The following is a 57,337-nucleotide window of genomic DNA, read 5'->3' as shown; positions in this document are numbered from 1 at the left end:
GAAATCCAGCCGTTGCTGATATTCCTCGGGCGACACCGCATGCGGGATCACGGCCAGACGTTTCTGCAAGCCTTCATTGGCAATGCGGCGCAGTTCGGCGACCTCATCATCGGCGAATTTCGGCAGGATCGGATCACGGCGATAGGCCATAAAGGCGCAACGCTGTGCTATCTCAACCGTGTTCTCAATTGCCTCAGGCAAATCGGCGAACAGAGTCACCATTTCCTGTTGCGACTTGAAGTAGTGCTGCGCAGTCAGGCGACGGCGGCCCTCTTGCTGGTCGACATAGGCACCCTCTGAAATACAGATCAGGGCGTCATGGGCCTCGTACATATCCGATGTTGGGAAGTAGACATCGTTGGTGGCAACCAGCGGCAGGTTCTTGGCATAGGCCATCTCGACATGGCCACGTTCTGTCAAACGTTCCGCTTCGGGTTGGCCCGCCTCGCCGGGATGACGTTGCAGTTCAATATAGAGCCGATCCGGGAACATAACCGCCAGCCGATCCACCAGCGCCTCCGCCGCCGGGCGCTGACCTTGTTGCAGCAGCATCCCGACTGGCCCGTCCGGTCCGCCGGTCAGGCAGATAAGACCGTCCGAACGATCTGCCAACTCCTCCAAGGTGACCTGCGGCAGTTGCCCACCCTTGTCCACATAGAGGCATGAGCTGAGCTTCATCAGGTTTTCATACCCGACTTCGGACTGCGCCAGCAGCACCAACGGCGCGGGAAGCTTTGGCTTTTCGCCGGGTTGCGCCTGCAGATAGGTCAGATCGACCTGACAGCCCATGATCGGCTGCACCCCTGCTCCGCTGGCCGTCACCGAAAACTCCAGGGCCGAGAACATCGAATTGGTGTCTGTCACCGCAACGGCGGGCATCTCCATCTTCTCGCAAAGCGCGGGCAGCTTTTTCAGCCGCACAGCGCCTTCCAGCAGAGAATATTCGGTGTGAACGCGGAGGTGAATGAATCGAGGAGTACAGCTCATACAGCCTACGCTATCCCAGCCCGCAGCCGCGCAAAAGCGAGAACCGACGCCATTATGCGCCTAAAAAATCAGCGCGGATTATTCGGCTTTTTCAGAAGGTGCTTCGGGGTCGACCACACCGAACAATGGAAAAACGGTTTAATTTCAGCCGCATGCACGTTATCGACATCCTGCATTTTCACGTAACGCAGGGGTAATGATGCATAATATAGGCAGTTTTTCTTGCCAGAGAAGCTGCGGAGTTTCTAACATCGGAAGGCAAGCTATCCGCCCGCACTCTTTCTACGTCGCATCGAAGGAGAGCACCAAGGGGCGCAACCGGGTAAGGCGACGGGTTTCTCGAATGAACATCACGTTTCTTCTGAACGGAGAGACAGTGGAACTGGCGGATGTTGATCCGACAGCCACCCTGCTGGACTGGCTGCGCGAAGATCGCGGCCTGACCGGCACCAAGGAAGGCTGCAACGAAGGCGATTGCGGGGCCTGCACCGTGATGGTGACGGATGAGGGCGGCCACAAGGCGCTGAACTCGTGCATCCTGTTCCTGCCGCAACTTCATGGCAAAGCGGTTCGCACCGTCGAAGGGGCCAGCGGCCCGAATGGTGAGGCCCATCCGGTTCAACAGGCAATGGTCGACCTGCACGGATCACAATGCGGGTTCTGCACGCCGGGGTTTGTCATGTCGATGGTTGCAAGCCATGCGAACGGTGCGACAGACCATGATACGCAACTTGCGGGAAACCTGTGCCGCTGCACAGGTTACGCACCGATTATCCGAGCGGCTAAGGCCGCCGAAAAACAACCGGTCCCAGTTTGGGTAAAGGACAAACCGATTGCCACGCCGACCTCGTCAATGCTGCCCGGCTCGTCCGACGAACTGGCGGCGGTTTATGCCGAACACCCGGATGCAACTCTGGTCGCTGGTGCGACCGATGTGGGCCTGTGGGTCACGAAGCAACTGCGCGATCTGGACCCGGTGATTTTCCTCAACCGCTGCGAAGACCTGAAACAGATCACAATCACCGATGACGAAATCCGTTTCGGAGCCATGGTCGACATGAACCGGATGGGAGAGGCGCTGGCCGATCTGCATCCTTCCTACGAAGAGATGATCCGTCGCTACGCCAGCGTGCAGGTCCGCCACGCGGCCACCGTCGGCGGCAACATCGCCAATGGCTCTCCTATCGGAGACAACCCTCCTGCGTTGATCGCGTTGGGTGCAACATTGCATCTGCGCAAAGGCGATGCACGCCGTTCGATCCCGCTGGAACAGTTCTTCCTTGACTACGGCAAACAAGACCGCGCGCCCGGCGAATTCGTCGAAGCCGTCAGCTTCCCGCGTCAGGCCGACCGGCTGAAAGCGTATAAGCTCAGCAAACGGTTCGATCAGGACATCTCGGCTGTTTGCGGGTGTTTCAACATTACTGATTCAGATGGCGAAGTTTCGCAAGCACGCATCGCCTTCGGAGGTATGGCCGGGATTCCCAAACGGGCGTCGCATGTTGAGGCCGCGTTAGTCGGAAAACCGTGGACTCTCGAAACCGTTAAGGCCGCCTTGCCAGGTTTTGCAGACGACTTTACCCCTATGACGGACATGCGCGCCTCAGACACGTACCGGTTGGAAACGGCCAAAGCGATGCTGGAACGCTATTTCCTTGAAGACCAAGGCGAGGTGACCAACGTGCTGGAGGTGTCGGCATGAGCGTGACCAAACCCCTTCCTCATGACGCCGCGCCTCTGCATGTATCTGGCACCGCGCGCTATGTGGACGATATTCCTACTCCCAAGGGTACGCTACACTTGGCATTTGGCCTGAGCCCGATTGCCAAGGGCAAAATTACCGCGATGGACCTGTCCGCCGCGAAAGCCGCCAAAGGTGTCGTCATGGTCATGACCGCAGATGATCTGCCCTTTGCCAACGACGTCTCGCCCTCGATCCATGACGAACCGTTGCTGTCGGATGGCACGGTTCACTATATCGGACAGCCCGTATTTCTGGTCGTCGCCACCAGCCACCTGGCGGCGCGCAAGGCAGCGCGCCTGGGCAAGATCGACTATGCCGAGGAAACCCCTATCCTGACAGTCGAAGAAGCCCTCGCCGCCGACAGCCGGTTTGAGGACGGCCCGCGTATCTATGCCAAAGGCGACACAGACGCGGCCATCGCGAACGCGGTGCATGTAATCGAAGGCACATTCGAACTCGGCGGTCAGGAGCATTTTTACCTGGAAGGTCAGGCTGCTCTGGCTGTGCCGAATGAGGGCGCGGATATGCTGGTGCACAGTTCAACCCAACACCCGACCGAGATTCAGCACAAGGTGGCCGATGCGTTGGGCGTTCCGATGCATGCGGTTCGGGTTGAGACACGCCGGATGGGCGGAGGGTTCGGTGGCAAGGAAAGTCAGGGCAACGCGTTGGCCGTCGGTTGCGCCGTCGCAGCGCGTGCGACCGGCAAAGCCTGCAAGATGCGCTATGACCGTGACGATGACATGATCATCACCGGTAAGCGTCATGCGTTCCGTATTTCATATAAAGCAGGGTTTGACGAGAACGGCCACATACAGGGCGTGTCGTTCCTCCACCACGCCATCTGCGGCTGGGCGCAGGACCTGTCCCTGCCCGTTGCCGACCGCGCGATGCTGCATTCGGACAATGCGTATCTGCTGCCGAATGCCCGTATTGAAAGCCATCGGCTGAAGACCAACACACAATCCGCCACCGCCTATCGCGGGTTTGGCGGTCCGCAGGGCATGGTTGGGATCGAACGGGTGATGGATCACGCCGCACATGAGCTGGGGCTTGACCCTGTCGAGCTGCGCCGTCGCAACTATTATGAACCGGCGCATCCGGTGGCCGAGCGGACACCGCAGAAAAAACCACTGGGCCACCCCGACCCCCACGAAGACCTGACCAGCCGCGGTGCGGTGGAAATGGGTAACGCCCCGGTGCGCCCGTTGCCCGCAGGCGGCAACACCACGCCCTATGGTATGGAGGTCAGCGATTTCGAGCTGCACGGCATGACAGAGACCCTGCTGAAATCCAGCGACTATACCGCGCGCAAGGCAGCTATTAAAAAATGGAACGCTGAAAACAGCGTGATCAAGAAGGGCATCGCCTTTTCTCCGGTCAAGTTCGGAATTTCCTTCACGCTGACCCACCTCAATCAAGCGGGCGCTCTGGTGCACGTGTATCAGGATGGCTCGGTCCACTTGAACCATGGCGGCACCGAGATGGGTCAGGGCTTGTTCCAGAAGGTCGCGCAGGTCGCGGCCTCGCGCTTTGGCATCCCGCTAGAGATGGTGAAGATCACCGCCACTGACACCGCAAAGGTGCCGAACACCTCGGCCACAGCGGCCTCTTCGGGCAGCGACCTGAATGGCATGGCCGTGAAAGCCGCCTGCGATACGATCCGCGACCGAATGGCCAACTATCTGGCTGAACGCCATCAGGCCGACCCATCAGCGGTCACCTTTGCGGACGGATACGTTTCGGTCGGAGAGGAACGCTATACCTTCGCCGAAGCCGCCGCATTGGCCTATCAGGGGCGCATCAGCTTGTCGGCGACGGGGTTCTATAAAACGCCCAAGATTGAATGGGACCGGATCAAAGGCCGGGGCCGTCCGTTCTTTTACTTCGCCTACGGCGCCGCGATCACCGAGGTCGCCGTGGACACTCTGACCGGCGAAAATCGCATCCTGCGCACCGACATCCTGAATGACGCCGGGGCCTCGCTGAACCCGGCTTTGGATATCGGTCAGGTCGAAGGCGGCTACGTCCAAGGCGCGGGTTGGCTCACGACTGAAGAACTGGTCTGGGACGATCAGGGTAATCTGCGTACGCACGCGCCCTCGACCTACAAAATCCCCGCCTGCTCGGACCGGCCCGACATCTTCAACGTCGCACTTTGGGATGGTGAGAACCGTGAGGATACGATCTATCGCTCGAAAGCGGTGGGTGAGCCACCGTTCATGCTGGGCATATCAGCGTGGCTGGCTTTGTCGAACGCCGTCGCAACTTGTGGCGACAGTTACCCGGCGCTGAACGCTCCTGCCACGGCCGAGGAAGTCTGGCGCGGCATCCAAAGGATGAAGGGAGGTATCTGATGGGATTTGATCGAGAGGCTTTGAGGGAGGCGGTCAAAACCCACGGGAAAGTCACCCGGGTGGTCATCGCTGCGATCAAGGGGTCATCCCCACGCGAAGTTGGCGCTGCAATGCTGGTTTGGGAGAACGGGCAAAGCGGAACCATCGGTGGCGGCACGCTGGAGTTTCAAGCGGCTGAGGCCGCACGGGCGCAGACGGTACAAGGCTGCCTGACCCACCACGCGCTCGGCCCGGATATGGGCCAGTGTTGCGGCGGCGCAGTCTCGCTGCTGAGCGAGATTTATGACCAACAGGCCGTGGATGCGCTCGACGATCTCGTTATCGCTCGGTCTCCGTCGGGCGGCGACATGCCCCTGTCGGTTAAACGCCTGCTGACGTCAGCGCGCGGTCAGGGCATTGCGCCCGAACCGCAACTGGTCGACGGCTGGATGGTTGAGCCGGTCCACAAGCCCACGCGAAACCTGTGGATTTGGGGCGCTGGCCATGTTGGACGCGCGCTGGTGGATGTATTGTCCCCCCTGCCCGATATTGCGATCACCTGGGTCGATACCGGGCCCGAGCGGTTTCCCGACGCGGTTCCTACCGGAGTGACCGTGGTTCCGGCAGCCAAACCTTCGGAGTTGGTGCGCCATGCCCCGCGCGATGCCGAGCATCTTGTGCTCACTTATTCACACACTCTGGACTTAGAGCTGTGCAACCGGCTGCTTTCGCACGATTTCCGCTTTGCTGGCCTGATCGGCTCGGCTACGAAATGGGCGCGATTCCGGTCGCGGCTGGCGGCCCTAGGGCATTCACCCGAACGGATCAGCCGGATCACCTGTCCAATCGGTGATCCCGGCTTGGGCAAACACCCGCAGATGATCGCAGTTGGTGTCGCCGCGCAGCTCTTGCGCCCGGCCCAACAGAACGAGTTGAAGAAGGACCTGAGCGCGTGACCACTCCACTTTTAAGCTTGCAAGGGCTGACCAAAGCCTATCCCGGCGTCGTGGCCAATGATCAGGTGTCTTTTGACATCGGTGAAGGCGAAGTACACGCCTTGTTGGGCGAAAACGGCGCGGGGAAATCCACGCTGGTGAAAATGATCTACGGTCTGGTGAAACCCGACAGCGGCGCGATGCTGCTGCGTGGTCAGCCTTTTGCGCCACCCGAACCCCGCGCCGCACGCGCAGACGGGATCGCGATGGTGTTCCAACACTTCTCGCTGTTTGATGCGCTGAATGTGGCCGAGAATATCGCACTGGGGATGGAGAACCCGCCGCCGATGGGTGATCTGGCCTCGCGCATTCGCGAAGTGTCTGAAACCTATGGCCTGCCGCTCGATCCTTACCGCACCGTTGGCGATCTGTCCGCCGGTGAGCGTCAGCGGGTTGAGATCATCCGTTGCCTGTTGCAAGACCCCAAGCTGTTGATCATGGACGAGCCGACCTCGGTTCTGACCCCTCAGGAAGTCGATATCCTGTTTGAAACGCTGAACAAATTGCGATCCGAGGGAACGTCGATCCTGTATATTTCGCATAAGCTGGAAGAAATCCGTACGCTGTGTGACCACGCCACTATCCTGCGGCTGGGCAAGAATGTAGGCGAATGCGTACCCTCTGAGACCTCGGCGCGGGATATGGCAGAGATGATGGTGGGGTCTACCCTGCAGACACCAGAACGCTCTGGCCGTGAGTTCGGTGGGGTTGCGCTGGATGTCAGCGGATTGTCGGTGCCTTCGCCCTCAGAATTCGGCACCGCGCTGAAGAACGTCCATATGACCGTCCGCAAGGGAGAGGTTCTGGGCATCGGCGGCGTTGCCGGGAATGGGCAGGACGAATTGCTGGGAGTATTGTCCGGGGAAATCATCACAGCCGCCGACGCGATCAAGTTTAACGGGCAACGGATCGGAAAGCTTGGCCCGACTGCTCGTCGGAAGTTAGGCGTTCTCACCGCCCCCGAAGAACGGCTGGGCCACGCGGCGGCGCCAGACATGAGTCTGACCGAGAACGCCCTGCTGACCGGGTCGGTGCGCGAAGGGCTGGAAAACAACGGGTTCCTGAAATGGGCCGAGACCAAGAGCTTTGCCGAGAAGATCATTAGCGCCTTTGACGTCCGCACGCCGGGACCGGAAAATGCGGCGCGTTCTCTGTCCGGTGGCAATCTGCAGAAATTCGTCATCGGTCGAGAGGTGCTGCAGAACCCAGACGTGTTGGTGGTGAACCAACCGACTTGGGGTGTGGACGCCGCCGCGGCGGCATCGATCCGACAGGCCATTCTAGATCTGGCGGCTAAGGGCACGGCGGTGATTTGCATTTCTCAGGACTTGGACGAGTTGATGGAAATTTCGGACAGCTTCGCGGCCCTGAACGAAGGACGGCTAAGCGCTCCGCGTCCGACCACTGGTCTGACCGTTGATGAGATCGGACTGATGATGGGCGGTGCCCATGGCATGGAGGTGGCACATGTGTGACCTGCACCGTCGCCTTCGGCGAGAGTATTTACAAAAAGACGAAGAACTTGGGGGTATGAGCAGATGATTGTGTTGGAGAAACGGCCTCAGCCGTCCAAAGCGTGGTCTTACGCGACCCCACTGGTTGCGGTGCTTGCAACGATGGCCTTTGGCGGCATTCTGTTCGCCCTTCTAGGAAAGAACCCGGTTGAGGCCATCGGCACCATTTTCTGGGAACCACTGTTTGGCGAATTCGCATTCTATTATCGCCCGCAATTGCTGGTGAAAGGCGCGCCATTGGTGCTGATTGCCATTGGTTTGTCGCTGGGCTTTCGCGCCGGCATCTGGAATATCGGCGCCGAAGGTCAATACATCATGGGCGCTATCTTTGGCGCGGCAGCCGGCCTGGCATTCTATCCGCTAGACGCATTTTATATCTTTCCGATCATGGTGATCGCGGGCGCGTTCGGCGGCTGGCTGTGGGCAATGATCCCGGCTTTTCTGAAAGTGCGCTTTGGAACCAACGAAATCCTTGTGTCGCTGATGCTGGTCTATGTCGCCGAGCAGATGCTCGCCTCGGTTTCGCTGGGCCTGCTAAAAAACCCCGAAGGGTTCGGTTTTCCTGGCTCACGCAACCTGCAATCCTATGACAGCGCGCATAACGCCGAACTAATTGCCGGATCGGGGATGCACTGGGGCGTCGTGACCGCGCTGATCGCGGTGATCTTTGCCTATGTCCTGTTGAACCGGCACATGCTGGGTTTCCACATCCGCCTAACGGGCGAAGCGCCAAGGGCCGCCAAGTTCGCAGGTGTGAACCCGGCGCGTCTGATCCTGTTCTGTCTGGGTCTGTCCGGCGCGCTGGCAGGGCTGGCGGGGATGTTCGAAGTCTCCGGCCCCTCGGGCGTGGTCAGCATCGACTTTAACGTCGGTTACGGCTTTACCGCGATCATCGTGGCCTTTCTGGGCCGCCTGCATCCGGTCGGTATTCTGCTGGCCGGTGGCCTGATGGCGCTGACCTATATTGGTGGTGAAATCGCCCAGTCTCAGCTAGGCCTGCCTGCCGCAGCCATTCAGGTGTTCCAGGGCATGCTTCTGTTCTTCCTGCTGGCATTCGATCTTCTGACAAACTACCGCATCCGTGCGGCCCGTAGCGAGGTGGCATAACCATGGACCTTGGAGAAATTAACCCCGTCCTTCTGATCGCCTCGCTGATGGTGGCCGCAACCCCACTGTTGTTGGCCGCAATCGGAGAATTGGTGGTCGAAAAAGCAGGCGTCCTGAACCTCGGCGTTGAGGGCATGATGATCGTGGGCGCGATCAGCGGCTTTGCGATTTCGGTCGAGACCGGCTCGCCATGGCTGGGCTTTATCGCAGCCGCCATTGGTGGCGCTGCGCTGTCGCTGCTGTTCGTATTGCTGACGCAGGTGGCGCTGGCCAACCAAGTGGCCAGTGGACTTGCGCTGACGCTGTTCGGATTGGGATTCAGCGCGCTGATGGGACAAAGCTATGTCGGTGTGAAACCGCCTGATATGGCTGACATCCATATTCCGTTGATCAGCGACATTCCGGTGATCGGCCCGATCCTGTTTCAGCATGACCCGATCCTGTATGTCGGCATCGCCCTGACAGCGGCCGTCTGGGCCACGCTGAAATACACCCGCGTCGGTCTGATCCTGCGCGCGGTGGGCGAAAACCACGATGCGGCGCATGCGCTCGGCTACAAGGTCATCAAGATCCGTATCATGGCGATCCTGTTTGGCGGCGCATGCGCGGGCCTTGGCGGAGCCTATATCAGCCTGATCCGCGTCCCGCAGTGGACCGAAGGGATGACCGCCGGTGTCGGCTGGATCGCGCTGGCGCTGGTGGTGTTCGCCAGCTGGAAACCTTGGCGGGCCTTGCTGGGCGCCTATTTGTTCGGCGGCATCACCGTGTTGCAGCTTAATTTGCAGGCAGCGGGCGTTGCCATTCCCGTCGAGTATCTGGCAATGTCGCCCTATATCATCACGATCCTTGTGCTTGTGATCCTTTCGGCCGACAAGAGCAGCGCACCTGCCTCACTGGGCCGGACCTTCCATGCCTCGCACTAGAGGCCAACTGAACCAACTTGGGGAGTAACACATGAAATTCACTACACTTCTGGCAAGTGCCGCCATGGCGCTGGGTCTGGCCTCGGGGGCCATGGCCGAAGACAAGACCAAGGTCGGTTTCGTCTATGTCGGCCCGGTGGGCGACGGTGGCTGGACCTATGAACACAACAAGGGTCGTCTGGCCGTGGAAGACCACTTTGGCGACAAGGTCGAGACCGTCTTCGTTGAATCGGTGCCTGAAGGCCCGGACGCCGAGCGTGTCATGACTCAGATGGCGCTGGAAGGGGCCGATCTGATCTTCACCACCTCGTTCGGGTACATGGACCCGACCATCAACGTGGCGAAGAAATTCCCGAATGTGAAGTTCGAGCACGCAACCGGATATAAAACCGCTGACAACGTGTCGGTCTATTCGGCCCGCTTCTATGAAGGTCGCGCGGTTCAGGGCCACATTGCCGGTAAAATGACCGAGTCGAACATCATCGGCTACATCGGTTCCTATCCGATCCCGGAAGTGATCCGTGGCATCAACTCGGCCTATATCCACGCCAAGAAGGTGAACCCGGATGTCGAGTTCAAGATCGTTTGGGCCTACACTTGGTTCGACCCGGCGAAAGAGGCTGACGCCGCCACCGTTCTGATCGAACAGGGTGCAGACGTGATCCTGCAGCACACCGACTCGACCGCGCCGCAGGCAGCCGCTCAAGAAGCAGGCAATGTGATCACCTTCGGGCAGGCCTCGGACATGAGCGAGTATGCACCGCACCCGCGTGTGTCTTCGATCATTGACAACTGGGCGCCCTACTACATCGCGCGTACCCAGGCTGTCATCGATGGCTCGTGGGCAACCGTGAACACTTGGGACGGTATCAAAGAAGGTATGGTTGAGATCGGAGAGATCTCGGACGCGGTTCCGGCCGACGTCAAAGAAGAAGCGCTGGCGATGAAGGCCGCAATGGCTGCGGGCGAGTACCATCCGTTCACCGGCCCGCTGAAAAAGCAGGACGGCAGCGATTGGCTGGGCGAGGGTGACGTGGCCGACGATGGCACCCTGGCGGGCATGAACTTCTACGTCGAAGGGCTGGAAGGCGAAATTCCGCAGTAAGCCAAACTGCATTCGCATCGAGGGGCTGGCCGTTTGGCTGGCCCTTTTTTTGCTTCTTAGAAACTTGACGAATAGAGCCACTCCGGCCCTGATAGAATCCGTGAACCTCAATCCGAACAAAAGCCCGATGCAGACCAAGGCACAAGACCACAGTCGATGGTGGCTGCTTGGTGCAATGGGGGCAATTCTTGGCGTTATTCTGCTGGATGAAACAGTGGTCAGCGTGGCACTGCACACAATTCGGGATGACCTCAGGCTTTCGGAGCTGGACGCGCATTGGGTGGTGAATATTTATCTGCTTGTGCTGGCCTGCTTTGCCGGGGCTGCGGGCCGATTGGGCGACATTTTGGGCATTCGCCTATTGCTGGGCGCGGGTCTGTTTATCTTTGGCGTATCATCGGTGATGGGCGGGTTTGCTGATAGCGGTTTCACACTTTTGGCAGCACGTGCAATCCAAGGCTTTGGGGCAGCGTTAATCTTTCCTTTGTCGCTGGTCATTCTGGTCCAATCCTTCGATGAATCAGAGCGTGGCCTTGCACTGGGTCTTTACGGAGGGATTGGGACGGTCTTCCTGTCACTTGGGCCACTGGTTGGCGGATTGCTGACGGAATACCTGTCATGGCGCTGGATATTCTGGGTCAATCCACCGATCGTTCTGGTGGTCGCAGCGATTGCCTGGACCTTCTGGCGTGATCCGCCGCACCCGCCAGAGCTTGGGTTTGACTGGCGTGGCTTAGCGCTGCTGGTCCCTGGCTTGGCCGCGTTAGTTTTTGGGATCATGGAAGGCCCGGATCGCGGCTGGACCCAGCCCGAGGTGATGCTGGCATTGCTCGCAGGCATTGCGGCTCTGGCACTTTTTGTTCGGGTTGAGAGACGTTTTCAAACACCGCTGATTGCCATATCCCTGTTTTCCAATCCCGGCTTCGCAGCCTCGAACATGATCCTATTCACCGCGCAGTTCGGTAAGATCGCACTTTTTGTCTTCGGGGCGTCCTACTTTCAGGCAGAACTCGGCTATTCACCTCTGGCCGCCGGGGCGGCGCTGTTACCTATTGCATTCCCGCAAATATTTGTGGCCCCGATAGCAGGCAAAGTCGCAGACAAATTTGGTACACGCGGGCCGTCTCTGACAGGCACAGCACTGGGAACAATGGCCATCGTGTCGGTCGCTGTGGGAATGCACCTTGGCGTTTCGGCACTGATTTACGCAGGATTCGTTTTGTGGGGATGTTGCGTGCCGTTCCTGTTTGTCCCGCCCCGGCGGGCCATAATGACTGCCGTGTCACAAGACCTGCACGGGCAGGCCAGCGGGATTTCGATGACATTTCAACTGTTGGGCGGCACCGTCGGTATGGCCTTGGGCAGTTCGGTCTACGCCCTTACCGCCTCATATACTTGGGTCTTTAGTTTCGTCGCAGGTTTCGCGGCCTTTGTTCTGGCTTATTCCTACGCTTCGCTGACTGAAAGTGGCAGCTCTGGCCGCACCCCGGACTAAGTGCGCGGCCAGACAGTATTAGTGGCCCGTCAGGACCAGAGTATTGACCGGCATCAGGATCAGGCGCAGACGCAGACCCGCTGCGTGGACAACGCCAATCGTATCGATCACGTGCAGAACCGCCGACTGCCAAAAGCCCAGATCTTCATGCTCTAGCCGTTCGTGGTTATCGGTATAGACATTGTCCAGACAATTGCTTCCGGGCGGGATGTCATCCGCCATGTTCTTATAGAGCGGCTCCATATAAACGAGTATCGAACCCGGCACGCGGTTCGTCTGCACATCCCGCAGCTCGTCCGAAGGGCGGATTTGGCCGGACGGGATCACATCCTGAACTTCAACCACGACCATCGGGATCACGGTAAAAGGTTTGGTCATACAGCCCAGTTCCCCGATCATACCCGGCTTAATGACCTGCGCCGACATCTGGTTGAACGCGGCCTGAAATCGGTTGTGACCAGTGTGTGACGGCACGAGAATGCCTGCCGGGCGCAGCAAAGGACTGACATAGTCACCAACCTGCAGCCCGAACTGTTCGACCCGACCTGTCACCCCAGCACTGATCACGGTCTTGTCCAGCTCGGTCAGTGCCGCATCCAGTTGCGCGTTGGCGCTGGCCAGTTGAGCGGGAATCAATTCCTCGATCTGTTGTACGACTGCGGCACGTTGGGACTCGGCGGCGCGCAATTGAGCTTCGCGTTCAGCAACCAGATTTTCCAACCGGTCGATCTCGGCCAGTCGCACGGCGCTGGAGCCTTCGTCACGCAGCGTGGTGTTGCGTTCCAGATCTTCCAGCGACTGATCCAGCGCGGCACGTGCGCCAGCTATTCCGGCCTCGGCCTCGGCCAGATCGGTCTCGGCCACTTTCAGCGAAGCTTGAACCTGTGCGATCTGGGCGTGTGCAGCTTCGACCATGGCTGTCTGGGTAAAATCCTCGATCCGAAAAATCGGCTGCCCTGCAGTCACCAATTCGTTGTTGCGGACATAGATTTCGGACACACGCCCGCCCAGTTGCGGCAGGATCGTCACGGTGCGGAAATACGAGGCCGCCGTTTTGCTGGCCGGGTGGAAATAAAACAGCGTGGTGATCACTGTCAGCGCCAGAATGGCACAGGTGGTCAGGCCCCAGCGCAGCTCGTACCACATGGTGAACAGCGTGATCTCATGTCCGATCCGTTTGCCTTGGACATAACGACGGAACAGATAGTCGGGCAGCACCGTCACCAGCGCGCACATCAAAGTCTCAAGCATGTGTTACTGCTCCTGCTGCGCGGTGGGTTCGGAAGGTTCAACGGCCGCAGGTTCGGGCGGATTCTGATTACCTAAAGATCGGATTGCGTCCGCAATAGCCCTTAGTGGGGCGGCTACATCGGGGAACTGGAACCCAGCCACCAGAATGGCGGCGACCCAGAACAATCCATTATGCGTGAACAGTGCCAGCAGGGCCAGAATGCCGACCAACTGGAACTGAGGGTGATTGGATTCATGCGCGATTTTCTCGGGGATCGAATGCAGGGTGAAATATCCAACCCCGATCAAAATGATCACCACAACGGTAAAAACAAACATGAATGTCAAAAGAAAATCGCTGCCGTCCGCCTGGGTCACATAGGACGGAATATGCCCCGTGGCCATCGGGTGTAAATCTGCGGTGCTCACCCTGCCCTCCTGTTTCTGCTTGATCCTCTTTGGATGGGTTGATGCATAAATTCAAGCCTGCTTAAAGTTGCCGACAATGTTCAGATACTATCGTCCCTCGATGGGACGCCCGGGCAAAAGGGTACATATGATTGATTTTCTCATCATCGGTGGCGGCATCGCGGGACTAAGCGCCGGTGCCCGGCTTTCCGTTCACGGGCGCGTGATACTGCTCGAAGCCGAAGATGCACTGGGCTATCATGCGTCGGGTCGCTCTGCCGCTACGTTCGAAGAAAGCTATGGTCCGCCCTCGGTGGTTGCTTTGAATAAAGCAGGTGCCGCGTATCTGCATAATGGTGGTTATCTGACACCGCGGGGCATTTTGCTGGTGGGCCGCAAAGATCAGCGCGCGGATTTTGAACAGGACGCTGCGGACTTGAACATGCAGGTCATTCCTGCGACCGAGGCGGTTGCCCGCGTGCCTATCCTGAACCCCGATAGGGTTGCCCATGCAGCCGTCAGCACGTCCGCGTTCGACATCGACACCGACAGGCTGCTGCAGGATTTTGCCCGGGTCATTCGCAATAATGGCGGCGAGGTCGTGACCAAAGCCAAGGTTACCGGCATCCACAAGAATCCTCACTGGATCGTCGTGGCTGGGGAAGTCTTTGAAGCCCGCAATCTGGTCAATGCCGCCGGAGCCTGGGTGGATGAAATCGCCCTTATGGCCGGGATCGACCCGATCAACATCACGCCAAAACGCAGATCGATGGCGCGCCTGCCTGCTCCGGGCGGGCATGATGTCAGCGGCTGGCCCATGCTATTTGGCGTGGGCGAAGCGTGGTACGCCAAGCCGGATGCAGGCAAGCTGATCGTATCGCCATCCGAGGCCGACCCAGTGCCGCCGCATGACGCCTATGCAGACGACATGGTGCTGGCCGAGGGGCTGGCCCGCTACGAAGAGATGGTCACCGAGCCGGTCACGCGGGTTGAGACAAACTGGGCCGGTTTACGCAGCTTTACGCCCGATGGGACATTGGTTCTTGGGCCAGATCCAATCGATCCATCCTTTATCTGGTCTGCCGGTCAGGGCGGGTACGGGTTCCAGACCTCTCCGGCGGCATCGCAACTGGTTGCGGATCTGACTGTCGGCACGGCCTCCGAGCTGGACCACAAGACCATCGCTGCCCTCAGCCCAACGAGGTTACGCAGATGAGCAAACGAAAACTTCCTTCAAACGCCAGCGTCGCCATCGAAGGTCAGGACGGGCGGCTGGTCGCCCCGGCAGCCACCCGCAATGCCGATGCGCTGTGTGACCTGCTGCTGCACTGGGCGCCTAACAAGGGCAAGGCGCTTGAGATCGCCAGTGGCACCGGCCAACATGTCAGCGCCTTTGCCCGGTCGTTGCCTGACCTCCATTGGCAACCGACCGAAGTCGAAGCCGAGCGGCGCGCCAGCATCGACGCCTATGCCGCCGATTTGCCTAATGTCGCCGATGCCATTGCGCTGGATGCGACGGCTCAGGGCTGGCACAAAGGGTTTTCTGGTCAGAACCTGATCGTCCTGATCAATTTGGTACATTTGATCAGCTGGCCGGAAACGCAAATACTGGCGTCCGAGGCCGCGCAGGCGTTGGTGCCCAACGGTCGGTTCATCTTGTATGGTCCGTTCAAAAGATCCGGCGAGCTGACGAGCGCCGGAGACCAACGCTTTCACGATGCGCTCATCCAACAGGACCCCGAGATCGGCTGTAAGAATGATGATGACATTGCTACGCTGATGCGTTCGCAAGGTCTGACCGTCATCGAAACTGTAGAGATGCCCGCGAACAATCTGGCGTTCATTGCCGAGAAGCCGGGCTAAATGAAAAACAGGCGGCGCTTTCGCACCGCCTGTTCTTTGGATTAGCCGTCCTTGCGGATGGTTTCGTTCTTGGGGTCGTAGGGGCTGTCGCAGGTGACGACTGCATCCCAAAGCTTGTCCTGAATTTTGACCTGCAGCTTTGTGCCTTCGACCGCCAGCTCGGGCTTCACATAGCCCATGCCGATGGATTTCTCGAACGCGACCGAGTAGCCACCCGAGGTCAGACGACCCACACGCTCACCTTCCGGCGTGTACAGCGCCTCGCGGCCCCACGGGTCGGCATCATCCGGTCCGTCGATCAGCAGGGTACAGCATTTGACGCGCACGCCGGTCTCTTCCAGCTTCGCCTTGCCATAGAAGTCTTTCGACAGGTCGACAAAGCGCGGCAGGTCGGCTTCCAGCGGGGTCGCGTCGCGGCCAAGTTCGGTGCCAAACGCGCGATAGGATTTCTCCTGACGCAGCCAGTTCTGAGCGCGCGCACCGACCAGCTTCATACCGTGCTTCTCACCGGCTTTCTCCAGCAGGTCGAACAGGTAGTTCTGCATCTCGATCGGGTGGTGCAATTCCCAACCCAACTCACCAGTGTAAGCCACACGGATCGCGTTGACCGGGCACATGCCCAGCTCGATCTGACGAGCCGACAGCCACGGGAAGCGCTTGTTGGACAGAGCGGTTTCCGGGTCGGCGTCTTTGATGACCTCTTTCAGAACTTCGCGCGACTTGGGTCCGGCGATGGCAAAGACGCCCCACTGAGTGGTCACGTCCTGGATTTCGATATAGCCGAACTCCTCCATCTTGTCCTCGGCTGCCTTGCGCAGATAGTCGGCGTCATACTCAGTCCAGGCACCGGCGGAGACGATGTAGTAGTTGTTCTCGCCATTGCGAACGATGGTATATTCGGTGCGGGTCGTGCCGTGCGAGGTCAGCGCATAGGTCAGGTTGATACGACCGACTTTGGGCAGCTTGTTGCAGGTGAACCAATCCAGGAACTGAGTCGCTCCGGGGCCTTTGACGACGTGCTTGGTGAAGGCGGACGCGTCGATCAGGCCAACGCCTTCGCGGATCGCTTTGGCTTCTTCGACGGCATACTGCCACCAGTTGCCGCGGCGGAACGAACGGCTTTCTTCGTCGAAGTTTTCCGGCGCATCAACCGGACCAAAGTAGTTCGGGCGTTCCCAACCGTTCACCCAGCCGAACTGTGCACCTCGTGCTTTCTGGCGGTCGTAGGCTGGTACAGTGCGCAGCGGACGGCAAGCTGCGCGCTCTTCATCCGGGTGGTGCAGGATGTAGACGTGCTCATAGCACTCTTCGTTCTTGCGCGCCGCGAATTCGGTGGTCATCCAGTTCGATGAGTAACGCTTGGGGTCCAGCGAGGCCATGTCGATCTCGGCTTCGCCATCGACCATCATCTGAGCCAGATAATAGCCGGTGCCGCCTGCAGCGGTGATGCCGAAGCTGAAGCCCTCGGCCAGCCACATGTTGCGCAGGCCCGGAGCCGGACCAACCAGCGGGTTGCCATCGGGGGTATAGCAGATCGGACCGTTGAAATCGTCTTTCAGTCCGGATTCGGCGCAGGAAGGCACACGTTCGGCCATCGCCATGTACTGGTCCGCAATCCGGTCCAGATCCAGCGGGAACAGGTCGGCGCGGAAGCTGTCCGGCACGCCGTGTTCGAACCGTGCCGGTGCGCCGTGTTCATAGATGCCCAAAATCCAACCGCCACGCTCTTCGCGTGCATAGGATTCGTTGTCTGCGTCACGCACAACGGGGTGTTCCGGGTTGCCCGCCTCACGCCATTTGACCAGCTCAGGGTCTTTGTCCATGACGATGAACGTGTGCTCGACCGGGATGGCAGGCATCTTGATGCCCAGCATCTTGGCGGTGCGCTGCGCGTGGTTGCCCGAAGCGGTCACGACATGCTCGGCGGTGATCACCACCTGCTCGTCGCTCTCAACAAGGTTGCCGCCCTTTTCGACCATCTTGGTGCAGGTGACTTCCCAGTGGGTACCGTTCCAGTGGAAGGCGTCGGCCTGCAGCTTGCGGACGATGTCAACGCCGCGCTGACGCGCACCCTTTGCCATCGCCTGTGTCACATCGGCAGGGTTAATGTAGCCGTCCTCGGTGTGGTAGATCGCGCCCTTCAGGTCCGAGGTTTCGATCAGCGGCCAGCGTTCCTTGATCTGCTCGGGCGTCAGCCATTCATAGGCAACGTCGCAGGTTTCAGCGGTGGACGCATACAGCATGTATTCGTCCATACGCTCTTGTGTCTGCGCCATGCGCAGGTTGCCGACCACGGCGAAGCCCGCGTTCAGGCCTGTTTCTTCCTCAAGCGTCTTGTAGAAGTCCACCGAATATTTGTGGATGTGCGTTGTCGCATAGGACATGTTGAACAGCGGCAGCAGGCCCGCTGCGTGCCAAGTGGACCCGGACGTCAGCTCGTCCCGTTCGATCAACATCACATCGTCCCAGCCTGCTTTGGCCAGATGATAGGCAATCGAGGTCCCGACGGCGCCGCCGCCAACGACCAGTGCTTTGACTTGGGTTTTCATAACCGGGCGTCTCCCCTTGAATTCAGTTGACACCATATGGCGCATTTGAGGGGCCCGGCGCGACATTCATCCGACCAGTGATATGAGAAAAACGACCAGACGTCGCATACAGACAGTAGAATCGCGGGAGTTGGCTTATTGCCCAGAGACCGAACACCGTTTGCTGCTGCCAACCTTTGCACACGATGCCCCAACCCCGCCCTTATGTACGCGGACGGGTTTTGCTGATGCGCTATCGTTTGCGTCTTTGGCACCGCCGCCTATGGCTGCTATGGCGCCGAAAGCGGACAACTTGCCTTTGAGGCCGGAGAAAAACCCTGAGCCTTGGGCCTCACCTGCGTCTTCGGCATCCTCGGTTTGCGCCAAATCTGCCTGCCGCTGGACCGAATCCAGCAACAATTTTTGCGCCCGACCATAGCCGATCTGCAAGACATCCTGATTTTCGAAGACTTCACCCCCGGTGATGTCCATCAAGCCTTCACCGTTGAACCCCACGGACGTCATAGTGTTCACCATCACAGCCGTAACATCCAAATTGCTGAGTTTTTCGGTGGTCTTCTTTTCCTGCACGGCCACCATCTCAGAATATAAACGGTTCATCCTCTCGGCAATTTCAGGCTGCCGGTCGAGAGCGATCGTGTCCCCTCGCCCCACGACCGGAGATGGATAAGTCAGTAACGCGTTGAGGCCCGCATAGTCCATGGCCTCCAAAAGATCGCGGATCGTGGCGTCACCCGCATTGGTGTGCATTCGGATCACCACTTCTTCGTCGATCCCGATCCGCCCGATGATTTTGCGATGCGGAAAGTCCCCGGTTGGGTCCAGTGTATCTTGAGTAATCTCCATGAAGGCGACGCCGTCGATCACGGCAAATCCTTCTTTGAAGGAAAGCTGAGTCATAAAATTCTGCTGCCGTGACAGAGCCATGCCCGCCAGCGTATTCCGCGCCGATTCCGGTTTCAGGCTGATGTCGAACCAGACAACATCCTCCCCCTTGGCATAGATCATGCCCGTTTCACCAAGCTTGCCCAGTATCGCGTTTTGACCACCGCCAGAAAGACGTGCCAGTTCTGCCGGATTCGCAATGGAGCTGACCAAAGGGGTCGGACCATAGCCCGCAAGCACCGATTTGACGGGTTCGTTGTCGGTCGCCGTCAGCTCATACCGCACCCATTCTTCCCCTACATCAGGAAGGAATGACTTCGCCCCGGCTTTCCAGCGCTTCTTTCGGTCTCGCTCGGCGGCCTTGGCGTCGCGCTCGTCCTGCTGGCGCGCAAGACGATGTTTGATCGCGTCCACATAACCGTTGGCAGACAACGTGCCCTCGTGTTTTTGAACCTGTTGATAGTAGTCGAGGCCGCCAATGACCAATACCACCACCAGCACCAACCCAAAGATGCGTATCGCGCTCATCTGAAATCCGAAAATCAATCACTGCTAGATTAACGGTAGATAAACGGAAATTAGGGCAGCCATGTGACATCGCTGCTGAATTTTCGTGGAATCTTAGAATTCCTCACCGGATAAAATCTTGCCCGGATTCATTATGTTATCCGGGTCCAGAGCCTTTTTAATCGCCTCCATATAGAACACCGCCGGGCCAAGCTCCTTGACCAGATAGGGCCGCTTGCCTTGTCCGATACCGTGCTCACCCGTACATGTGCCTTCCATCGAAATCGCCAAGTCGTTCAACCATCCGACAAAACCGTCCGCACGGGCAACCTCATCCGGGTTTTCCATGTCGATCAGCAGCAAACTGTGAAAATTCCCGTCGCCAACATGCCCGACGATGGGCGCCATCAGGCCAAGTTCTTCCGCCTTGGCTCGAGTCGCGGTCACACATTCCGCTAAGCGCGAAATCGGAACGCAAACATCGGTCGATATCCCCCGTGCGCCGGGACGAAGTTGAAGACTAGCCCAATACATATCATGCCGGGCTTGCCACAATTTGTTTCGTTCTTCCGTCGTCGAGGTCGCGGCGAAGTCTGAGCCTCCAAACTCTTCTGCAATTTGGCCAAAGGTCTCTGCCTGCTCGACGGCGCCGGTTTCCGAGCCGTGGAATTCCAGCAACAGCAGCGGTGTCTCCGGCAGAGTGAGGCCAGAGTACGCGTTGGCGGCCCTGACCGATAACTCATCCAGCAGCTCAATCCGGGCAACCGGTACGCCGTATTGGATCGTCATCATCACGGCCTGACAGGCGGCGTCGACGGATGGAAAGGAACAGCGGGCCGAGGTGATCGCCTCGGGGACGCCCTGCAGGCGCAGCGTCAGTTCGGTGATGATGCCCAACGTACCCTCGGCCCCGATCAGCAGACGGGTCAGGTCGTACCCGGCCGAGGATTTGCGCGCCCGATGTCCAGTTCGGATAATCTGTCCGTCCGGCATCACCGCCTCAAGGCTGAGGATATTGTCCTTCATCGTGCCATAGCGCACAGCGTTAGTACCCGACGCCCGTGTCGCGGCCATCCCACCCAGCGAGGCATTGGCTCCCGGATCGATAGGAAAGAACAGCCCTTGGTCACGCAAATGGGTGTTCAGGTCTTCGCGGGTCACGCCGGGTTGCACAACACAATCCAGATCACCGGCATGGACCGCCAGCACCTTGTTCATTTGCGTCAAGTCAACCGATATCCCACCCGCTGGGGCGTTCACGTGCCCTTCCAGCGAGGTTCCGGTACCAAAGGCGATCACGGGAACTTTGTGCCGCGCACAGGTTTTGACAATCTCTGACACGTCCTCGGTCGAGTGCGGGAAGACCACTGCGTCCGGGGACTGGTTGTTGATCCAGGTCGTCGTGTGACCGTGCTGTTCGCGGGTCGCCTGACCAGTTTGCAGGCGGTCACCGAATTTCTGCTTGAGGATGCCGACAACCGTTTCAATCCCGGCCTCGTTTCGCGGTAACGCCGTTGCCTGCACCATGTGGCTCCCCTTTTATTCCCCGAGCGCGATACCTTCGCGGCGCGGATCGGCACCGCCGATCAGCACATCGCCGATCTCAATCGCATGCAGGCCCGAGGTCAGGTCGCGCGGGTTCACCTCGAACCCCAGTTCAATCAACGGGTCCGTGAACCCTTCGGCCGCCGTGCCCTGCTCGACATCATATGTACCGAACCGATTGACCAGATGCGGCAGCGAAAGCGCCTGCTGCACGTCCATGTCCCAATCGGCCCAGGCAATGATCGACTTGGCGACGTAACCGATAATCCGGCTGCCGCCCGGCGAACCAATCGCCAGCACCGGCGCGCCATCCTGCATTACGATAGTCGGGCTCATGGATGAGCGCGGTCGCTTGCCGGGTTCTAACCTGTTGGCGATCGGCACCCCATTGCTGTGGGTTTTGAACGAGAAATCCGTCAGTTCATTATTTAACAGGAACCCGTTGGTCATCAGACGCGAGCCAAAGCCATTTTCAATCGTCGTGGTCATCGACAATACGTTGCCGTATTGGTCCACAATCGAGATATGCGAGGTAGAGGGCAGCTCGATCGAGATGTCATCTGCCCAGTTTGACGCGTGATCAAATTCCGGGTTACCCGGTGTGATCTCGGTCAGGGCACCCTCTCCGCCCAGCAGCTGACCACGTTCAGACAGGTAATCGGGATCGACCAGACCCTGTGTGGGCATCGGAACAAAATCATGATCAGCCATGTACCGGCCGCGGTCCGCAAACGCCAAGCGCGAGGCGTCACCGATCAATCGCCAGGCATTTGCATCCTCTGGCCCCATCGCCGACAGATCAAAGCCATCCAGCATCCCCAGTATTTGCCCAACCGTCAACGCCCCCGAGGACGGAGGCCCCATGCCGCAAACCTCGTAACTGCGGTAGGTGGCACAGACCGGCTCGCGCTCGATCACCTGATACAGCGCCAAATCAACACCGGACAAAACACCGGGATTGCCCGGCGCATTGCGCACGGTGCTTACGATCCCGGCGGCGATCTCACCCCCATAGAACCCGGCCGAGCCTTCACTGGCAAGAACCCGCAGCGTTTCGGCGTAGTCCGGGTTCATCAGACGCTGGCCCTGCTGCAAAGGCGTACCGCCCGGCAGGAAGTATTCAGCCGTCACCGGAAAGCGCGACAGCCGTTCCGCATCTGCTTCGACCAGTGATGCCAGACGCGGCGAGACAAGGAACCCTTCATCAGCCAGCGTTATCCCGTCCTGAAACAGGCTGGGCCAAGGGCTGCGCCCCCAGCGCCGGTGCGCCTCTTCCAGCAGTGCGGGCGTACCGGGTGTGCCAACCGAAAGACCCCCGACAACCGCATCAAAAAATTTCAACGGCTCACCGTTTTCGTCGTGGAACAGGCGGTGGTTCGCCTCAAGCGGAGCGGTTTCGCGCCCGTCCAGCGTTGTCAGCTTGCCGGTTGCAGCGTCATACCAGACCAGAAAAGCGCCGCCGCCCAGGCCCGAGGATTGCGGCTCGACCAGACCCAGCACCACCTGCACGGCCACCATCGCATCCGCGGCCGACCCACCAGCCCGCAGCACTTTGGCCCCGGCCTCAACGGCCAGCGGATTCGCCGCCGCGACCATCCAATTCTCAGATGTGACCGGCTGACCAGCCAACTTCGCCTCAAGCGAGGCGATCACCTCGTCGGTCAGCCCCTGCACCTGCCCATCCGAGGCTCCCTCGGGCGCCACCGCATCCGCGGTTTCCTGCGCGAAAGACGCGCCGCCAAAGGTCAACGCCGTCACAAACAATCCCGAAATCAGATTTCGTCTCATCGTGTCCTCCTGAAAATTGTTCTTGCGGCGCGGATGCGTCACAACATGGATGGTACAACCTGATCAGGCGGGCGATGCCCGTCCTCAAAAGTTTTGATGTTGATAATGACTTTTTCACCCATCTCGATCCGGCCTTCCAAGGTGGCCGAACCCATGTGGGGCAGCAGAACAACGTTCGGCAATTTCCTTAGACGCGGGTTCACTTGGGTTCCGCGCTCATAGACGTCAAGCCCTGCACCCGCGATATCACCGGACCGGATCAGACGCGTCAGTGCGTTTTCATCTATCACTTCACCCCGAGAGGTGTTGATGACGACAGCGGATGGTTTCAGTAACTTTAGTCGCCGTGCGTTCATAAGATGAAAGGTCGAAGGGGTCGAAGGGCAATGGATTGAGATCACATCCATCCGCGCCACCATCTGGTCCAGGCTCTCCCAATAGGTGGCTTCTAATTCCTGCTCAATCTCAGGGCGCAATCGGCGGCGATTGTGGTAATGGACCTGCATCCCAAAGACATTTGCGCGCCTCGCCACAGCCTGGCCGATTCGACCCATTCCCAAAATGCCAAGACGCCGACCGCCGATGCGGCCACCCAGCAATGCAGTCGGGGCCCACCCAGACCAATCGCCCTGCTGCATCATATTTACGCCTTCAGGAAAGCGCCGCGTAACCGCAATAATTAACGCCATCGTCATATCGGCGGTATCGTCGGTCAGAACGCCGGGTGTGTTCGACACCAGAATGCCCCGCTGCCGCGCCGTGGCAACATCGATGTTATCGACCCCTGCCCCGTAGTTGGCGATCAGACGCAGATTTTCACCGGCCTGCCCCAGCAACCCACCGTCGATCGTATCGGTCACGGTTGGCACAAGCACATCCGCGCTTTGCACCGCCGCGACCAGTTCCTCTCGCGACATTGGGGTATCATCGCCGCGCAGTTGCACGTCGAACAACTCGCACAGCCTGGTTTCTACTGCCTCGGGCAACCGTCGCGTTACGACAACACTCAGACGTTCTCTTGGCACGTTCGTCCTCCCATCGCTTTGCAAAGCTTCGCACGCCATGGCATCGTGGCGCAGGATAAGGCGGGGCACAAGAACCCCAATCGCATTGAGACGACCTTTTTTCTGAACCAGATCAACGGGCATAAGAGCAGACAGTCAGTGAGTGGTTTTCTAACGGTTAAATACCGCCTTCTGGTGGTTTCGTCCGTATTTCTTATCGTGCTGGGCACTCTGGCCGCGAGCGCACAGGAAAAGCGTGGCCCAGTCACCAACCTGCCGCTACCGCGGTATGTCTCGATGAAGGCCGCCGAGGGCAACGTGCGCCGCGGTCCATCGCTCACGCATCGAATCGACTGGGTATTCAAACGGCGTGGCATGCCGCTGCAGATCACCGCCGAATACGGCAACTGGCGTAAAGTTCAGGACCGCGACGGTGCCGGGGGATGGGTACATTACGCGCTGCTGTCGGGCGTACGCACCGTGTTGATCGAATCCGAATTGCTGCCAGTTCACTCCGGCCCCGATTCCAACTCCCAAATCGCAGCACAATTCGAATCCGGTGTCGTAGCACGATTGGGCAGTTGCAGTGTGGATTGGTGTCACATCTCCGCCGGGGGCTATCGCGGCTGGGCACAAAAGTCGAACCTGTGGGGCGTCGATCCATCTGAAATCCGCGAGTAGCAACGCCACTGCGCCATCCGCGGCCCTGCGTCCCGTTTTTCGACCAGTTCAGCGGTCAGTCACAGTGCTATCGGGCGCTGCTTATTATTCAATATTAACAAGTTGCTGCCCTCAATCATTTCCGCTACCGACCGTTTCCAATGCGCGGCTTAGTGCCCGAATATACATTGAACCTGAACTCTGGCGCGTTCAGCCAGCGGGCTGCCCCCTTTCAAAAGCACCTCTGCCGACGCTTTTCAATCGACGCTTTTATCACCGTAGAAGGTCCACAAATAAAATTTGCGCCAAGCCTGTATTTTTCGCGGAAAAGCTCTTGAACCCTCCAACCAACAATCGTAGATAGCGCCTCACCGTTGGGGTGTAGCCAAGTGGTAAGGCAGCGGTTTTTGGTACCGTGTATCGTAGGTTCGAATCCTACCACCCCAGCCAAAGCGTCTACATAATATAATGATTATAAACGTAATTTTTTGTTTTACGTTTTTTGCCCCACTATTTGCCCCACAAAACGACGTTAAAAACGCAGTACACCCCTGCCGATGAACTGCGGCTAGTGTTTGAACCTTTTTCTTTTGTCTTGCTAGGAATATGCTGCCAACACCGCTAATCCTAGCGCCATGACCAGATCGTCGTGATGACCTTGACGGGCTTCCATCTTCCAAGATCCGGGAATCGCTACGAAAGCCGCCATTTCAGCAGCTAGGTCTGCGCGTCCCGGAGCGTTGGAGGCAACTCTTAGCTGCCCGCAAGCCAAAGCCCAGCCTATGCCGCCAATCATTGCCTGCTTGGAAATCATGATCCGACCATCATCGGATAACCGAGGTTTGGAGTTGGAACCGGTCGTTACCACTCCTGTTGCATTAAAGTCCGATAGCATCTCGCCCACGGCATCGCCAACGCCCGTGCCGTCAAAGGCAAGGCAATCAACACCGGACAGGGCTGGCATGAGAAGTTCTATCTGCTCACGGTAAGGTAGGTGTGGTAGCCGCAATGCGTGCGTCACCTTCATATTTTCACCAGCTTCGATTATGACCAGTGCAGAATGATCTGAACGCTTTGCAAGATCGAGACCGGCAACAATCATCAGACCAGGTGCGGGGCACGGTAATGAATTGGACCAGAGCTACTGACTGGCGCGTGATTAAAGGCCGCCCAAAATTGCAACATCAGCGCAATCGCCACGGTTTCGTCCGCCGAGAGGCCGGCTAGTGTATCCGCATCACCGATGCCCGGGCGTCGGATCAGGGCCTCGGTGGACGCTGCACCGCGACCGACGGCCTCCCACGTCAGCCCACCGTTGGGGATCGAGTACTCGTTCGCATCGAAGGCAAGGACGATCCTGTCCTGAACCCATGGGGCACCAAATGCCCCTAGAGGTGGGGAGGCGCGGTTTGGGTTCTTCCAGAGCATTCGATCAAACCATGACACAAGAAATCTGGCGCCGATAATTTGTCGGCCATGCATGTCATACGCAGTGCCATCAGATGTCGAACCATTGACAAGGACGTTTGCGAAAGTCGTCGGATCTTCCCAGCCAGAGCGGCTTGTTAGGAGATCAGATGCGGCAAGGTTCTGACCAACATCACTTAGAACCACAGCTGGTGCCGAGGGATTGCGGCTCTCGCGCCATGTTTCGAGATCAGCGTCGACGATCTCCCGGATTGTGCAGGCATCGCCATCTCGGATGACGCACCAATGTGGAACAAGGGTTGCGGGCTGCAGCGTCCAAGCAAAGCCGTCCTTGCTTTGCCCGTCGGCAGTCCAGACGCTAGACGAGCAGATCACTACCACCGGTTGGTTGGGTCCTCCCCCACCAGCTGTGAGAATCCTGCCGAAAGCAACGCGCTTCGATTTCCGATCAGACAGGGCCATTAGAAGACCCCCCACATATCCGTGTATGAACGCCGTCGGTTGCTCAGTTCGTGATGTTTCTTCCGTCGGCTGGCCGATTCCTGTTGGGCGGCGATATCGTTATCTTCTTTCGCAGCGGCTAGTTTGATCTCACCTAAATCTGGAGCGATGGCCACACCGTCTCCAAACATCGCGGCCAACGCGTTGGCGTCGAAAACAGAACGGTTCGCCACCACAAAGGCGCAGTCGAGTTCTTGTGAAGCTCGGGCGGGACCAAGGCGCGTGCGAAGATCGGAAAGCGTGTCCTCGTCAAACCGAGCAATGCGATCCGCCGGTACATTGATCACGTGCGCATCTTTGTCTGTCGCCAACTCGTGAAACAGTCCCTGTGGTCCATTTGGTGTGCTGACAGCGATCAGATCGCCGCCTGTTGAAGTCAACATCGGCAGTATTGCAGCAGAGACGTTCTCTTTTACAAAAGCGCATTCATCAATGATGACCAGGTCTGCTGTCGCTCCGCGCACTTTGTCCGGATCATCTCCCGGCAGGGCAATGATGCTGGAGCCGTTCAAGAGGCGGATCTCTTCTCTCGATTGGCCATAGTGCACTTCAGCCCTTTGAAGGCAGCCCACAACCTTCGTTCGCATAGCGCTTGATTGGCGGAAAGTTGGAGAGACCAGCACGATGCGAAACCCCGGATTCGTGCGAGCAGTATAGGCCGCTCGAGCCGCGGTAATGGTACTCTTGCCGGATTGGCGGCTAGCCACCACACAGATCCGATTTGCATCGGCCTCCATGATTTCAGCTTGCCAATCGTCCAGCTCAAGACCCAAAGCCTTGGCAGCCCAAAGCGACGGGCTGGTGTAACCCTCCATAGCCACCGCTTTAATTAGGTTACCGACGCGCCCAACTTCGTCGGATAATTTAGTGAGTTGCCGGTCTCGCTTTGCCATCTCAGGCGACCCTTGGCATCAGCCCTGCTTTCAATTCAGAAATCTGATCTTCCAGCTCCTTAATGCGGCGTTCCTGCTCGATCAGTTCAAACGCCTTTGCCTTCCGCTCAACAAGAGCGGTAAGTTGTCCAAGCTCATCGGTACTGATCTTTCCGTCCGCCGCCAGTCGCTCGTAATGATCGTAGGCCAGGCTGATGTCTGCAGGACCTTTTACTAGAAACTGCTCGAATGTGATCAGGCATCCCCTTCTAGGGGGATAGATCCGGTTCAGCAGTGTTTGGGCCGCCGAGATATCCCCACCTTTGGCGGCAGAGATAACAGCGTCGATTATGCCTTCTGCCTCCTCAACGCACCTTGCATCTAGCATTGCTCGCACTTGTCGACCAATTGGCGATTTCGCGGGACCTGGCTTTCCTTTTCCAGCCATGGTTACCCCCTATGTTAGGTTAGTATTGCTGACCTATATTAGCACGAACTTGGTCGCTCAGCATAGGGTCAGTTTCGGGGCAGTAGAAATCGGGGCTGCCACCGAAAGCGGACGTTCGTAGTTACCGCAGCGAATGACATGGTGTGTTTGCGGTGATCGCTCTCCTCGGGCGAACGAGGTCCAGTAAACTGGCCTCACAAATGAAAGCCGTAGAGGAGAACGACCATGTCATATTATGTGGGGCTCGACGTATCCGTCAAATCAGTCTCGATCTGTGTTGTTGATGGCGACGGTGCCGTCATAGCGCGTGGTGAGGTTTCGTCTGATCCCGATCAGATTGCGGCGTTCGTGTCAGAACACGCACCCGATGCAGCCCGTGTTGTCCATGAAAGTGGGATTCTGTCGATCTGGCTGACCCGCGAGTTGGAGAAACGTGGTCTGCCGGTCATCTGCATTGATGCGCGATTAGCCCACAAGGCCTTGTCGGGCCGGATTAACAAATCGGACCGTGGCGATGCCGAAGGACTGGCTCATTTGGCGCGAACCGGCTGGTTCAGCCAGGTGCATGTCCGCAGTGAGGCATCAGAACGCATTCGTGTTCTGATCGGCACACGTGAACGCCTGATCCAGATGCGCAAGGATTTGGAAGGACATGTTCGAGGTGTTTTGAAAGTCTTTGGGGTCTGCATGTCGGGCGTGCACCGCGCGAACATGCGACAGGGCTTTCGCGATCAACTTATCAAGGCGGGTGCCGTCGACCCAGCCATCGGTGTGATGGTGGACATGTTTAACCCAATCCATCTGGCACTTTGTTCTGCGGCCGACGCAATGGACGCTGAACTCAGGGCGATTGCGCGAGGAAGCGGTCTTGCTGCGCGCCTCATGACAGTTCCGGGCGTCGGGCCCATCGTCGCTCTGGCCTTCATCTCGACACTGGATGATGCCGCGCGGTTCAGGAAGTCAAAAGATGTCGGCGCATTCCTTGGCCTCACGCCGCGACGCTATCAATCCGGCGAAATGGATTGGTCGGGGCGGATCTCAAAATGCGGAGACCGTGATCTGCGGCGATTGCTATACTCGGCAGCCACAACTTTAATCACACAAGTCAAAAAGCCATCACCATTGCTGACTTGGGCTACGCGCCTGAACGAGCGAAAAGGCTTCAAAAAAGCCGCTGTCGCAGCCGCAAGGAAGATCGCAGTAGTCATGCATTGCATCTGGCGCAATGAAACCGTTTTTGATCCAAGCATGGAGGGTATGGCTTAACCGGAAACCACGAATACCTGCCCGAGAGACCATGGGCGGGTTCAGCGTCCTTCGGGACGGTGGCGGATCAAGCCCGTCTGAAGCGGTAGAGGTGGAACAATTCCAACCTCGCGAATGACATTCAGGCCGATCAGCTCCCGGACGCCATTATGAGGCGGCACGACCGACCTCGGAGAGAACCACGACCCCGAATGACCTGTAACCCAAGCCCTTGACTTCAACGCAAACAGAGAACCGCTCCGAGCCCAACCTGTACCCTGGATTTTATTGCTGCATGCGCTTGCAGCAGTAACGACACTGCAACTGCCGAATACCTTGTGCGGCCAAGCAGCGGAAAAAACTGTCATTCATGCAAATAGCAGCGATGCTCGCGGCGGCGGCTCACAGTTCGCTCAACAAAACCGTCCTTCACTTCATCCGCAACAGCTATCGCCTAGCTGAATTGGTGGACACGGGACCGTGGCATATGAACAGTAAACACAACAGTCGCCTTCCAACGGATTCAAAACTGTTTTGCACGACTTGCATTCATAGAACCACTGGCAAGCATCCGTTGGCATTTGCTCGGTTTCACTGTGGCCGCACTTCGGGCAAATCAGGGTGCTTTCTAGGACTACAGTTTGTTTTGTCATAGTCTCACATCTGCATGATCAGGTAATCGTTAATCCATGCCTCGTTAAACACAACGACCCAACCCACGCCGGTGATTGGAGTCGTTCCTGCAAGCCACCATTTCAACGTCGGCAAGGAACCGCGCCGATAAGATACCATCCATGATATCACGACGAACGCCGTTGACATCGTCAGCACATAGTAACTCGCTGCGGCAACCTTCCCAAAGATTGCCAACCAACTGCCACCCAGCCCCAGTAACATCATCGTCATGGGCAAAACGCAGCAAGTCGCGACGCCAAGCGCTGATAGCGATCCCAAATAGCTGAGGCTAAGGTACTTCTGCATTCTGTTTCCCTGATGGACTACGTCGCGCGGAGTTGTAGAGACAACAACCTCTCGTTTAACTTCTGTAGCCACTACAGGATCAAGACAGGAAATCTCACATGTTTGCGATTGGGGAGGCATCCCGGCAAAGCGGTGTCGGAATTGATACTATCCGCTACTACGAACGCGAAGGGATCGTGCCGAAACCAGAAAGGGCATCGAATAATCGACGCATGTACTCCGCGCACGATGTTGGACGGCTTCGTTTTCTAAGGAAGTGCCGAGACATGGGTTTTTCGCTTGCCGATGCAAAGGTGCTTCTCAACCTATCCGAAGGTGATAGCGAGGATTGCCAATCCGTTAAGGAACTGGCCGAGCTTCATATCTCCAATGTGCGTATGAAGATAATCGAACTTAAGCGATTGGAGGCCGCCCTGAATGAACTTACGGCCAACTGTAACATCGGGAACGTTTCTTGCCCGATGCTTGCGCAGATACGGACCTACTAATGGCACTTTGAGGCTCGCAGTCGCCCTATGCCAACGCAGCATGACCCAAGATTCGGGCCGCGCAGAATCTACCGTTCGTTAGAGAGGTCAACTCGTTGATTTAGCAATGTTTCAATCACTCAATGAACATTTGTGCCTTGCCGCGGTGTTCTTGAAGCACGCGGCGATTTCGGACAGTGAGCCCTACCTGCCGTGCCTGAGCAATCAATTTGCTGCATACGCATTCGGCAGGTTTTATCGGAAGCCGACCTCTGATTTCCGAACCACAGAGCAATGGTTCTGCTTATCTTTGTCCCAAATTGGGCTGGGCAGACTTAGATCTTCTGTTGCTTTCCGTTGTATCAAGGCTTGTATCGTGTGTACTCGAAGTCCATATACACAGGGCTTACGTTTTTCTTTTTCGACCTGCTGTCTCCCAAACTCGGCGTTCAGTCTTTCGATTCAGACCGACCACGCCGAGTCGCCGCAATAATGCGGGCGGCAAGTATTAGGAGACTTCCACCATGGCAAATGGCACAGTAAAATGGTTCAACTCGACCAAAGGTTTTGGCTTTATCGAACCTGAAGATGGCAAGCGCGATGTGTTCGTGCATATCTCAGCACTTGAGCGTTCCGGCATCAGCGAATTGAAGGACGGCCAGAAGGTCACTTTTGACGTCGAAGCTGGCCGTGACGGGCGCGACAGCGCCGCCAATCTGGCACTGGCCTGACCTTTTACGGGCACCCTTATGGGGTGCCCGTTTGCACAATGGGCTGCTAAAAGCCCTTGGAGAACAAGTCAGTTGCAACAGCAGGAATTGACCCGGGCGCTCGCGCAATACCGTGTTGCCGATGCGAAGCGCAGTGTTTTTGAACTGACAATCACTGTCATCCCCTTTTTCGCGCTATGGGGCGCAGCGTGGTTTGCGCTATCCCTTAGTATCTGGGTCACTGTTCTATTGGCCATCCTGAACGCCGCATTTCTGGTCCGTATCTTTATCATTATGCATGATTGTGGTCATGGATCCTTCTTTAGAAACCGTACCGTTTGCAATTGGACAGGCCGGGTTTTGGGTGTCCTTGCGCTGACACCCTATGACGTTTGGCGGCAAAGCCATGCGATTCACCATGCCTCAACCGGTAACCTTGATCGGCGTGGTATGGGTGACATCCCTACATTGACCACTGAAGAATACCTGAAGCGGAAGTGGTTCGGGCGTGCCGCTTATCGTCTGACCCGGAAGCCCATCTTCCTGTTCGGTGTTGCGCCGGTCTATACGTTCTTCCTTCAAAACCGCTTACCTCTTGGTTTCATGCGGTCGGGCTGGCTGTATTGGGCAAGTGCGATGGGAACAAACGTCGCGATTGCAGGGATATTGGCTCTGGTTTTTTGGGCCGGAGGCTTTGAGGTGTTGGTATATGTTTTCCTGCCAACCATGATTGTCGCATCATCGATTGGTATTTGGCTTTTCTATATTCAACACCAGTTTGAACACACGACTTGGGAGCGGGAAGAAGTGTGGAATCTTCAGAACGCCGCATTCTATGGAAGTTCTCACTACGCCCTGCCAGGCATCCTGCGGTGGTTCTCTGCCAATATCGGTGTGCACCATGTTCACCACCTGGCCAGCCGCATACCGTTTTATCGGCTAAACGAGGTATTGCGTGACCATTCCGAGTTGGAAAATTGCCAGCGTATTACTCTATATGAGAGCCTTCATTGCGCACGATTGCATCTTTGGGATGAAAAAAGTCAACGTCTGCTGACTTTTTCCGAGGCTTTGTCGAACGCCAATTCCAATAGGCATCTAGTGTAGCCTGGCGCGCACCAAAAAGGCTTCGACAGTATCACCGCCGAGGGCGCGAATGGCCTCTAGTCGGTGAAGGCCTTCAATCAGCACGAACCTCTTGTTGTCCGCGCGTATCTGGATCGGGGTCTTCTGGCCGTTCTTCAGAATATCTTCGGCCAGCGTCAGGACTTTTTGCTGATCAAGTGTTTTTGCACGCTTCACAGGTACATAGATCAGGTCGAGCGGGTATGGTTTCTTCTCCAGCATAAGCTACGTGTGCAACCTTTCGTGCATTTGTTCCGGTTCAGAGTTCTCTACAAAAGCGGGGGCTGGAACGTACGTCATAGAACCGAACGAACAGCGTCGCGCAGTTCCTGATGCATAATCCAAGTTGCTGGCTCATCGTCACTTTCGATGTGAGAAAATGCCAGGACCTGAGCGGCGCCATCATTCTGTACCGATCCGGCTTCGGGTAGGTCCAGTTCCAGATATTCTGCGATCAATAGTCCGATTTTCTTGAAAACCTTGATGGAGGCCTCGCGTGATTTGTAACCGGCTGCCTGAGACAAGTGACCAATGGTCAGACCTTCCCTACCTGCGATAGTAAGTGCTTTGAGCATTGTGACCTGCGCAGGGGTGAGCCTGATCTGGCGCAATGCCTCTGCATATTCTCTTGCACTGGGAACGAGCGTGCCGGAGTTTCCTTCCAAACGTCGTTGACCGCTACGTTTCCTGTCTCGTTCTTCGAGAATTCCTTTTAAGGCTTCAATGGCCAACTCTGGTGTTTCACCAACTGCATCGGCAATCATTGCCTGCGTTTTAGCTGGTGGCTTGGGGAATGCGCGCGCAACGCTGTTACCGCTCAGAATGCCGGCCTTAATCAAGTACTTGCCAAACTGTTCCTCAATCACACCGGCTACGTCAGCGTTCCGCGACTTACGAACACTGCGTTCCTGAAATGCTCTTTGTTCTAGGTCGCGAATTGCCGATTTTGGGTGTCGGAGGCTAACCTGAGGGGTGCTTTTACGCATCAGAGAAACACCACCACAATTATGGCCGCAACAATCACCGCCAATGCGACAAACATCTTTATGCTGTAGGACCAGCGTTGCGCCTTTTCGGCTTTGAGTATTTTACCCAGGTTTTCGTCAATCGAGTTATGGTTCACGGATTCGTCCTTCCGGATATGTCAGGCGGTATTGGTTCCCACCAACCTATTGTCGCGGCACATTTTCGGTGCACTTATCGTTCTGTCGTGTAAACGGCCGATTACATTCCCAACCATCACCTCTTCGATTCAAGTGAGCGTTTGAAGGGACAAGGATCGCAACGCACCTGTCCCGGTTTGCGCGAAAACCACGTTCGCATTTCCATCCGGAATACGTTTCAGGTGCAAGATATGCATGCTGTGGAACAGCCACAGGCTCACAACCGCTCTCCGCTGCCCTGTAACCTCTGAGGCACACCCAACCATCCGCGCTGTTTTTGTCAGTCAGGCGGCCGTTGCTCGGGACATTAATCGCAACACAATCCTGATCCTCCTTACGAAATCCCCAGTTGCAGTGTATTTCCTGCACGCCAAACCGGGTTTCGACGTACCCATTTTGAGGTGCCATCACTTCTTCACAGAGTTCCCCGACACGCTGGAACAGCCGATTGCACTCCCACTGATCTCCGGTTGATGCAAGATAGGCATTTTCAGGAACTCTTATTTCCTCACAGAGTTCTCCGACATTCTGGAAACCGTGATTGCATTCCCAGCCGCTACCATAGGAGCTACCCGTCAAATATGCGTTTTCTGGTACGTCTGTTCTTTGGCAGGATCCGTTCTTGTTTTCGAAACCTTCGTCACAAACAGACCCATCGGCATTGCCCGCGACCTGGGCGGGAAGCTGCGTTCCGGAGAGCAACACCAAGAGTGTCGGGATCAAACAAAGAATGCAGCGCGTAAACACGATGAATGACTGATTGAAAAGGAGCCTGAGACCTGATCTATCGGGCATCAAACACGCAATTTATAAGCCATGTGCAGTTCATACGGCGCCTTCTTTCATGGTTCACGCGATGACTGGGGCTTGTCAGGTGACAGTTGCGAATGCTTGCGAGGAACGAGCTCATAGCGAAGACCCCAGCGAAACCCGTTCCTATGCTGGGGCACATGCTACAGTTATTCTGAAGGCCATTGGATCATCGAAGCCGGCAGCATCGCGGCGACGAGTAACTTTCACCAATGCACTTTTGTGGTCCTTAGCCAGAATAGAGTCAAGGAAGTTTCCCTTGTCGCAATGCAAGTACCGCCAGGGCAGGTAGTTTTTGAAACTGCCGGTGACCAAGATCCTTGGTGAACTACCGAAAGAAATTGTCTGGCCTGAGTGCGGCGAAAGAGGAGTATGTGATCAAGGCTTCCCCGTGACTATGAATGACTGGCCTGATAACATTGGCTGCAACGCAGCGATTTTCGCGCCGCTTCTGCACAAGTACTCGCGGCGTGATCAAATGGCCGCTCGGTCCCGCACCCTGTAAATTGCGCCTGAGCCGAGAAAACTGTGCTGCGAGCGTACGCAACAAGATTTTGACACTTCCGCTCAGGGCACGCTACGTCCCACTCCTGCGTAAAAGAACTAGAACCACTATGGATTGGCGACCGACAGCGCCGCTCGCCAAACTGTCTCAGATGTCTATGCGCTCTGCAATGCTTAGCGCGTCTTCCAATTCAACGCCCAGGTATCGCACGGTGCTATCGACCTTTGTGTGCCCAAGCAGAAGTTGGACCGCGCGGAGATTTCCTGTCTTGCGGTAGATCTCAGCTACTTTGGTTCGGCGAAGCGAATGCGTGCCATATCCGCTCGGTTCCAATCCGATTGCGGTCACCCAGTCTCGAACCAGCCTGCCATACTGGCGCGCCGAGATGTGTGGTCGATCATGGAATCGGCTTGGAAACATGAACCGGCTAGCAAACATTTCCGGTGATTTTACCCATACCAATACAGTTTCTCGCGTGTTTTCCGTCAGTTCGAATTGAACAGATCGCTTGGTTTTGCTCTGGATCACCGAAACACGCTCACGGACGCGATCGTCTTTGACAAGATCGGTCACAGCGAGTTTGACCAGATCGCAGCCGCGTAGCTTGCTATCAATCGCGACGTTGAACATTGTGAGATCACGCAGATTTCCAGAAAGTTCGAGCCGGGCACGGATCGCCCAGACCTGTTTTGGGAGTAGCGGTCGTTTCTGACCGATGATCCGCCCCTTGTTCCAAGCTCTGGGTTTTGGGGTGACTGCAGGTAGTTGGACTCTTGGCATATTTTGCACTCCGATCCACCCTCCGCACCCAAGCAACAGCACCGCGCTGACCACCGAATAGTACAAGCGGCGTGAATGCCTGCTGTCCGATTATGAATACTGGCATGGTTTAAGTGTGTGCATTAGGCGGCTTGAGCCCATATCACTACGCATAAGAACGGTTCGAGTCCAAACCGCGCGTACGCTTCGTCTTCAGCACCGATTACCGATCGGGTTCCACGTTAAAAGGCCCGGGTCAGCACCAATAAGATAAAATGAGATATGATCAGAAAAGCTGGTAAGACCGGCGTCAGGTTATCAGCGACGCCGAGCTAACCCAGGGCTTACTGATACGCCATTTCGCCACGCGCTCAACCCCTTGCAGCGTCGACAAATCCGCTCTCCGAACCCTTCGCTCCAGAATGGCGTTCTGCAACGAAGACACGGGCGTTCTTGCGGCACGTCATTGTGGGCGCGAGCCATGATCGTATCTGCGTCGTTGTCGAAGTCTTCCATCAGTTCTTAGCCTCGATTTCTGTTTTGGTTTATACAGCGACTGGAAAAGAAAGTTCCGAGCCCTAAGCCTTGAGATTAAAGGAGCTGCCTGGTTCAGACTGTCCGATGGGACGGCCTGTAATCCGAGGGGTTTTAATAGGACGAACTGGCATTCCTTCGTTCTCAGCAGCTTGGACAGCGAAAGCATACCGAGAACCGCTTGCGCATCCTCGTGGTATGGCTCGTTGATCTGATGATCCGTCGTCTGCCTCAGAAATGAGCGACTCCGAGTAGAGGTGCCGAAGTTGAGTCTCAGACACACCATCCGCTTCCATAATCAATTGCACCATGGGATCGGCCAAAAGTTGGTCGAGCAAGAACTGCGACAACTGCTTTGAAGACAATTTATCCTTTGCGCGGGCTCTCTCCAAATCAGTAAGAGAAACGGTCAAGGTTCGCGCCAGACCGGGGTGAGATTTCCGTGGAAGCAGAAAGATTAGCACTGATGCTTTCCAGGCTTCTGGATCCAAATAATCTGGTGGTGCGGAAAGCTCAGTTTCTATGTCGTATTCGCCCGCCGGGAGTAATTCGTCAAAGCCAGGGAAAGTAAACGGCCTGGAAAAGACTGCGATTGTCTTGCTGATTAGTTGGTTCATTTGGGTAGTTCTCCTTTGCTGATACCGCTCGCTCGGAGATGTAAACAAGAACAAGCCACCCGCTCCCGGCAGGGTATTATCAGTTTTGAGGTTTAGGCTTTGATTTTTCGGGGACGGCGTCCTGCCCTTTCGACGTCACTTCTTTTTTTGACGCGTCCGCATCGTTTTCCTTCAGTGCGGCAGCCGCTCTGGTCGTCAGGTCTTTGAAAGACATCATTTTGATCCTTTGATTGTCCGCAACACCCACGAGCCCAGATAGGGTGTGAAAAGTGAATGCGGCTACATCCAATATAGGGATTGGGTGCCTCATTTACTACGTAAAGCCGTAGAATAAGACGGGTGGCTGAAGCAGAACCGAGGCGGCGGCAACCCTGGCGCGCTACTTTCGCTTCGAATATGGGCGATCAGTGTTCGCTGGGGTGCAGTCAACCAATGCGCCATCACCATGGAAGACTTTTGCTACATCAGGTGCAGCCATGCCGCGCGAGAGCGCGCTATAGTTCAATTTCAGCTTTACCTCGCCACCAGGGCGAAGCAGACAATTGGTGTTTTCAACAACGATATGATCACTGGTGGCTCCGACGAACGTGACGCCAGCAGGGAATATTAGACCCGCTGCATCGGTGTCCTGGAGTCCAATGCCAAGGATCGACCGAGTTTTCGAAGGACTGTCTAAAGTCACACACTGCATAGAAGGTATAGGATAATTCAATTGCAAGGAATTTGGATTTGATTTGGTCTTCGTTTCGATCACTTCCGCCCAAAGCGTGAAAACATCTGTGTAAAGCCCGTCGATCGCGTACCCCGAAACGGGATCGGTACCCAGCAGGATGGCCTCACCCAGACGCAGGTTGTTGATTTTTCCGGTCGCCCCCTTGCCAAGCGCCCATGGCAAACTTGCAGAACCGCCGCCTGACACTGTTTCCAGAGCGGGTCCACTTGCAAGTTCGGTGTCGGCGGCAAGCGACGAAAGCAATTCCATTGCTCCTGCAGAGGGTGCCACATGACCCAGACAGGCAAAATTTGCGCCAATCCCCTTCAGAGAAATCCCTTCCATTCTAAGAATTTGAGACACAGTGCCCTCAAGGTGTTCAGGCAAGATGCCCTCCCGCATATCCCCCATTTCCACCATCAGGATAATATTGTGAGTAATGTTCTTCCCCAGCGCCTCGATGGCCAGGCTGGCGATAATGTCCATCTCAGTGTTGAAGCTGACATCGCAGTTATCAAGGACTTGCGCGACCTGGCTCAGCATGGGCGTTCGGATCAAGGATATGGAGCACGAGATTCCAGCATCGCGCATACGCATGATATTGCTGATCCGCGCGTCCGCCAGCCCTGTCGCGCCACCTTCAAGCATAGCATTCGCAATCTCAGGATGACCGCAAACGGCTTTTGTCACACCTGTCACCGTAATTCCGCGGGGTCTAAGGTGGTCGACCAGGAACCGTGTGTTGTACCGAATTTTGTCCAGATCAACGTCGATACGCAGCTTGCTCATTCAATCGTCGTAGCACGTACGGGTTGCAAGCGCGGAAAGGCAGATAGAACCATATTCACCAAGTTTTTTGGAGGACGGTTCAATGCGTCAGTGACCGGGAGATACAATTTGCAGTTGTAGTCTGTGATGGCCTTTGAAATCTCAACATCATTCATTCCTTCATGGTTGATCGTCATGCCAATTACCTCTGTGTTCGCAAAAGCCTCGATCAGGGTGATTTCATCGCAAGGGTCGGGCATAGTCATGTTGGGGAAATCACATCGACGTTTTCGTTTAGGCGCGTGTTGAAGAATAACTGCATGTGGCTGACTGCCTCGCAGAATGAAGGCTGATGTGCAAAAAGCCGGATGGCTTAGCGCGCCCTGGCCCTCGATCACTATTACATCCGGGTGCTCACCCTCGGATGCCGCAACGACAGCGCGCTCAAGTTCGCCACAACAAAATTGCGGCGGCACCGAATCCATCGCGACACCATACTTGGCGCCCTGCATCAAACCAGTTTGGCCGGTGCCGACCAAAACTGTTTTGATCCCATGCGCGTTAAGTGCGCCTGTCAGGATTGTCGCGGTTGTACGCTTTCCAATTGCACAATCGGTGCCGAACACCGCGATGCGGATCGCCTGGACGTCTCCAATACTGCCATCTAACAGGCGCAGGTCGGGATTTGGCCGCGGCTTGCGAATGTCGCGTATCGTGACATCGTGAATTTTGGCAAATCCGGCGAGCTCCTTGTCATCGCTAAGAAATTCATGCAGCCCACTGACGATGTTCATTCCGAGCGTTATCGCATCCACAACAACTTCGCGATCCTCAAGGGACATTCTGCCGCTGGCCGGCGCCATTCCGTAAATAAACGTGTCCGGGATCGTAGCTTCATTAGCGACGGCGGCATCAAGATCATCGAAGATGGGAACCTGATTTGCGACATTGTCAAGCACTTTGCCACTGTCACAACCGCCATACGTGCTGTCGATCACCGAAAGAACGCGATAGGCCTGTGAATGTCGAACGAGACCATTAGCCGTCTTGCCATCGATCTTTGCGAAGTTTCCTTCGCAATACACAATTGCAGTCGGTGTATCTGTCACAAGTGTCTTGCGGTGAAGCTCTGGAAAAACTGCTTGTTCAGGCGGCAGCTTTTGCGCATCGCTGGCAATGAACTGCTTGGCATCCGACGCAATGGGTACGGGTTTCATATTTGTTCCTTTTTAGATTGTGAAACGCGCGTCCTTGGTAAGGACGGGCAAAAATTGTGAAGTTTGGGAAAGTGGGCTTTCTGTCTGAATTCTCACTGGTTCAGAACACACAGCCCTTCTGATCGATGATAGTTTTTGTGGCATTGCCACCCATTGCCGGATCGGTCGATATGGGCATTTGCCGGTAGCTCGATTGCATTGCAGCGATCACCGGACGCCTCGTAGCCACGTTCGCATTTCCATCCAACTCCATGGATCGCGTCATCGTAGAAAGCATTTTCAGGCACAAAGACGGCATCGCATCGTCCGTCGCGCTCAAAATACCCACGCTCGCACGTCCAGGGACGCCCGCTGGTTGATGCGTTCAGAAAAGCGTTTTCCGGCACCGCTACTGCCACGCATGCTTCTCCGTTTTTTTCGTAGCCACGGTTGCAACGCCATGCAGATCCATAAGTGCTATTCGTCAGGTAAGCATTATCCGGCACCACGATTTTCTGGCAGCTATCGTCTACTCTTGTGTATCCACGCAGGCACCGCCACCTCTCACCTGATGGATCGAGATATCCACCTTCAGGCACAATCACTTCAGTGCATGAGGTGCCGCCAACTTCAACAAAGCCGTGCATACATGCCCACCCTGAGCCGTAGGTTCTGTTTGTGGGGTAGGCATTTCCCGGCACGACAATGGCAACGCATTCTTCGCCATCCAACCGATAGGACAAATCGCATTCCCAACCGTCGCCATATTTTTTGGGATGCGCATTATCCGGGATCGAATTTGTTTCGGCCGATGCGGGATTTGATGAGATAAAGGAGCCCGCCAAGCAGCTGAAAACGCCGACAAACAGCGCCGTCATAAAGTGAGAGTAAAACCAGTGCTGATTTTTTCGATTTGTCCTGGTGCAAACGGCGTTGTCCGAATGTTGAGTGATTGAGTTACGATCCATCCAGGTTCAGCCCCTCAATGCAGGCCTGTGCCAGATCTTTGTTGGGGGTTTGGGATCCCGGTACCGTTGCCCAGCCGGCTGCCATAACGGCATCCTTTCGCTTGAAAGAAGAAGCTTCTTTGATCGTTGTTATTTTTTCGGCGCGTTGGGTGTCAGTTCTCGCCATGTCGACGCAGATCGGAACCAACGCAGCGATTACATTGTCGCGGGACATGGCGTTGGCCATCTTGTCCGCGTTACTGCCGGTCATCCATCCACCCCAAGAAAATCCAACTACGCCTACGAAAACTCCTCCGATCAGGGCGCCGTAGATTCCGGGTTTAAGCCATTCGGGCGTGTTCATAATCTATTCCTCCTGCGGGGAAAGCGCCGCATCGCTGTCATTGTTAGATGTGGCCAAGGTTTGGTCTTGCTTGAGCGCCAGTTCAAAATCTTCTGGGTCAATTGGGCGCATTTCCGTGCGACCTGGCTTGCTGCCTTTGCCCTGAACTGTCAGGTAGGTTCCGGTTCTGCGATATGCTTCGAAACTCAGGCCCTGTAGTAGTTCTTCTTCAACAACTACTTCATACTCGCCTGCAGGAAGTTCATCCGGGTAGCCGGACAAAGAGAACGGATTTGAAAACGTCACCAAAGAACTGGACGATCTCGTGCTCACCTTGGTCCTCCATATAGTTTGTTGGATCTTCCCCGCGCAGTCTGCCGCGGTACACGCTCGTAAGCGCCGCGGTAGTACTGGCGTTGTGATTTAGAATAATGTGCAAATGGCAGACGCGCGCTGATCGATGTTAGTCTGCGGCCAATGACCTGAGATTTTATTGGAATCTCAAATGCATTTGGTGCCCGAGAATCCGGTACTGCCAAAAATTGACTAACCTGCGTCAGTGCAACGATGTTTGGATTCCGGCAACGTGATGTGTGTTGGCGGGATATTTGCTGGCGTGTTCTTAACGAGTATTTGAGAAGCGCAGGAAATCCAGTACCGCAATCGGACTGTATTTATCTTGCGCTTCTTTTTCGGTGAAATCCAAAATCTGCCGAAGCGAATGGCGTCTCTAACCAGGCAACTATCATCAAAATCCCGGCATCGCTGAAGGGGTGAACCTATTGCTTCAACAGTGGCCCGGCCTGATCCAGATAAGTGGGGTCAAAACCGGCCAACGTCACCAGTCCGTCATAATCATCAAATGCCACTTGCCCGGATTGAAAAGTAACCAACCCCTTCTCCCGCAGTTGCCGTAGGACACGATTAACATGCACGGCACTCAGTCCCAGCGCATCGGCAAGGTGGTATTGTGTCAGGGGGCAAGTGTATCCCGTCTTGTTTGCCATCCCGACCTGAGTCAGCCTCACACCAAGTTCCAAAAGAAAATGCGCCATGCGCTCACCCGCATCTCGCCGTCCTATGTTGACCAGGTGCTCAACCACCATCGCTTCATCTCGAGATACCGCCCAAAGAATTGCTGTCGCCAGCCGGGGCGTCTGCGCAAATGCTTCCAGGAGATCATCCACTACTACTTCAATGGCTTGGATTTCCATGATTGGTTCTATGCTGTGATCCGAGGTGTGCAACAGAACGCTTCGCAAGCCCAGAAAGTCACCCGGTATTTGGAAATCGACGATCTGACGCGACCCGTCAGTCTGGGTTTTGTAGGAACAAACCCAGCCCGAGGCCAGAATGTAGGCCGCCTGCTCTGATTGCCCTTGATGCACAAGGTCACGTCCGGCTTCAAAGGTTCTGCGACGCTTGTGCAGGCGTGCCAATACCGCAAGTTCAACCTCAGTCAGAGCGACGAAGTTTGAAAGCTTTCGGGTGAGTGGACTATTTTTGATAGTGCGCAAGTGTTCTTCCTTCATCGATGAGCAGCCCGCGAAACTATCCGACGCCAAGACTGCTTTCGATCAGTTAAGTATACAGCAATCTATGCCATTATGGTGCAATTCATCGTGGCGCTTCCATGCTTGGACGCCTGTTAGAAAAGGACGTCTACCATGGCTGACCGGCAAGACCATTCAGGAATGGCCGCACTCTCAATTTGTGAAGCGCTTTTGCTTGCAATTAAAGATCGTGAGCTTCTGCCCGAACATGAAATTGTGGGAGTTCTGCATGACGCAGCTGCTGCCCACGAAACAGCAGTCGGCAATAACGATGAAAAGGACATGCACCAGGCCGCCGCAGTTCTGATAAACAAGATCATTGCTTCCGGCTATCGCGTTCGGCAGTAACGTTAATTTCCTGTCAGAAAAACAAGATTACGCTTGTCAAAAAAGCATAACAACAAATAGAAGCACTATTGGTGCCTCGTTCCTGATCAATTCAAACACGAAGCAGGAACCAAAGTTCCAATCTCTGCAATATCTCGACTTTATGAAAAATTCCACGACCGCGACATACTCCCTCTTCCTCGCCACCTGCATGAGCCATAACGAGAATTTGCTTACTGGCTGAAGGCCCGCATGGCCTGTCCTGCTGCACTGCCAGCGACAACGCAAACGTTGGCTTTGTTCGGCGTCTAAGCTGCTGATCCTATGTGCCGCGAAACTAGAGTTTGATAGTATCGCATCATCATAGCTTTGAATGACCGGTCTGGCGACAACAGCTGCAACGCAGCGATGAATGTGCTGCGACAACAAATCAATGCTGCGTCAGCAATTGCCGCAATCGCACAAGTCCGGTTTGTCCGCGTTGCGGTCATAAGAGCGATTTTTACGAACGTCCGCTGCTGGTGAGGAAGCTGCCGTTGAGGTCTGAGCGTTTTATCTTTCTCGAACCTAGGCTTTCGCCGCCGAAAAACTCCTACCAATTAATTGGCCCCTCCGATGCGGCAGGGAAACCTGACAACTTCGCAGTACCTATAACCACCAGTGAGGTATTGCACATGCCAGACCGAATCCTTCGCCGTCCTGCCGTAGAGGACCGCACCGGCAAAAGCCGCAGCGGAATCTACGAAGCCATCAATCCAAAAAGCCGCTGGTACGACCCGACATTTCCAAAGCCGGTTAAGCTCGGGTTGCGGGCAGTCGGTTGGTATGAAAGCGAAATTGACAACTGGGTCGAGGGCCGGAAGGTTGCCTGACTCAACTCGCACGCCTCAAACAGGTGAGCTGGCCGCGGACACTGCGGCGCGTAGACGCGCTTAATGTTCCCATCAAGCACTTAACAAACATAACGCCCCGACCCGTGCGGGTTTCGACCTGGTGCGCACAGTGGCTTTACATAGGAGAATAAAGCTATGGACATCAAAATCACAGATCAACTCGCCGCCCTGGGGATCACAGCGGCCGATGTTACTGAATTAGCAGCCGACACCGGCAAGTCATCGGCTGAGGTTCTTAACATCCTCGATAAAGTAGCCACCGAGGCCATGAAAGCCGGGGAGCCGGCGACCTCATTCGCTGACATCCGCTCCCGCATGAACGGTATTTTTACCGGCGAATCCGTGCAGAATGGTGACTTTAGCTCTTTTGGCACGGATACAACCCCGTACGCGGTAGAGGGTGAGCCAACACCGGTAGGCGGCGAAGATGATCCCTTTGACCTATCCAATATCTCGGTGGCAGAAACAACGATAGAAGATTTAGGTGTTGAGAAACCAATCCTTGTGGTTCAAGTGGACAAGCCTGGGAGGCAGGAGTTCTTCCATACGCATCCCGATCCGGAGTTTCACATCGAAACACGACTGATCAAGGTGGAGGCAGAACGCGAATGGTATCTAGTGACCCGCCCCGTCTGGCACGCAATTGCCGGTGAGACTAAACTGGTGCGCCTAACGCCGTTTATTACCCGAACCGGCACATTAGGGCTCTGGCCCGTTTCTCTCCCGGATGACCTGCTCGGAAAACGCGACACGAACTGGGGTGTGACCGCTAGGAAAACCGCCGAGATCGCTCAGACCAAATGGTGCAGGATGCAGGCCAACATGTCCCGCGGCCAGTACGACGTAGTCACCTCGGATAAGATTCCCGATCCGGTATGGCCTAAAATGTCTCTTCAAGAAATGATTAAGATTGCCTTTGGCAATGGTCACTTGATCGATCGCCTCGATCACCCAATCATCCGCCAGCTTGCCGGTGAGTAATCAGGTGTTAGAGGCGCCTCAAGATAACTTCGGCATATCCTTTCCTGATGTCTTTGTGTTGCCGTTTTCCGAGATTTGGATGGTGGATTTCGAGTTTGTCGTTGGGCTTGGAGGAATTCCCAGACCTATCTGCATGATAGCCGAAGAGTTTTGGTCTGGTCGGCAGATAAGTCTTTGGGAGGACCAACTCCTCGCCCTTGATGCAGCCCCCTTCGACACGGGACCAAGCGCGGCCTTCGTCGCCTATTTCGCTTCAGCTGAGTTCGGTTGCTTTTTGACCCTTGGCTGGTCGCTTCCGACCAACACCATCGATCTATTTGCCGAACATCGGGTCATAACAAATGGTTCGCTAGTTTTTCACGGAGACAGCCTTTTAGGGGCGTGCCGACGCTTGGGTATCAACACTACCGGCTCAGAAGAAAAAGAGACGATGCGCGAGTTGATAATGTCCGGCGGTCCATGGACCAACCCTCAGCGCAAGGATATCCTTGATTACTGTGCCAGCGATGTTGCGCTCTTGAGGCCGCTTCTGGCAGCCATTGCGCCCGAAATCACCCTTACACAGCAGCGCCTTGGTCATGCCGTCTGGCGGGGACGCTATATGGGCGCCGTAGCAACGATGGAGTACAACGGCGTTCCGATCGACATCGAGACCCTCGCGGTTCTGAACCGTCACTGGGAGGAAATTCAGGAAACGCTGATTTTGGACATCGACAAGAACTTCGGTGTTTATGAGGGTAGGACGTTCAAGTTGGCCAAATTTGAGGCCTACTTGATCGAGAACGGTATCCCATGGCCTCGCACCGAAACCGGGCGTCTGGCACTTGATGACAATACCTTTCGAGCGATGGCAAAAGCCTATCCCCAGATATCACCGCTAAGGGAGCTTCGCCACGCGCTGGGCGAACTGCGATTGCAGAAGCTTGCTGTTGGGCCCGATGGTCGCAATCGGACGCTTATAAGCCCTTTCCGATCAAAGACCGGTCGCAACCAGCCATCCAATGCAAAGGCGATCTTTGGAGCAGCAACTTGGATCAGAGGGTTGATCAAGCCAGAACCAGGTACGGCGCTTGCTTACCTGGATTTCTCGTCTCAGGAGTTCGCTATTGCCGCGTGTCTATCTGGTGATGAGAAAATGTGGCGGGCCTACGAAAGCGGCGATCCCTACCTCCAGTTTGCAAAGGATGCCGGGCTCGCCCCGGACAGCGCAACAAAGGACAGCCATGAGGCAGTCAGGGATCGGTGCAAGGCGATCGTCCTAGGCGTGCAATACGGCATGTCAGCTCGCGGCATGGCCAACCGTGCCGGCATCCTGGTCGCTGAAGCCCGCGAACTCCTGCAGCTTCATCGGGAACACTACCGTGTGTTCTGGACATGGGCGGACCGGAATGTTGACAACGTTCTGGCGGGTGGAACGATTTCTACGCCGTTGGGGTGGCAGTTTCGCCAAGGATACGGCACCAGCGGTAGTCCGCGCTCGATACTGAATTGGCCGATACAGAGCACAGGCGCTGACATCCTCCGTCTGAGCTGCGTACGTCTGATGGAAGCCGGCGTGAAGATTTGTGCCCCTGTACACGATGCTATCCTGATCCAGATGCCTATCGAAGTGATCGACGACCAGGTCACTCTTGCAAGGTTCATCATGCAGCAAACCTGTTGTGATTTGCTCGGTGGCCGCACCTGCCGTGTGGATGCCGAGATCATCAAGGCACCTGATCGCTACATGGATATGAAACGTGGTGTTGGAATGTGGAACACCGTAATGCGCGCAGTTGGACTCCCCGAACACCCCTTTCCGCTTATTAATGGGAGAGCGTCTTGAGCCTTGATCGCCCAACGACCAACAGTCTGCTATGCGCAGACAGCACTGTCTGCTTTTTGCGCGAAACTGTCTGCTTGGTGCAGACCCCGGTCTTTTCTTATACGCTTAGTGGTAAGCTCCCCCCTAAGCACCCACCTTTGAGAGGTGTCTCGTGAATGACAAATATCGCCTCCCCGACGGGTTGATCGACTGGTCTCATCCGGACGTTCCTGAGGAATTGTACGAGGCCAGAGCGGTGCCTGCAGAAACACTAGGCATCTGCAACGCGGGTTGCTCCGAATACGCTGTTGTACCGCAAGAGTGTTGGGACGCTTTCCCGGCTTCGTCTCGGCTACTACTTGCACTGCACTTTGCCTATCGAACTTGGAAGCCAGACACACCCGATGGTTGGTATCGACTGTCGTCCGGCCTCTATACTCGGGCCAGATTAACAAACCGCGAAACCCGCCGCCGAACTGTCAATTGCTTACAACGCGCCGGATTAATAGACGTCCGACGCTCTGGCACATCGACCACGCTCGTCCGTCTTGTGCGGCCGGGCCCCAAGAAAGTCACCAATCGCAGTACTTAACGTCTCCGAAGACACGGGGTAAATGGCCGCTCTGGGCTAAGGAGCGGACACTCGCAAAATAACGATGAGTGACCACTACGCGGACGAAGCTGCCATTTGGAATATGCTTCGGAATGACTGCCGTCAGCCCAAACCGGACATTCGCCCTAGACTGTGCAGTTTCGTAGAGCGCAACAAACCTGCCGTTCAACGGCCTCGCGTCAATGCGAGCAAGGTAACTTGAAGCCGTCACTGTTCTGAACGGCTAATCAGCTTAGCACTGACCTTCAATATCCCGAGCCGACTATTTGTCTTTCGGACTGAACGACCTCTTCCTGCTCGATCTTGTCCTAGTTTGCAATCAGTAAGGGCACCTAGTTTTCACGCTGCTTTTTTAGGTCACTCGGTGCCTTACCTGTCCAGCCACGAAAGGCATGAGCGAAACTGGTTGCGTCGGAATACCCTAGCACCTCTGCGACTTCTGCAACGCTGGCCTTCTGCTGAGAAAGAAGCATTTCTGCATGTTCACATTTCAATTCAGCAATCAACTTGCCCAAGCTTGTGCCTTCCTTGCGAAGTTTACGTGACAGTTGCTGCTCTGAAAGACCACAGATACCTGCGGCAATTTCATTGTTTAATGGCTGCACGCCAATGTGTGGTTTGAGAGCTTCTCGAACACTGACAATTACTCGCTTCGGAGGTAGCGACGTGCCAGATCGTTCAATTGGCCCTTTGAAAAAGTCATCGGAAGAAAATGGCTCCGTTAGCCAGATTGCTGGGAAAGCGACGCGATGCCCACGTCGATCTCCAGCCAAAACCGAACATCCAAGAAATTCGGACGGAAGTGCGTTTGGGTCGCTTATTGTGACCATCACGTCATCGGGGTTCCATTTTTCGCCGATGGATCGCTTAATAATTTCTCCGAACATCGCTGCAAAGAAACCATCTATCTGAGCTGGTACGAACGGTGTGTCGTAGTATCTGCGACCAAACAGGAAGCCTGATTTTCCGCTTACATCCAAGTGATGCTCGGTGGAACTCGAATGATCAGTTGCCACCACAACCAGTTTGGTGAGGAACGATCCCAATGTAACAGCGCAAACTGCGGCCTCAATCAAGGGAGGCCACTTTGATCCTGCTATCATTTTGCCGATCCTTGCCAAAAAGAATGGGTCTTCAGCTGCGGAAGCTGCCTCCTCAAAGAACTGGTACATGACGATTGCATGAACGAATATCTCCGGATCATCGAAGGACTCTCGGGCCAAACCAATCCGCGTGAGTAATTCGTCAGAGCAATCATAAACGGCGTCCAGCGCGGAAAGCGCTGGCTTACCCGTTGAAAGCCGGATCAGGGGTTGCGTTGGGCCGCTCATGCCTGATCCTCGAAATATGCAAGGTCCATGATCCACATAGCCATTATGACATCAGAATAGGATTTATTGTCGCCGCCCTGATGATTTCCGTCAATAATCGCATCGCCTTGATCGAAATCGTCAGACTGAAAACGATCAGAACTGTCAGAGTGAACCCCATAAAATGTCTCGTTGCGGCTAACGCCAGCAACCCATTCCGACACCGCGCTATTCGCCAAATGGAGGGCTCACTGTGACCGAGAATCCCAACAACGACAGCGACAAAAAAGTTCGCTTCCAAGAAATCAATGAGACCCCCGACGCGGATATTCGACCAGACGATGGGGCACCAAGTTCGCTCATCCGGCGCGATATTCTTAAGGCGGGAAGCGCCGCTGCGCTAGCTGCTGGGTTTGTCGCCGCTACCCGTGACGCTCAAGCACAAGCGCTCTATACCCCAGACCCACCGGCAGAGGCACCCGACTGGTACACCACCCCATCCGAACAATTGTCGCCACCGGCAGAACGTACGAGTGACTACTATGTTCCAGAGTTCACCGCTGGCAAAGACGCCAATATTGACTGGTGGTTCGGCAGGAATGTAGGGGGTGTAACAATTGGCCTTATTCAGGCACGAGCGTATTTGCCGATGGCGCCGGGCAACATGGGCAATGCAACAACATTCGATTTTCCGATGTTGTACCGGGAAGCCGTTCCCCCAAATGTCTATGACATTCTTGCCCCCGTTCCGACCGAGTCTTTTACTGCTGAAATGGTTAAGGCCGCGAAGTGGCTGGAGCTTCAAGGCGTTCGTGCGATCATGGCGAACTGTGGGTTCTACGGAACTTACCAACAAGCAATCGCCGAGCAAATCGATACGCCTCTTTTCTCCTCCAGCCTACTCCAACTGCCTGCCATGATTGCGAGTTTACCGCCACGTTCAAAAGTTGGCATCGTGACTGCCAATGGCGAGGCTCTTGCTGCTTCACCGGCGATTGAGAACTGTGGCGTCACCCCCCAGCAGAAAGCGGAGCGGCTCGTTATCCAAGGGCTGGAAAATGGTCCAGAAATGCAAAACGTGCTGCAACTCACCGGTAGTTACAACATGCTCGCGCTTGAGAACGAGATCGTGGAAGGCGCAAAGGCCCTGGTTGCCAGTAACCCGGAAGTTAAGTGTATCCTTTTGGAATGCACTGAACTGCCGCCTGCTGCTTATAAGGTTCAGGACGCAGTGCGCATGCCTGTCTGGGATTACACGACACTGACTAAGTGGGTCTACGAGGGTACGCTGCGCAAGCCTTTCCTCGGAATTATCTGATCAAAAAAAATGCCCCCGGCGGTCGATTTGGTCGTTGGGTACAAAAGCAGGTATCTGATCGTGACCGAACTATTGCGTACACAAGAGCCAAATTCGAAAAGTGCAAGTGTGGCTTCCTCGCGCATTTTCACACTTCTAACTCTGTTCACACTTACCTTGTTAGCTTCACCTTTTGAATTGAGAGCGCAGGATGCTGGAAACACCACCGATTCAGCACCGGTTATTCCAACTGCTCCCACCTCGGTAGAGGGAACGCTGGAGGAACTTGAAGCAGTCAGAGAGGCCGAATTCGATTTTCCTGCAATCGATAGTGCGCTGAAACCCTGGTTGGATTGGAAAGCTCGTTTGGCCGAACGTTATGGCTTCAATCTGGGTTTTGACTACAGCTTCAACACTCAGTGGTCCGACAATTCTGTAGGCGAGACTCACGCAACTGGTGGGATTTTCCGGGCCTTCTTTTCGTGGGACCTGTTAAACCGACACGATCCCTCCAGAAAAGGTACTTTGGACTTCAGAGTTGAAAACCGCCACCGGATTGGTACAGCCTTGCCGCCAGAGGCGCTGGCAGCCAACTTTGGTTGGGTCGGAACGAGCGCACCGGATTGGTCTAATCAACAATGGGGGATCACGGTCTTGAAATGGCGTCAGCGATTAGACGCTGGCGATGCCCCAATTGAGGTCAATGTAGGCTACATGAGTGCCTTCTCGCAGTTCGACATTACGCCATACTCCGACAATCTTACGTCGTTCCAAAACAACAGCATTATCTTGAACCCTACTATTGGCTATCCGTCGGCCGGTTCGTTTGGAATCTCTGGGTACATCGGTATTCCACGCACCAATTTCTATGTTCTCGGCATGGTCATGGATGCCAATGGGCAATACGATAGCCTGAGCTTTGATACTCTTGGGGATGGCGACTACTTCAAAGCTCTTGAGTTTGGTTGGACCGATCAAAGCGTGTCCGATGCTTCGTTTTTATTTAACAACGTTCACGTAGCTCTTTGGCACACCGACGATGACAACTACGGTGTGGGGCTAACAGGGAGCTACACCTTCGAAGACTCGCGCATTGGAACTTTTGCCCGACTTGCATGGGCAAACGAAGATGCCAGCACACCGTACCAAAGATACGCAGCCGCTGGTATTACGAAGGGCGTTTTCCGAGCGAGTGAAGTGGGGCTTGGTGCCAGTTGGGGCCGCCCACCGAATTCAGATGAAGACCAGGTCGCAGTGGAAGCATTCTATCGCTGGCAGGTCGCTCAGAACTTCGCGATTACGCCAAGTATACAGTACTTGGATAATCCAGCATTTAACTCAAGCGACGGAGCCGTGACCGTTCTTGGATTACGAGCGCGACTGACATTTTGAATTGGTGAAGGCGCAGCATTCGGAAGTATGACCTCGGAAATTCCGAATGCACTCGCTCCATCCAGCTCTCAAGGCAACTGTAGATCGGGACGAGTTTTGCCAATGCCGTTCAGTGAATGATGGTCTGCTCTCGTGAAACGACTTGAACTTTGCAAAGTCCGCTTTCTGCGCATTGCCGTCCTTAGCGCGGACTGCAGCACCTGGTAACTTTGGGCTCCGAGCTGCCGTTCGCTGCAGGTTTCTCCAACGTCCGCTTTGAGCGGCTGCTGGGAATAAACTGTATCGAAGGTCGCGGTAGGCAGGTAGTCGTTATCGATAAGCGGAAAGACACAGCCACTTAGCCGTTTGCGAGCAGCGGTCGCGTCGCTAATGTGGCGGGCAATGAATGTTGAACACCTGCAGCGATACATTAATGAGGACATGCGTATGTCGCATGTTTATCAACCCGTCATGCTGCTTGAGCTTCTCAAGTCTGGCGGCGAAGCGAGCATCGAGCAGATCGCGAAAGCTATGCTGCTACACGATAGGTCACAAATCGAGTACTACGAAATCCGTACTAAGAATATGGTTGGGAAGGTGCTGACAAATAACGGCATCGTGGACCCAGTGAAACTTGCGGGCCGGATTGTTGGATACCGCTTAAAAGACATAAGTAATATGAGCGCAGAAGATCGATCTACTTTGATCGGCCAATGTGAAGGCAAGATTGCTGACTACATTGAAAAACGCGGTGACAGCATTTGGAAGCATCGCTTCAACGCGAAGGGTTATGTGCCGGGGTCGGTTCGCTATGAAGTCCTAAAGCAGGCTAAGTATCGCTGTGAATTATGCGGTGCATCTGCCGCGGAAATCGCCTTGCATGTGGATCACATCATCCCTCGTAGCAAAGGCGGTCAGGATGATCTGAGTAACTTTCAAGCACTTTGCATCACGTGCAATACCAATAAACGAGATACAGACGACGCTGATTTTCGCGACGTGGCGAAGGCGTATGCGCATCGAGAGAAAGGGTGCGTCTTTTGTGAAGTATCAGCAGATCGTGTCATCGCTGAAAACGAACTTTGCTCCGCTATCCTAGATGGATTTCCTGTTACACCTTTACACACATTGGTAATCCCGAAGCGGCATGTGTCAGACTATTTCGATCTTTTTCAGCCTGAGCTGAACGCAATGCGGCGCATGCTCGAAGAAATGCGCTCTGATATTCTCAACAAGGACTGTTCAGTTTCGGGTTTCAACGTCGGCATCAACGCCGGGGAGGCCGCCGGACAAACGATTTTTCACTGCCACGTCCACTTGATCCCGCGGCGAGATGGGGACATGCCTAATCCACGCGGTGGTGTGCGCGGTGTCATTCCACGAAAGCAGTCGTACTGAAAAAACGTTCATAGTAGCTTGATCTCATTTTGCGCCCAGCGCCTCATTTCTTGTGATTCAAGTTGCGTTTTCATAGTAAGCTTAAGCCACATTATTCTGAACCGAGGTCAACCACATTGCCACGCGTAACCGAAACAAGAACGCAAATCGAATTGGTCCAAACGGCCCAGAACTTGCATCCATGGCCCTTGGAAGCGTGCGACCCGTCACTAATCGAATTGGAAGCCGGATACACTTTCGAAAAGCTGCAGGAACAGCGCGCCTACAACGATTGGACACCTTCCGACCTGATCCATTTGGCGCAAATTTCGATGTTGATCGCTGACTTTGGTGTTGAAGCGGACACGCTTCGCGAAGAAGGCTACGTTATCCAATCGGACGTTCCAAAGAAGAATCCGCGCATTGACGTGCTTGCTTCGCTGAATTCTCAGATAATAGCCAGGTGTCGTTTGATAGGCATCAATCACACCGCGGCAACAGACAAACGTGCGCGTGGAAACAGAGCGGCGTTGCAAAGAGATATGCGACGAATACTTACCTAACTTGCCGGTATTGGGCATCGTCCACCAGCCGCCAGCTGGTGTTCCGCCTCTGCACTCAGGCAAACTCACGTTTGCAGCTATCGGCCCTGCTTTGCGGTCTGGCTTCCTTTGCGGTTGTGACGGCTTTGCTTGACTAAAGGCGCACCAAGCGCTGAAAAGAGCGTTTGGACACCAAGTTGGACACCAAACAAGAAAGGGCACCGCGTGGCGCCCTTGTTCTTATGGCTGGGGTGGTAGCAGCCATGACTGTTTCCAAAACGTTCCAGTTGCTTCGAAATTAATCTTGTAATTCCTGTAATTTAGGTTGATGTTTCTTCCAGCGGGTTCCAACGAGATGCGGTGAGTTCTACGTTTTCCTGTGGGGCAGATTGTGGGGCAGATTTAGTGATGCGGAAATTGGGTAGTAAGAGTCTGACGGCGCGAAGCGTCGCTGCGCTACCGCCGGGGCGTTACCCAGACGGGCAAGGGACAGGGCTAATCCTTCGGGTTCTGGACAGTGGTCGCCGAAACTGGATGCAACGCCTCACGATACACGGGCGGCGTCGCGATATCGGGCTGGGCGGATATCCTGCAGTTTCGCTGGCAGAAGCCCGTGAAACTGCACTGGCAAACAAGAGGGTTGCTGCTGCCGGTGGCGATCCAATTTCGGAAAAACGGAAAGCAAAGGCCGAGGCCGCGAAGCGACTGACATTTGCCGAGGCTGCACTGCGTACCCGCGATGAACTGGCGCCTTCATGGAAGGGAAAGAAGGAGCCGCAGGCGTTCCTGTCGTCGTTAAAAACCTACGCCTTCCCGTATTTCGGAAGCACCGACGTGGCCGATGTAGCCTCTGCCGACATTCGACGTGCTGTTCTAGCTTGCCGTAAAAAGGTGCCGAACTTGAGCGTGAAGGTGCAACACCGCATTCTCAGCGTGTTCAAGTGGTCGGTTGCCGAGGGGTTGCGAGACACCAACCCGGCGACCGGCGATGCGCTTGCACTGCCGAAACTGGAACTTAAGCAAAAGAACAACCGTGCGCTTCCCTACGCTGAGGTAGCCGATGCCATCGAGACCGTTAAGGCATCCAAAGCCTGGGCGTCCACCAAGCTGGCAATCGAGTTCACGATTCTGACTGCCGCGCGTAGCGGTGAGGTGCGCGGTGCCCGCTGGGAAGAAGTTGACCTTGGGAATGCTGTATGGATCATTCCGGCAGAGCGAATGAAGATGAACCGCGAACATCGGGTGCCGCTATCGCGCCGGGCCGTCGAAGTTTTGCGGCAAGCGGAAGTTCTGCGCGATGCAAACGGGCTGGTGTTTCCGTCCGCCAGGGGCAAGCAGCTTTCCGACATCACCCTTTCCAAGCTGGTGAGGGATCTCGGTATCAATAGCACGGTTCACGGTTTCCGCTCATCTTTCAGGACGTGGGCGCAGGAACGCACCAACGTTCCCGGCGAAGTTGCCGAGGCAGCCCTTGCGCACGTGAAAGCAGACAAGGTTGAGGCCGCGTATGCACGTTCAGATCTGTTCCAGAAGCGGCGCAAACTGATGGAGCAGTGGTGCAGTTATCTCTCTGCCCTGCGCGGCGAGGTTGTCAGGATGGGAGCGCAATCATGAGCGATGATCATCAGCCGGAGGGCTTGCTAGATATTTTCCTTTCCGACGAGGAGATTGCTGAGAAATACCGGGACAAACCGGACCCCCTACGCGGCATCGGTCTTGGGTTGGGCGCATCTGACAGGGTGCGAGAGTTGGTGTTGAAGGGCATCGAATTTGAGCAGCTTGAGATGATATCCAAAGTTCTCGAAACCTCGAAGAGGCAGCCGGGTCGGCCGAGCATACAGGACAAGCGTTTTACAAGACACAGCCAACGAGCGTTTTGCCTCTACGCAATGGCCGAACGCATCAAAAAGGTGCGTGGGATTGCCCCGGACGACGGATTGGAAATCACGCTGCGCGAGCTGATTGAGGAGACGGAGAAGACATTTCCGACCCACGGCATTTTTGAGAAACCCAAGGATTTCGACAAAATGCGCAAGAGTATCAAACAAGGGCGCAAGGCGTTGGGCATAGATGATCAGTGGCGAGGTCCACCACTTCCCGACCTGCTGAACTAGGGTCTGGCCGGACAACCAGAAGATCACGGTAGCGGCGACGCAGATTGCCGACAGGAACCGCTCCCCACCTCGGTCATAGCGGTTTGCTATACGACGCCAGTCCTTAAGGCGAGTGAACAAGTTCTCGATCGGATGCCGCTTTGCGGTGGAGGTTGTTACTGAATGTCCGAAATGCGCAGCTATGCGGACATCTGAGTAAAACCGTCAGATGACCGAATGGAGCCCATTCCTTCAATTCGGGTGTTCGTGGCGAATGTCTGTTTCAATGTGCGTTAGTCTTATGCGGTTCGGTGATATTGACCAATCAGTCCAGTGTGCGGACGGAACCAATTCACGCTGCATGTCGCAATAACGAGTTAGGATTTTCCTAATAGGTGGTTGCAAATATTTTATTTGCGTTCAGTTCGGCGGTTTGCGTTATTGCGAATTGCAACGGACTACCCGATACGCTTGGCACTTATGCTTCAACGCTGTCGCCTTCTGATTTTAGGAGACGAAATCATGGTAGATTCAACTGACCGTGCCTTTCATGGAAATCACCAATACGGGATGGGGTATGAACCCACCTATAGCGGTGCAAACAGCCTGTTCCGCAGGCAATATTCACGTGACCTTGAAGGCGTCGATATTGTCACTTGGGGCGTCCCATATGATTTGAGTGTCACCAATAGGCCCGGTTGTCGCTTCGGACCGCGCGGTATTCGCGCAGCATCCACCAACGTCGCTTGGGATGGAGGTCCGTGGTATTGGGATTTTGATCCATTCCAAAAGCTCAGGATGGTGGATTATGGCGACTGCACGTTTGATCCCGGGTTCCCGACGGAAATCCCCGAAACCATTTACCACGAAGCCAAAAGCATTCTGGCATCAAACGCGTTTCTGCTTACAATGGGCGGCGATCACTCTGTCACATATCCTATTTTACGGGCACAGGCTGAACGACACGGGCCGATATCCCTGATCCAGATAGATGCGCATTCGGACACTTGGGAAGAAAACCCAAAACGCTTTGACCATGGATCCATGTTCTACCACGCCGCGCAAGAGGGCATTCTTGACGCACAACACTCCATTCAAGCTGGGCTTCGGACTTACAACGCCAAATCACATGGCTTCAAAACGCTGACGGCTGAATTCGTACATGAGCAGGGCGTTGCGGCGACAGTCGCGAAGATCAAAGAGGTTGTCGGGGATCGCCCCGCTTATTTGACCTTTGACATTGACGCGCTTGATCCAGCATTTGCGCCGGGCACCGGTACACCAGTTTGCGGCGGGCTGACCACCTGGCAGGCAATCTCGCTGATCCGCAAGTTGACTGGTGTGAACCTGATCGGAGCAGATGTCGTTGAGGTTTCTCCACCTTTTGACAATGCCGAAATTACCGCATTGGCTGGGGCGTCATTGCTGCTTGAGATGACTTGCCTCGTCGCTTCGCAAAGATAATTAGGCAGGCGGAGAATCTTCGCCTGCTCTTTAACAAATGGTGTCACTCTGACAGCAGACATTCGATCAATGGCGGCAAAGTCCGCAAGGCAGACGTTGGCGCCTTGTAGGGTTAGGTCTGCTATCCAATCCTAAGCGGACATCCGACAAAAATGCTCAGATGTCCGCACCGAGCCCATAGCAACCACTAAGTTTCGCCTGCTTTCGAGGCGAGAATTGCACTCGACTCGCTATTTACTCTCGTATGTCCTGAGAGTGTTTCCTGCAGTAGCCATTTGCGAACGGTGAGCAGCCTCATCTGACTGGTCCAAGTTGATTGTTAGTGCATCATCGGCCTGTGATCCATCGGGACGATGGTTTCGGGCGCTGGCGGGCGATAGCCCAGTGCACTGTGGGGTCGTTTTGTGTTGTAGTGTCGCCTCCATTGTTCGATCAGAATTTTTGCTTCGCTTAGGCTGTAGAAGATCTCACCGTTAAGCAGCTCGTCCCTGAGCCTGCCATTAAAGCTTTCACAGAATCCGTTCTCCCACGGGCTGCCAGGTTCGATGTAAGCCGTCTTGGCGCCGACGGCGGCAATCCAGTCTCGGACAGCCTGGGCGACAAATTCCGGCCCATTGTCTGAACGTATGAAACTGGGCGCACCGCGAAGTATGAACAGATCCGTCAGGACGTCGATTACATCGGTCGAGTTCAGCTTCCGCTCGACCCTGATAGCCAAACATTCCCGACTGTACTCATCAATGATGTTCAGCGTCCGAAAAGCTTTTCCATCATCGGTTCGGCAATGCACGAAGTCATAGGACCATACGTGGTTGCGATACTCCGGCCTCAGCCGAACACATGATCCATCATTCAGCCAGAGCCGTCTCTTCTTCGGTTGCTTTATTGGCACTTTCAGCCCCTCTCGCCGCCACAGGCGTTCAACCCGCCCATCAC

General features: G+C 55.6%; 54 protein-coding genes, 1 tRNA gene and 1 pseudogene (1 of these 56 cut by a window edge). 27 read left to right on the top strand and 29 right to left on the bottom strand.

The window, feature by feature from the left end; translation table 11 throughout:
* Positions 1-987 carry the 5' end (the start) of a DNA polymerase III subunit alpha gene (dnaE, locus tag ACR0LN_RS18145; RefSeq protein WP_480431638.1) on the bottom strand. 2,514 nt of this gene lie to the left of the window's left edge, so the window shows 987 of its 3,501 coding nt (coding positions 1-987); the start codon lies at positions 985-987; its stop codon lies beyond the left edge, outside the window.
* A gap of 343 nt (positions 988-1,330) precedes the next feature.
* On the opposite strand from dnaE, the gene xdhA reads away from it, so the two are divergent.
* From xdhA to ACR0LN_RS18105, 8 genes are all read left to right on the top strand, one after another.
* On the top strand, positions 1,331-2,689 hold the full coding sequence (gene xdhA / locus ACR0LN_RS18140; protein ID WP_480431636.1) for a xanthine dehydrogenase small subunit: 1,359 nt from the start codon (positions 1,331-1,333) through the stop codon (positions 2,687-2,689).
* Positions 2,686-5,088, top strand: coding sequence for a xanthine dehydrogenase molybdopterin binding subunit (xdhB, locus tag ACR0LN_RS18135; protein ID WP_480431634.1), 2,403 nt, complete (start codon positions 2,686-2,688; stop codon positions 5,086-5,088). Before xdhA ends, xdhB begins: the two co-directional genes overlap by 4 nt.
* Positions 5,088-6,023: a xanthine dehydrogenase accessory protein XdhC gene (gene xdhC / locus ACR0LN_RS18130; RefSeq protein WP_480431632.1), complete on the top strand. Its 936-nt coding sequence runs from the start codon at positions 5,088-5,090 to the stop codon at positions 6,021-6,023. The genes xdhB and xdhC overlap by 1 nt, the downstream gene beginning before the upstream one ends.
* Positions 6,020-7,537: an ABC transporter ATP-binding protein gene (locus ACR0LN_RS18125; protein WP_480431630.1), complete on the top strand. Its 1,518-nt coding sequence runs from the start codon at positions 6,020-6,022 to the stop codon at positions 7,535-7,537. Before xdhC ends, ACR0LN_RS18125 begins: the two co-directional genes overlap by 4 nt.
* A gap of 63 nt (positions 7,538-7,600) precedes the next feature.
* Positions 7,601-8,683, top strand: coding sequence for an ABC transporter permease (locus tag ACR0LN_RS18120; protein WP_480431629.1), 1,083 nt, complete (start codon positions 7,601-7,603; stop codon positions 8,681-8,683).
* Positions 8,684-8,685: 2 nt separating this feature from the next.
* Entirely contained in the window at positions 8,686-9,606 is a 921-nt protein-coding gene (locus ACR0LN_RS18115) for an ABC transporter permease (RefSeq protein ID WP_480431627.1), read from the top strand.
* Positions 9,607-9,637: 31 nt separating this feature from the next.
* Positions 9,638-10,711, top strand: coding sequence for a BMP family ABC transporter substrate-binding protein (locus ACR0LN_RS18110; protein ID WP_480431626.1), 1,074 nt, complete (start codon positions 9,638-9,640; stop codon positions 10,709-10,711).
* 100 nt (positions 10,712-10,811) lie between these two features.
* Complete coding sequence (locus ACR0LN_RS18105; protein WP_480431624.1) at positions 10,812-12,206, top strand: MFS transporter; 1,395 nt, start codon at positions 10,812-10,814, stop codon at positions 12,204-12,206.
* A gap of 18 nt (positions 12,207-12,224) precedes the next feature.
* On the opposite strand, the gene ACR0LN_RS18100 is transcribed toward ACR0LN_RS18105, so the two are convergent.
* The gene (locus ACR0LN_RS18100; protein WP_480431623.1) at positions 12,225-13,457 is read right to left on the bottom strand and encodes an HlyD family secretion protein; all 1,233 of its coding nucleotides are present in this window, start codon (positions 13,455-13,457) and stop codon (positions 12,225-12,227) included.
* A 3-nt stretch (positions 13,458-13,460) separates the two neighbouring features.
* Positions 13,461-13,841, bottom strand: coding sequence for a hypothetical protein (locus ACR0LN_RS18095; protein ID WP_480431660.1), 381 nt, complete (start codon positions 13,839-13,841; stop codon positions 13,461-13,463).
* Positions 13,842-13,992: 151 nt separating this feature from the next.
* Between ACR0LN_RS18095 and ACR0LN_RS18090 the strand changes: the two genes are divergently transcribed.
* Positions 13,993-15,060 carry an NAD(P)/FAD-dependent oxidoreductase gene (locus tag ACR0LN_RS18090; RefSeq protein WP_480431621.1) on the top strand — a complete coding sequence of 356 codons (1,068 nt, stop codon included), beginning with the start codon at positions 13,993-13,995 and terminating at the stop codon, positions 15,058-15,060.
* Entirely contained in the window at positions 15,057-15,707 is a 651-nt protein-coding gene (locus ACR0LN_RS18085) for a DUF938 domain-containing protein (RefSeq protein WP_480431619.1), read from the top strand. The genes ACR0LN_RS18090 and ACR0LN_RS18085 overlap by 4 nt, the downstream gene beginning before the upstream one ends.
* Positions 15,708-15,748: 41 nt before the next feature.
* Here ACR0LN_RS18085 and ACR0LN_RS18080 read toward each other — a convergent pair whose 3' ends face one another.
* The 5 genes from ACR0LN_RS18080 to ACR0LN_RS18060 form a co-directional block, all read right to left on the bottom strand.
* Positions 15,749-18,256 carry a GcvT family protein gene (locus tag ACR0LN_RS18080; protein ID WP_480431617.1) on the bottom strand — a complete coding sequence of 836 codons (2,508 nt, stop codon included), beginning with the start codon at positions 18,254-18,256 and terminating at the stop codon, positions 15,749-15,751.
* A 135-nt stretch (positions 18,257-18,391) separates the two neighbouring features.
* Positions 18,392-19,669: a hypothetical protein gene (locus tag ACR0LN_RS18075; protein WP_480431616.1), complete on the bottom strand. Its 1,278-nt coding sequence runs from the start codon at positions 19,667-19,669 to the stop codon at positions 18,392-18,394.
* Positions 19,670-19,762: 93 nt separating this feature from the next.
* Positions 19,763-21,175 carry an FAD-binding oxidoreductase gene (locus ACR0LN_RS18070; protein WP_480431614.1) on the bottom strand — a complete coding sequence of 471 codons (1,413 nt, stop codon included), beginning with the start codon at positions 21,173-21,175 and terminating at the stop codon, positions 19,763-19,765.
* Positions 21,176-21,187: 12 nt separating this feature from the next.
* A complete protein-coding gene (gene ggt, locus ACR0LN_RS18065) occupies positions 21,188-22,981 on the bottom strand; it encodes a gamma-glutamyltransferase (RefSeq protein ID WP_480431611.1) in 1,794 nt (597 codons plus the stop codon).
* Positions 22,982-23,019: 38 nt separating this feature from the next.
* Positions 23,020-24,006, bottom strand: coding sequence for a 2-hydroxyacid dehydrogenase (locus ACR0LN_RS18060; RefSeq protein WP_480431610.1), 987 nt, complete (start codon positions 24,004-24,006; stop codon positions 23,020-23,022).
* Between the two features lie 171 nt (positions 24,007-24,177).
* On the opposite strand from ACR0LN_RS18060, the gene ACR0LN_RS18055 reads away from it, so the two are divergent.
* A complete protein-coding gene (locus ACR0LN_RS18055) occupies positions 24,178-24,666 on the top strand; it encodes an SH3 domain-containing protein (RefSeq protein WP_480431658.1) in 489 nt (162 codons plus the stop codon).
* A gap of 354 nt (positions 24,667-25,020) precedes the next feature.
* Positions 25,021-25,095: transfer RNA gene (locus ACR0LN_RS18050), tRNA-Gln, on the top strand.
* A 148-nt stretch (positions 25,096-25,243) separates the two neighbouring features.
* On the opposite strand, the gene ACR0LN_RS18045 is transcribed toward ACR0LN_RS18050, so the two are convergent.
* Genes ACR0LN_RS18045 through ACR0LN_RS18030 form a run of 4 tightly spaced genes read right to left on the bottom strand, consistent with a single transcriptional unit; the run spans position 25,244 to position 27,894 of the window.
* Positions 25,244-25,747 (bottom strand): phage terminase large subunit family protein, encoded by a 504-nt coding sequence (locus ACR0LN_RS18045; protein WP_480431608.1) that lies wholly within the window; start codon positions 25,745-25,747, stop codon positions 25,244-25,246.
* Positions 25,747-26,535, bottom strand: coding sequence for a hypothetical protein (locus ACR0LN_RS18040; protein WP_480431606.1), 789 nt, complete (start codon positions 26,533-26,535; stop codon positions 25,747-25,749). Before ACR0LN_RS18040 ends, ACR0LN_RS18045 begins: the two co-directional genes overlap by 1 nt.
* Complete coding sequence (locus ACR0LN_RS18035; RefSeq protein WP_480431604.1) at positions 26,535-27,467, bottom strand: terminase large subunit domain-containing protein; 933 nt, start codon at positions 27,465-27,467, stop codon at positions 26,535-26,537. The genes ACR0LN_RS18040 and ACR0LN_RS18035 overlap by 1 nt, the downstream gene beginning before the upstream one ends.
* Position 27,468: 1 nt before the next feature.
* The gene (locus ACR0LN_RS18030; RefSeq protein ID WP_480431602.1) at positions 27,469-27,894 is read right to left on the bottom strand and encodes a hypothetical protein; all 426 of its coding nucleotides are present in this window, start codon (positions 27,892-27,894) and stop codon (positions 27,469-27,471) included.
* Positions 27,895-28,119: 225 nt separating this feature from the next.
* Between ACR0LN_RS18030 and ACR0LN_RS18025 the strand changes: the two genes are divergently transcribed.
* Positions 28,120-29,160 (top strand): IS110 family RNA-guided transposase, encoded by a 1,041-nt coding sequence (locus ACR0LN_RS18025; RefSeq protein ID WP_480431601.1) that lies wholly within the window; start codon positions 28,120-28,122, stop codon positions 29,158-29,160.
* 413 nt (positions 29,161-29,573) lie between these two features.
* Here the strand turns inward: ACR0LN_RS18025 and ACR0LN_RS18020 are convergent, their stop codons facing one another.
* On the bottom strand, positions 29,574-29,792 hold the full coding sequence (locus tag ACR0LN_RS18020) for a GDCCVxC domain-containing (seleno)protein (protein ID WP_254446079.1): 219 nt from the start codon (positions 29,790-29,792) through the stop codon (positions 29,574-29,576).
* Positions 29,793-29,796: 4 nt separating this feature from the next.
* The gene (locus tag ACR0LN_RS18015; RefSeq protein ID WP_170452349.1) at positions 29,797-30,120 is read right to left on the bottom strand and encodes a hypothetical protein; all 324 of its coding nucleotides are present in this window, start codon (positions 30,118-30,120) and stop codon (positions 29,797-29,799) included.
* Between the two features lie 98 nt (positions 30,121-30,218).
* Between ACR0LN_RS18015 and ACR0LN_RS18010 the strand changes: the two genes are divergently transcribed.
* The 3 genes from ACR0LN_RS18010 to ACR0LN_RS18000 all read left to right on the top strand — a co-directional run bounded on the left by ACR0LN_RS18010 (position 30,219) and on the right by ACR0LN_RS18000 (position 32,404).
* Entirely contained in the window at positions 30,219-30,608 is a 390-nt protein-coding gene (locus ACR0LN_RS18010; RefSeq protein WP_170637988.1) for a MerR family transcriptional regulator, read from the top strand.
* Positions 30,609-31,111: 503 nt separating this feature from the next.
* Positions 31,112-31,318 carry a cold-shock protein gene (locus tag ACR0LN_RS18005; protein ID WP_170430361.1) on the top strand — a complete coding sequence of 69 codons (207 nt, stop codon included), beginning with the start codon at positions 31,112-31,114 and terminating at the stop codon, positions 31,316-31,318.
* Positions 31,319-31,336: 18 nt separating this feature from the next.
* Positions 31,337-32,404, top strand: a complete 1,068-nt coding sequence (locus ACR0LN_RS18000; RefSeq protein ID WP_480431600.1) for a fatty acid desaturase — start codon at positions 31,337-31,339, stop codon at positions 32,402-32,404.
* On the opposite strand, the gene ACR0LN_RS17995 is transcribed toward ACR0LN_RS18000, so the two are convergent.
* From ACR0LN_RS17995 to ACR0LN_RS17945, 11 genes are all read right to left on the bottom strand, one after another.
* Positions 32,396-32,644 (bottom strand): ParB N-terminal domain-containing protein, encoded by a 249-nt coding sequence (locus ACR0LN_RS17995; RefSeq protein WP_170452343.1) that lies wholly within the window; start codon positions 32,642-32,644, stop codon positions 32,396-32,398. The two genes, ACR0LN_RS18000 and ACR0LN_RS17995, sit on opposite strands and share 9 nt — an antisense overlap.
* A gap of 74 nt (positions 32,645-32,718) precedes the next feature.
* The gene (locus tag ACR0LN_RS17990; RefSeq protein WP_170743318.1) at positions 32,719-33,408 is read right to left on the bottom strand and encodes a hypothetical protein; all 690 of its coding nucleotides are present in this window, start codon (positions 33,406-33,408) and stop codon (positions 32,719-32,721) included.
* The gene (locus ACR0LN_RS17985) at positions 33,408-33,545 is read right to left on the bottom strand and encodes a hypothetical protein (RefSeq protein ID WP_170743319.1); all 138 of its coding nucleotides are present in this window, start codon (positions 33,543-33,545) and stop codon (positions 33,408-33,410) included. Before ACR0LN_RS17985 ends, ACR0LN_RS17990 begins: the two co-directional genes overlap by 1 nt.
* A gap of 1,502 nt (positions 33,546-35,047) precedes the next feature.
* A complete protein-coding gene (locus ACR0LN_RS17980) occupies positions 35,048-35,680 on the bottom strand; it encodes a tyrosine-type recombinase/integrase (protein WP_170743320.1) in 633 nt (210 codons plus the stop codon).
* Positions 35,681-36,237: 557 nt separating this feature from the next.
* Positions 36,238-36,810: a hypothetical protein gene (locus ACR0LN_RS17975; protein ID WP_170743321.1), complete on the bottom strand. Its 573-nt coding sequence runs from the start codon at positions 36,808-36,810 to the stop codon at positions 36,238-36,240.
* A gap of 379 nt (positions 36,811-37,189) precedes the next feature.
* Positions 37,190-38,311 carry an alanine/ornithine racemase family PLP-dependent enzyme gene (locus ACR0LN_RS17970; RefSeq protein ID WP_170743322.1) on the bottom strand — a complete coding sequence of 374 codons (1,122 nt, stop codon included), beginning with the start codon at positions 38,309-38,311 and terminating at the stop codon, positions 37,190-37,192.
* Positions 38,308-39,507 carry an N-acetyltransferase DgcN family protein gene (locus ACR0LN_RS17965; protein ID WP_170576373.1) on the bottom strand — a complete coding sequence of 400 codons (1,200 nt, stop codon included), beginning with the start codon at positions 39,505-39,507 and terminating at the stop codon, positions 38,308-38,310. The genes ACR0LN_RS17970 and ACR0LN_RS17965 overlap by 4 nt, the downstream gene beginning before the upstream one ends.
* A gap of 92 nt (positions 39,508-39,599) precedes the next feature.
* Positions 39,600-40,454 (bottom strand): hypothetical protein, encoded by an 855-nt coding sequence (locus tag ACR0LN_RS17960; RefSeq protein WP_170452331.1) that lies wholly within the window; start codon positions 40,452-40,454, stop codon positions 39,600-39,602.
* Positions 40,444-40,797, bottom strand: coding sequence for a hypothetical protein (locus ACR0LN_RS17955; protein WP_170452329.1), 354 nt, complete (start codon positions 40,795-40,797; stop codon positions 40,444-40,446). The genes ACR0LN_RS17960 and ACR0LN_RS17955 overlap by 11 nt, the downstream gene beginning before the upstream one ends.
* 3 nt (positions 40,798-40,800) lie before the next feature.
* Positions 40,801-41,109 (bottom strand): hypothetical protein, encoded by a 309-nt coding sequence (locus tag ACR0LN_RS17950; protein WP_170452327.1) that lies wholly within the window; start codon positions 41,107-41,109, stop codon positions 40,801-40,803.
* Positions 41,110-41,555: 446 nt separating this feature from the next.
* Entirely contained in the window at positions 41,556-42,308 is a 753-nt protein-coding gene (locus tag ACR0LN_RS17945) for a Crp/Fnr family transcriptional regulator (protein WP_170499212.1), read from the bottom strand.
* 135 nt (positions 42,309-42,443) lie between these two features.
* Between ACR0LN_RS17945 and ACR0LN_RS17940 the strand changes: the two genes are divergently transcribed.
* The 4 genes from ACR0LN_RS17940 to ACR0LN_RS17925 all read left to right on the top strand — a co-directional run bounded on the left by ACR0LN_RS17940 (position 42,444) and on the right by ACR0LN_RS17925 (position 46,355).
* Positions 42,444-42,677, top strand: coding sequence for a hypothetical protein (locus tag ACR0LN_RS17940; RefSeq protein WP_170743324.1), 234 nt, complete (start codon positions 42,444-42,446; stop codon positions 42,675-42,677).
* Between the two features lie 653 nt (positions 42,678-43,330).
* Entirely contained in the window at positions 43,331-43,528 is a 198-nt protein-coding gene (locus ACR0LN_RS17935; protein ID WP_480431596.1) for a helix-turn-helix transcriptional regulator, read from the top strand.
* A 156-nt stretch (positions 43,529-43,684) separates the two neighbouring features.
* Entirely contained in the window at positions 43,685-44,530 is an 846-nt protein-coding gene (locus ACR0LN_RS17930) for a hypothetical protein (protein WP_480431594.1), read from the top strand.
* Positions 44,523-46,355, top strand: coding sequence for a DNA polymerase (locus ACR0LN_RS17925; protein ID WP_480431593.1), 1,833 nt, complete (start codon positions 44,523-44,525; stop codon positions 46,353-46,355). Before ACR0LN_RS17930 ends, ACR0LN_RS17925 begins: the two co-directional genes overlap by 8 nt.
* Positions 46,356-47,279: 924 nt before the next feature.
* Here ACR0LN_RS17925 and ACR0LN_RS17920 read toward each other — a convergent pair.
* Both ACR0LN_RS17920 and ACR0LN_RS17915 read right to left on the bottom strand, forming a co-directional pair.
* Positions 47,280-48,278, bottom strand: coding sequence for an AraC family transcriptional regulator (locus ACR0LN_RS17920; RefSeq protein ID WP_480431591.1), 999 nt, complete (start codon positions 48,276-48,278; stop codon positions 47,280-47,282).
* On the bottom strand, positions 48,275-48,496 hold the full coding sequence (locus ACR0LN_RS17915; RefSeq protein WP_170623500.1) for a hypothetical protein: 222 nt from the start codon (positions 48,494-48,496) through the stop codon (positions 48,275-48,277). Before ACR0LN_RS17915 ends, ACR0LN_RS17920 begins: the two co-directional genes overlap by 4 nt.
* 14 nt (positions 48,497-48,510) lie before the next feature.
* Between ACR0LN_RS17915 and ACR0LN_RS17910 the strand changes: the two genes are divergently transcribed.
* The 6 genes from ACR0LN_RS17910 to ACR0LN_RS17885 all read left to right on the top strand — a co-directional run bounded on the left by ACR0LN_RS17910 (position 48,511) and on the right by ACR0LN_RS17885 (position 54,958).
* The gene (locus tag ACR0LN_RS17910) at positions 48,511-49,575 is read left to right on the top strand and encodes an aspartate/glutamate racemase family protein (RefSeq protein WP_170537956.1); all 1,065 of its coding nucleotides are present in this window, start codon (positions 48,511-48,513) and stop codon (positions 49,573-49,575) included.
* Between the two features lie 60 nt (positions 49,576-49,635).
* Complete coding sequence (locus ACR0LN_RS17905; protein WP_170623498.1) at positions 49,636-50,946, top strand: carbohydrate porin; 1,311 nt, start codon at positions 49,636-49,638, stop codon at positions 50,944-50,946.
* 381 nt (positions 50,947-51,327) lie between these two features.
* A complete protein-coding gene (locus tag ACR0LN_RS17900) occupies positions 51,328-52,323 on the top strand; it encodes an HIT domain-containing protein (protein WP_480431589.1) in 996 nt (331 codons plus the stop codon).
* A 152-nt stretch (positions 52,324-52,475) separates the two neighbouring features.
* On the top strand, positions 52,476-52,865 hold the full coding sequence (locus ACR0LN_RS17895) for a hypothetical protein (protein ID WP_480431587.1): 390 nt from the start codon (positions 52,476-52,478) through the stop codon (positions 52,863-52,865).
* A gap of 387 nt (positions 52,866-53,252) precedes the next feature.
* Positions 53,253-54,458, top strand: a complete 1,206-nt coding sequence (locus ACR0LN_RS17890) for a tyrosine-type recombinase/integrase (RefSeq protein WP_480431585.1) — start codon at positions 53,253-53,255, stop codon at positions 54,456-54,458.
* Positions 54,455-54,958 carry a hypothetical protein gene (locus ACR0LN_RS17885; RefSeq protein ID WP_480431584.1) on the top strand — a complete coding sequence of 168 codons (504 nt, stop codon included), beginning with the start codon at positions 54,455-54,457 and terminating at the stop codon, positions 54,956-54,958. The genes ACR0LN_RS17890 and ACR0LN_RS17885 overlap by 4 nt, the downstream gene beginning before the upstream one ends.
* A 12-nt stretch (positions 54,959-54,970) precedes the next feature.
* Here ACR0LN_RS17885 and ACR0LN_RS17880 read toward each other — a convergent pair.
* Positions 54,971-55,099: pseudogene (locus tag ACR0LN_RS17880) on the bottom strand (IS5/IS1182 family transposase); the annotation flags it as partial.
* Positions 55,100-55,459: 360 nt separating this feature from the next.
* On the opposite strand from ACR0LN_RS17880, the gene speB reads away from it, so the two are divergent.
* Positions 55,460-56,401, top strand: a complete 942-nt coding sequence (gene speB / locus ACR0LN_RS17875; RefSeq protein ID WP_170817446.1) for an agmatinase — start codon at positions 55,460-55,462, stop codon at positions 56,399-56,401.
* A 319-nt stretch (positions 56,402-56,720) separates the two neighbouring features.
* Here speB and ACR0LN_RS17870 read toward each other — a convergent pair.
* Positions 56,721-57,337: IS3 family transposase (locus ACR0LN_RS17870; RefSeq protein ID WP_480431582.1), on the bottom strand; the 617-nt coding region annotated here is incomplete at its 5' end.

This window comes from Ruegeria sp. AA6 (assembly GCF_056542865.1).
The sequence above is the reverse complement of the archived record's forward strand: the minus strand, read 5'-3'. Positions and strand labels throughout refer to the sequence as shown.

What these genes read in the sequence shown, in the direction of transcription:
- xdhA (WP_480431636.1), top strand. Translation starts at nt 1,331, where the DNA reads ATGAACATCACGTTTCTTCTGAACGGAGAGACAGTGGAACTGGCGGAT.
- xdhB (WP_480431634.1), top strand. Translation starts at nt 2,686, where the DNA reads ATGAGCGTGACCAAACCCCTTCCTCATGACGCCGCGCCTCTGCATGTA.
- xdhC (WP_480431632.1), top strand. Translation starts at nt 5,088, where the DNA reads ATGGGATTTGATCGAGAGGCTTTGAGGGAGGCGGTCAAAACCCACGGG.
- ACR0LN_RS18120 (WP_480431629.1), top strand. Translation starts at nt 7,601, where the DNA reads ATGATTGTGTTGGAGAAACGGCCTCAGCCGTCCAAAGCGTGGTCTTAC.
- ACR0LN_RS18115 (WP_480431627.1), top strand. Translation starts at nt 8,686, where the DNA reads ATGGACCTTGGAGAAATTAACCCCGTCCTTCTGATCGCCTCGCTGATG.
- ACR0LN_RS18110 (WP_480431626.1), top strand. Translation starts at nt 9,638, where the DNA reads ATGAAATTCACTACACTTCTGGCAAGTGCCGCCATGGCGCTGGGTCTG.
- ACR0LN_RS18100 (WP_480431623.1), bottom strand. Translation starts at nt 13,457, where the DNA reads ATGCTTGAGACTTTGATGTGCGCGCTGGTGACGGTGCTGCCCGACTAT.
- ACR0LN_RS18095 (WP_480431660.1), bottom strand. Translation starts at nt 13,841, where the DNA reads ATGGCCACGGGGCATATTCCGTCCTATGTGACCCAGGCGGACGGCAGC.
- ACR0LN_RS18090 (WP_480431621.1), top strand. Translation starts at nt 13,993, where the DNA reads ATGATTGATTTTCTCATCATCGGTGGCGGCATCGCGGGACTAAGCGCC.
- ACR0LN_RS18085 (WP_480431619.1), top strand. Translation starts at nt 15,057, where the DNA reads ATGAGCAAACGAAAACTTCCTTCAAACGCCAGCGTCGCCATCGAAGGT.
- ACR0LN_RS18080 (WP_480431617.1), bottom strand. Translation starts at nt 18,256, where the DNA reads ATGAAAACCCAAGTCAAAGCACTGGTCGTTGGCGGCGGCGCCGTCGGG.
- ACR0LN_RS18075 (WP_480431616.1), bottom strand. Translation starts at nt 19,669, where the DNA reads ATGAGCGCGATACGCATCTTTGGGTTGGTGCTGGTGGTGGTATTGGTC.
- ACR0LN_RS18070 (WP_480431614.1), bottom strand. Translation starts at nt 21,175, where the DNA reads ATGGTGCAGGCAACGGCGTTACCGCGAAACGAGGCCGGGATTGAAACG.
- ggt (WP_480431611.1), bottom strand. Translation starts at nt 22,981, where the DNA reads ATGAGACGAAATCTGATTTCGGGATTGTTTGTGACGGCGTTGACCTTT.
- ACR0LN_RS18045 (WP_480431608.1), bottom strand. Translation starts at nt 25,747, where the DNA reads ATGATTGTTGCCGGTCTCGATCTTGCAAAGCGTTCAGATCATTCTGCA.
- ACR0LN_RS18040 (WP_480431606.1), bottom strand. Translation starts at nt 26,535, where the DNA reads ATGGCCCTGTCTGATCGGAAATCGAAGCGCGTTGCTTTCGGCAGGATT.
- ACR0LN_RS18035 (WP_480431604.1), bottom strand. Translation starts at nt 27,467, where the DNA reads ATGGCAAAGCGAGACCGGCAACTCACTAAATTATCCGACGAAGTTGGG.
- ACR0LN_RS18030 (WP_480431602.1), bottom strand. Translation starts at nt 27,894, where the DNA reads ATGGCTGGAAAAGGAAAGCCAGGTCCCGCGAAATCGCCAATTGGTCGA.
- ACR0LN_RS18025 (WP_480431601.1), top strand. Translation starts at nt 28,120, where the DNA reads ATGTCATATTATGTGGGGCTCGACGTATCCGTCAAATCAGTCTCGATC.
- ACR0LN_RS18020 (WP_254446079.1), bottom strand. Translation starts at nt 29,792, where the DNA reads ATGACAAAACAAACTGTAGTCCTAGAAAGCACCCTGATTTGCCCGAAG.
- ACR0LN_RS18015 (WP_170452349.1), bottom strand. Translation starts at nt 30,120, where the DNA reads ATGCAGAAGTACCTTAGCCTCAGCTATTTGGGATCGCTATCAGCGCTT.
- ACR0LN_RS18010 (WP_170637988.1), top strand. Translation starts at nt 30,219, where the DNA reads ATGTTTGCGATTGGGGAGGCATCCCGGCAAAGCGGTGTCGGAATTGAT.
- ACR0LN_RS18005 (WP_170430361.1), top strand. Translation starts at nt 31,112, where the DNA reads ATGGCAAATGGCACAGTAAAATGGTTCAACTCGACCAAAGGTTTTGGC.
- ACR0LN_RS18000 (WP_480431600.1), top strand. Translation starts at nt 31,337, where the DNA reads ATGGGGTGCCCGTTTGCACAATGGGCTGCTAAAAGCCCTTGGAGAACA.
- ACR0LN_RS17995 (WP_170452343.1), bottom strand. Translation starts at nt 32,644, where the DNA reads ATGCTGGAGAAGAAACCATACCCGCTCGACCTGATCTATGTACCTGTG.
- ACR0LN_RS17990 (WP_170743318.1), bottom strand. Translation starts at nt 33,408, where the DNA reads ATGCGTAAAAGCACCCCTCAGGTTAGCCTCCGACACCCAAAATCGGCA.
- ACR0LN_RS17980 (WP_170743320.1), bottom strand. Translation starts at nt 35,680, where the DNA reads ATGCCAAGAGTCCAACTACCTGCAGTCACCCCAAAACCCAGAGCTTGG.
- ACR0LN_RS17975 (WP_170743321.1), bottom strand. Translation starts at nt 36,810, where the DNA reads ATGAACCAACTAATCAGCAAGACAATCGCAGTCTTTTCCAGGCCGTTT.
- ACR0LN_RS17970 (WP_170743322.1), bottom strand. Translation starts at nt 38,311, where the DNA reads ATGAGCAAGCTGCGTATCGACGTTGATCTGGACAAAATTCGGTACAAC.
- ACR0LN_RS17965 (WP_170576373.1), bottom strand. Translation starts at nt 39,507, where the DNA reads ATGAAACCCGTACCCATTGCGTCGGATGCCAAGCAGTTCATTGCCAGC.
- ACR0LN_RS17960 (WP_170452331.1), bottom strand. Translation starts at nt 40,454, where the DNA reads ATGGATCGTAACTCAATCACTCAACATTCGGACAACGCCGTTTGCACC.
- ACR0LN_RS17955 (WP_170452329.1), bottom strand. Translation starts at nt 40,797, where the DNA reads ATGAACACGCCCGAATGGCTTAAACCCGGAATCTACGGCGCCCTGATC.
- ACR0LN_RS17945 (WP_170499212.1), bottom strand. Translation starts at nt 42,308, where the DNA reads ATGAAGGAAGAACACTTGCGCACTATCAAAAATAGTCCACTCACCCGA.
- ACR0LN_RS17940 (WP_170743324.1), top strand. Translation starts at nt 42,444, where the DNA reads ATGGCTGACCGGCAAGACCATTCAGGAATGGCCGCACTCTCAATTTGT.
- ACR0LN_RS17935 (WP_480431596.1), top strand. Translation starts at nt 43,331, where the DNA reads ATGCCAGACCGAATCCTTCGCCGTCCTGCCGTAGAGGACCGCACCGGC.
- ACR0LN_RS17930 (WP_480431594.1), top strand. Translation starts at nt 43,685, where the DNA reads ATGGACATCAAAATCACAGATCAACTCGCCGCCCTGGGGATCACAGCG.
- ACR0LN_RS17920 (WP_480431591.1), bottom strand. Translation starts at nt 48,278, where the DNA reads ATGAGCGGCCCAACGCAACCCCTGATCCGGCTTTCAACGGGTAAGCCA.
- ACR0LN_RS17900 (WP_480431589.1), top strand. Translation starts at nt 51,328, where the DNA reads ATGAATGTTGAACACCTGCAGCGATACATTAATGAGGACATGCGTATG.
- ACR0LN_RS17890 (WP_480431585.1), top strand. Translation starts at nt 53,253, where the DNA reads ATGCGGAAATTGGGTAGTAAGAGTCTGACGGCGCGAAGCGTCGCTGCG.
- ACR0LN_RS17885 (WP_480431584.1), top strand. Translation starts at nt 54,455, where the DNA reads ATGAGCGATGATCATCAGCCGGAGGGCTTGCTAGATATTTTCCTTTCC.
- speB (WP_170817446.1), top strand. Translation starts at nt 55,460, where the DNA reads ATGGTAGATTCAACTGACCGTGCCTTTCATGGAAATCACCAATACGGG.